This is a genomic window from Marinomonas aquiplantarum (assembly GCF_003314975.1).
Lineage (GTDB): Bacteria > Pseudomonadota > Gammaproteobacteria > Pseudomonadales > Marinomonadaceae > Marinomonas > Marinomonas aquiplantarum.
In genome coordinates, this window is record NZ_QNRF01000011.1 from 1 (window position 1) to 57671 (window position 57671).

Consider the following 57671-nt stretch of genomic DNA (forward strand, 5'->3'; position numbering starts at 1 on the left):
TCAATCTGAGCCATGATCAAACTCTTCAGTTAAAAAGTTTGCTCACTCAAATCTCGAAACACTAACAATTACTTAATAAAGCGAATTGACGTGTTAGACTCTCGTAAGACTTCAATTTCTTTTTTGAAGCCCCAGCGAGCGCCCACACAAATTATCTGATTATCTATTTTAAAGAGCGTTGACTGCTTATTCGCTGTCAGTGGGGGCGTATAATACAGTCTGATTATTTTTACGCAAGTAGTTTTTTAATAAATTTTAGAAAAATTTCTTTTTAGTAAAAAGAGTCGATTAAACTTCTACTATTCTGAGTTCTTTAGGCATTGAGAATGAAACGTTTTCTTCTCTTCCTTGGAGTTCTTCTGGTGCGGAACCGCCCTCTGCAATCAGGCGATCAATCACCTCATTCACAAGCACTTCTGGCGCCGATGCGCCAGCTGTAACGCCAACACTTGTGACTCCATCTAACCAGTCATGCTGAATTTCGCTAGCATTATCTATTAGGTGAGCCGTAGCCCCCATTCTTTCAGCCAACTCTTTTAGGCGGTTTGAGTTAGAGCTGTTTACCGAACCAACCACCAATACAAGCTGTGATTCTTTGGCCAGTGTTTTCACCGCATCCTGACGATTCTGAGTGGCATAGCAGATATCATCTTTCTTAGGGCCACGAATCAATGGAAAATGTTCACGCAATGCATCAATCACTACAGAAGTATCATCCATGGATAACGTTGTCTGCGTCACAAAAGCGAGCTGATCTGCATTCTGTACACTTAAATTAGCCACATCAGCTGGGCTTTCTACCAGATAGATAGCACCACCTTTTGAATCATCATACTGACCCATGGTGCCTTCTACTTCTGGATGACCATCATGACCGATTAAAATACATTCCATGCCATCACGAGAATAACGCAAGACTTCTAGATGAACCTTAGTCACCAAAGGACATGTTGCATCAAAAACCTTTAAACCACGATTTGTCGCTTCATCTCTTACCGCTTTAGACACACCGTGAGCACTAAAGATAACAATATTATCGTCTGGCACTTGATCAAGCTCATCAACAAACACGGCACCGCGTGCTTTTAATGATTCAACAACAAATTTGTTATGAACCACTTCATGACGCACATAGATGGGCGCTTCAAACAAATCCAAGCAACGATTAACGATATCAATAGCACGATCTACACCAGCACAAAAGCCACGTGGATTCGCTAGCTGGATGGCAAAACTCATGCAGACTCCTCGACCTCAATGATCTGTACCTTAAAGGTCAACGTTCGACCCGCTAATGGATGATTAAAATCCACCAACACATCTTTTTCACCAATTTCCGCGATAACACCCGGCAATTCGTTTTTGCTCATGTCAGCAAAGGACACAACCATCCCTTCTTCAAGATCCATTTCAAACTGAGAACGTGGAATGCGCTGTAAATTGCTCTCGTTATGAGCGCCAAAAGCTTTTTCAGGCGTCATGGTGAAACTTGACTCATCGCCTGCTTTCAGACCGAGCAAGGACTCTTCAAATGCTGGCAACAAGCTACCATCACCAAAACGGAATTTGGCTGGCACTTGCTCAAAGTTAGAGTCAACCACCTGCCCATCTTCCAAGGCCAATTCAAAGTGAAGAGTAATTTGGCTCTGTGCCGTAATTGATGTCATTTTTCATCACCTTTTTTGTCAGGGCCGATGAAGCTCTCTAGCAACATCAAAATCACCCCAATCGTAATCGCACTATCGGCTACATTAAAAGCCGGAAAATACCATGATTGCAGCCAATGGAATTGCAAAAAGTCCACTACATGACCATACACCAGACGGTCATATAAGTTTCCGATTGCGCCTCCCAAGATTAAACTTAAAGACAGCGCTTCTAGAAAATGAGTTTTCGCAATCTTAACCAAACGCCAACTTATACCAATCACCACAGCAATGGCGATCATTGAAAACAACCACCGCTGCCAACCACCCGCTTGCGCCAAGAAACTAAAGGCGGCGCCAGTGTTGTAACGCAAAGTAAGATCGAATACAGGCAAAACAGCGATTTCTTGACCATAGTGCAAGTTCGCTTCAACTGCCTGCTTAGTAATCCAATCCAGTGCAAAAACAACCAACGCCAGCGCCCACCAGCGCTGGAGTTGCTGCCAGATATAAGTCAGCTTCATCTGATTAAGCATAAAGGCGCTCTTCGCCTTCTCCGTCAGGTAAGTTACTGATACAACGATCACACAATTCAGGGTGTACCTCTCGTTTACCAACTTCTTCTCTGTGATGCCAACAACGAACACATTTCTCGTTGGAACTGGTCACAACAGACACTTTCAAGCCAGGCAACTCAGATTCAACAGCATCAGCAGGGGCGTCAGCCAACGGTAAGACTTTCACGTCAGACGCAATCAGAACAAAACGCAACTCTTCACCTAAGCGATCTAACACACTTTGCAAAGTGTCATCACAATACAAAGTAATATCCGCACTTAAGCTGGCTTTAATTTTGCCTTCACTTCGAGCCGCTTCCAACACTTTGTTCGTCGCAACTTTCGCTTCCAATACCAACTTCCAGAAATCACGACCAAGCTCTTCGTCACCAGATAACTCAGTTAGACCCTCATACCAAGTTTCCAACAATACCGATTCACCGTGTTCACCAGGCAGAGACTGCCAGATTTCATCAGCGGTAAAACTCAATACAGGGGCAATCCAGCGAGTGAAGGCTTCCACAATATGATACAAAGCGGTTTGTGCAGAACGACGTGCCAAACTGTCTGGCTGAGTCGTATACTGACGGTCTTTGATGACATCTAGGTAAAAACCACCCAAGTCCACAGAACAGAAGTTTTGGATTTTCTGATTCACTGCATGGAACTGGTATTCGTTGTAAGCTTCGTCGATCTCTTTTTGCAACTGTGCTGCACGATCTACGATCCAACGATCAAGAGCGATCATTTTTTCGCTCTCAACCATGTCTTTTGCTGGATCAAAACCATTCAAGTTAGCCAACATGAATCGCGCCGTATTACGAATACGACGGTAAGAATCTGCGACACGCTTAAGGATTTCATCAGATACCGTCATCTCACCCGTATAGTCAGTCGCAGCAACCCACAAACGAATGATGTCAGCACCCAACGTGCTCATTACTTTCTGTGGCGAAACAACGTTACCCAAAGACTTAGACATCTTACGACCGTCGCCATCTACTGTGAAACCGTGAGTCAATACACCTTTATAAGGCGGCACACCACGAATCGCGATGGACGTTTTCAATGACGACTGGAACCAACCACGATGCTGATCAGAACCTTCAAGGTATAAGTCTGCAGGGAAACTGAGTTCTTCACGCTGATCAATGACAGAGTAATGCGTCACACCAGAATCAAACCATACATCCAACGTATCTGTTACTTTGCTGTATTTTTCAGCATCAGCACCAAGCAATTCAGCGGCATCCAGTTCAAACCAAGCATCAATGCCTTCTTTCTCAATACGCTGCGCCACTTCTTCAATTAAGCGCGGCGTTTCAGGGTGTAGCTCTTGTGTTTCTTTATCGATAAATAGAGCAATTGGCACACCCCAAGTACGCTGACGAGACACACACCAGTCAGGGCTGTTATTCAACATCCCTTCCATGCGGTTTTGTCCCCAACTTGGCGTCCACTTCACACCTTTGACGGCCTCTTTCGCAGAATCCAATAGACCTTTCTCATCCATGCTGACAAACCACTGTGGCGTTGCACGGAAAATCAAAGGCGTCTTAGTACGCCAGCAATGTGGGTAACTGTGGAAAATTTTAGATTCAAAAACGAGCGCTTGATTGGCGTTCAAAGCGCCTAAGATCGCACCATCAACCTTATACACATGCATGCCAGCAAACTCGCCTGCTGCATCAGAATAAACACCATTGTCTTGCACTAGGTTGATCGTACCTAGACCGTTAGCACGACCAACATTAAAGTCATCCACACCATGATCTGGCGCGGTATGCACACAACCAGTACCGGCTTCTGTTGTCACGTGCTCGCCTAAGATCAGCGGAATATCACGTTCAAAGAAAGGATGATTCAACATACTGCTTGCTAAGGACTGACCTTGCGCACGCCCAACGATACGGAAACCTTCTTGGCCGTAACGTTGCATGATGCCTGGCACCATGTCTTCCGCCATAACCAAACGTTCCTTACCTTGACCCATATCTACCTCGACCAAAGCGTAGTTAAACTCTGGGTGAATCGATACCGCCTGACTAGCAGGCAAAGTCCAAGGAGTGGTTGTCCAAATCACAACAGAAACAGGGCCTTCTCCCGTTACATCGGAGAATTTCGCCAAGAAAGCCGCTTCATCTTGTGGGGCATAACGCACATCCAAAGACAAAGAGGTTTTATCTTGGTATTCCACTTCCGCTTCTGCCAAAGCAGAACCACCGACCACACTCCAGTAAACCGGCTTAAAACCTTTAACTAGATGACCATTCTCAGCGATTTTACCCAAAGCACGGACAATGTTAGCTTCCGTCTCAAAGTTCATGGTCAGATAAGGATTTTCCCAATCTCCCATTACCCCTAGACGAACAAAGTCTTTTTTCTGTTCTTCGATTTGCGTATAAGCGTATTCACGGCATTTCGCGCGAAATTCTTTGAACGACACCTTGTCGCCCGCTTTGCCAATCATTTGCTCAACTTTGTGCTCAATTGGCAGACCGTGACAGTCCCAACCAGGAATGTAAGGCGCGTCATATCCACTCACGGTTTTCGATTTAACAATAATGTCTTTGAGGATTTTGTTAACCGCGTGACCAATATGAATGCTGCCATTCGCATATGGAGGGCCATCATGAAGAATAAATGGCTTACGACCTTTACTTACTTCGCGTACTTTCTGGTAAAGATCCATATCCTGCCAACGCTTCAGCATTGCAGGTTCACGTTTTGCCAAATCACCACGCATTGGGAAATCCGTGTTTGGCAAATTCAGTGTCGGTTTATAATCACTCATGGTTTATCGATTTATCCTCAAAGATCATCAGTTCACTGATTGCTGAAGAAGCGAATTGCCTCTTCTTTGTCACATTGAATTTGTTTTTCAAGCTCTTCCAAGCCAGACATTTTACGCTCTGCACGAACAAACAAACAGAACGTCACCTTGACATATTGATCATAAAGATCACCATCAAAGTCCAGCAAGTGCACCTCTAAAATAGGTGTTTTACCTTGTACCGTAGGACGCACACCAATATTGGCAACACCATCATATTCTTTTTCATTGACCGCAAGACGAACCGCATACACACCGGATAAGGCTGGCTTCACCCCTTTTAAATGCACATTGGCGGTGGGGAAACCTAACTTACGCCCAAGCTGCTGACCGTGAATCACTCGACCACTTAATGTCACAGCGTGGCCCATATTGGCCTCAGCCGCATGAATATCACCTTTCTCCAACGCTAAACGAACCATTGAGCTGCTCACGCGCTCGCCCGACGCATTTAACACGGATGGTGTATTTTCTACCTCAAAGCCATGTTGTGCACCAAAGCCGCTCAAGTATTCAAAGTCCCCTTGACGATCACAGCCAAAGCGAAAATCATCACCGACCACCAAATGCTTAACAGACAATCCATCAAGTAAGATTTGCTGACAAAACGCCTGTGCATCGAGCTGCTGCAATTTGGGGTTGAACGGCATACACAACACATAATCGATGCCCTGACCTTCTAGCCACTTCACCTTATCACGCAAGCGGCCAATTCGTCCTGGTGCGGACTCAGGCGCAAAAAACTCTCTCGGCTGCGGCTCAAAAATCATGATTGCCGCCGGCGCATCATATTGTTTTGCAAGCGCTTTTGCTCTTGTCAAAATCGCACTATGACCTAAGTGAACACCATCGAAATTGCCGATCGTCAGCACGCAGGCCTTATGCCTTGGACGGATATTATGAATACCGCGTATTAACTCCATAGAACCCCGTACAGAACAATTAAAGATTAGCGTCAAAAAAATACTCGCGATTATATAGCAGTTCAGGGGCCGAAGGTAGGCCAGAACTTGCACAAGCCGTGCAAAAGCACCGCTAATAAAAACTCAATGCTTCATTATGGATGGTCGCAAACCCGCTACAATCGCCACAACAGCATACACAGCAACACCTGAACACACGATCAACAACGTCTTAGCAATACGCTGAATATCGGACATTTGCGTCCATTGCCACCCCATACTTTGGAACACATACAAACAAGCTGCCAATGCCAACGTTGCGCAAATCAAAATTCGTAACAACAATCGCCACTGCACCGTAAACACATGATGCTTTGCCTTATACAGACCATACCAAAGCAAGAAAGCATTTAATGCGGCTGACAAACTGGTTGCTAAGGCCAGCCCAACATGCCCAAGCGGCCACACCAAAATTAAGTTAAATACCATGTTCGACACCATGGCGATGATGCCTATTTTAACCGGTGTTTTAGTATCCTGACGCGCGTAATAGCCAGGCGCCAACACCTTAATCAGCATCATAAAGACCAAGCCCAATGAATAGGCTTGTAAACTTTGCGCCGCCTTATGCACATCACTCGCCGTCAGTTCACCCCGATAGAAAATGGTCGCGATCAAAGGTTCCGCCAACATAAACAAAGCCAATGAAGACGGCACGGCGATTAAAAGCAATAAACGCAACGCCCAATCCATGGTGTCAGAAAAGCGTGAAGCTTCACCCCCGGAAAAACTGCGCGACAAAGACGGCAGAATCACCGTACTGATAGCAATAGCAAAAATCCCAAGCGGTAATTCATACAAGCGATCAGATAAATACAACCAGGTAATGCTGCCCGTTTCTAAAAACGACGCCAGCACCGTATCCAATAACAAATTAATCTGCCCAACCGACACCCCAAACAATGCGGGACCAATCAAAATGAGAATCCGCTTTACCCCTGGATGACCAAATCCCATCCTAGGCATAGGTAATAACTTCAATCGCGCCAGAAAAGGCACCTGAAACAACAACTGAATCAAACCAGCAAAAAACACACCCCACGCCACCGCCACTTCAGCTTGAGCAGCCGAACGAGCAAACATCAAGGTCGCGACAATCAAAGAAATATTTAGAAAAATAGGCGTAATGGCCGGCACAGCATACTCACCATGCGCATTCAGTATGCCGCCCGCCAAGGCGGTCAGAGAAATAAACAATAAATAGGGAAAGGTGATCACCAGCAACTCAGACGCCAATTGAGCCTGACTGGCATTATCGACAAAACCTGGGGCAAAAACGTAAACCACCCAAGGGGCGCACACCATAAACAAGGCCGTCACACACAGCAGCACCAGCGTCAATGATCCTGTTACCGCAGCCACTAATGCTCGCACTTCTTCATGCGCTTCCTTCACTCGATATTCGCTTAATACCGGAACAAAGGCTTGCGCAAACGCGCCTTCAGCGAACAAACGACGAAAAAAGTTAGGAATTTTAAAAGCAACATAAAAAGCATCAGCGCTGCCACTTGCCCCTAAAACAAAGGCCAAAGCCGCATCTCTCACCAGCCCAAGAATGCGAGAAAGAAAGGTACAAACCGAAACCAGCACCCCAGAACGCAATAAAGACAAAGAGTTACGCTTTTTACTGACACGAGAATCAAGTTCTGACATTTTGGCTTACGACACATCCCAATGATAAATTCCTACAAGAATAACACCTGCAAGGGCGTTAACGCAGCCAAATATATCGGTTGTTTTCACGAATATTTGCAGAATAGGGTTGTGACAATGTGAAAAACTGGTAAAATCCGCCGCGAGATTTTAAAGTTTAAAACTTTGACATTAATTTCACGACACAGCACTTTTGCTGTGTCGTTTTTCATTTAGAAAACTTAAAGGAGCCAGACCGTGGCAAATTCCGCCGGTTCAAAAAAACGTGCGCGCCAGGCAATCAAACGTCGCGCTCACAATGGTAGCCTTCGATCTATGGTTCGCACTTACTTGAAAAAAGTAGACGCAGCTATCGAAGCAGGCAATCAAGCTGAAGCACAAGCAGCTTACGTTCTAGCGACTTCAAAGCTAGACAAAGCGGCTAACAAAGGCCTATATCACAAAAACAAAGCAGCTCGTCATAAGAGTCGCTTGAGTGCTAAAATCAAAGCACTGGCCTAATCCCTATAAAAAAACCGGCTAATGCCGGTTTTTTTATATCTGTTTTTGCCTTTCTTAAGTTTGCTAGCCAAACAAAATAACCAGCCAAACCACTGCCGCCAAGATAAGCGCCAACATAACGGCCGCTGATCCCAGATCTTTTGCACGCCCAGACAATTCATGATGCTCATGACTAATACGATCCACAATCGCCTCAACACTCGAATTCAACGTTTCGACGATCAACACCACACCAACCGAAAAAATTAATACAGCACGCTCTAAACCACTGTCTCCTAGCCATAAAGCAAAGGGCAAAGAAATAAGAAACAGACACGCTTCTTGACGAAAAGCCGCTTCATGCTGCCATTGAGCGCGTAATCCCTGATAAGAATACTTAGCAGCACTTATCACGCGATTTAATCCTACCTTTCCCGGCTTAGCCATACACCTACTCCGCTAAATAATCACCAGATCATCACGATGAATTAACTCAGGCTCACCTTCATAACCCAATATTTCACCAATTTTACTAGATGGCTTACCCAGCAGCTTTAAGGTTTCGGCCACACTGTAATTCACCAAACCACGAGCGATTAAAGCACCAGACTCGTCCACACAGATCACCATATCACCACGCGAAAACGTCCCTTCCGCATCCTTCACGCCAACTGACAGCAAGCTTCCCGCTTTACGCAACGCATTGACAGCACCCTGATCCAAGGTCAATGCACCACGACTCTTAAGGTGACCCGCCAACCATTGCTTACGAGCCGCAATAGGACTGTTCTCAGGCAACAACCAAGTCCCCAACAAATCCCCTTTTGCCAGACGCAAAATCACATCCTCTTCACGGCCTGAAGCAATCAAAGTATCGGCACCAGAGCGCGCCGCCAAGCGCGCCGCACGCACCTTGGTCAGCATACCACCACTGCCCAACACACCCGCACCACCGCTTGCCATCGACTCCAGTCGATCATCGGAAGCTGAAATATAAGAAATTAATGTTGCATCTTGATGATCGCGAGGATTTTTATCAAACAACCCCTGCTGGTCCGTCAAAATGATTAAAGCGTCCGCCTCAACCAAATTCGCCACCAAAGCCCCTAAGGTGTCATTATCACCAAAGCGAATTTCATCGGTTACAACGGTATCATTTTCATTAACAATGGGTACAACACCTAAACCAAGCAGAGTTCTCAACGAAGATCGTGCGTTTAAGTAGCGTCGACGGTTCGACAGATCATCATGAGTCAATAAGATTTGCGCCGTGCACAGACCATGCTTCTCAAAATGAGATTCATACACACCGACTAATTCCATCTGACCGACCGCTGCCGCCGCCTGCAGCTCATTCACTTGAGTCGGTCGAGTTACGAAACCCAACCGCTTCATGCCAGCCGCAATGGAACCAGACGACACCAGAACCACTTCCTTACCCTGAGCCTTTAACTCGGCAATTTGTGCTACCCACAAACCAATGCGAGCCACGTCCAATCCCTGACCATCATTCGTTAGTAGCGCACTGCCAATTTTGACAACGATGCGCTGCGCCTGTGCAATTTTCTCTCGTAATGCCATGATACTACTTATACTCACAATCCCGATTAACCAACGTATTCGACTTCTACATCGTAATCATCATCGTCAAAGTCATCATCATCCAATGTTTGACCCGCTTTACGACGCTTCTCACGCAACGAAAGGATACGATTACGACCTTCTTCATCAATCAGACGACGCATCGCTTCTTCTTGCTCACGAGCCTCTTCACTTTCTGCTAGCAAGGTGCGCTGCTCTTCAAGCACTGTCATCAAGTCCAGACACAACACCTCTGTGCCTTCGCCAGAAATTGCTGAGACACGATAAGTACGACCTTCCCAACCCAGCGCATCAATGACACTCTGGCAACGTTCTTCTAGCTCGTCTTCTGGCACCATGTCCGTCTTGTTCAACACCAACCAGCGATCGCGCTGAGCCAGAGCTGGACTAAACTGCTCCAACTCATTGACTGCAATTTGTGCAGCCTCTGCTGGCGTCACTTCATCCCAAGGCGCTAAATCAACAATGTGCAAAAGAATACGGTTACGCACCAAATGCTTAAGGAATCGAATCCCCAGACCCGCTCCTTCAGACGCCCCTTCGATGATTCCCGGAATGTCGGCAATGACGAAACTCTGATGCTTCTTCACTTTTACCACACCAAGGTTCGGCACCAAGGTAGTAAAAGGATAATCCGCCACTTTCGGCTTCGCAGAAGACACCGAGCGAATAAAGGTCGACTTACCGGCATTTGGCAAGCCTAACAAGCCCACATCCGCTAACACCTTCATTTCCAACTTCAGAGTACGCTCTTCACCGACCGTACCTTTAGTCGTTTGACGCGGCGCACGATTGGTACTGGATTTGAAACGTGTATTACCCAAGCCACGGTGACCACCTTGAGCCACCTTGAGCGTCTGACCAATCTTCACCAAATCACCCAGCGTTTCACCGGTATCTTCATCGATGACAGTCGTTCCTACCGGCACTTTGATCTCAAGGTCAGCCCCTTTCGCCCCGGTCATATCACGACCTTGGCCGTTTTCACCACCTTCAGCGATGTACTTTTTCGTATAGCGAAAATCGATCAGTGTATTCAATGACTCATCCGCCACCAACACCACACTGCCACCATTACCGCCATCACCGCCGTCTGGGCCACCTTTTGCGACAAACTTCTCGCGCCAGAAACTCAAACAACCATTACCGCCTTTACCTGCTCTTACATAGATACTGGCTTCATCAACAAATTTCACAGAAACACCTCTTCGGTGGGTTATCTAGGTCAACAAACCTGATTATAGAATTCTTACAAAAAAAAAGCCCCGCGCTGCGGAGCTTTTTTTAATTTTTAGCAAATGATTAAGCCGCTACGACAGAAACTGTACGACGCTTAAACTTACCTTTTACTTCAAATTTCACTTGGCCTTCTGCAACAGCAAACAAAGTGTGATCTTTACCAATTTTAACACCTTCACCAGCGTGGAACTGAGTACCACGTTGACGAACTAGAATGTTACCTGGAATCACAACCTGACCACCAAAACGTTTGACACCTAATCGTTTCGACTCGGAATCGCGACCGTTACGAGTACTACCACCCGCCTTTTTGTGAGCCATGACTTACTCCTTAAATAAGTTAATTAACGCTAACGCTTAGTTAATACCAGTTACTTTCACTTCCGTGAACCACTGACGATGACCCATGCGCTTCATAGAGTGCTTACGACGACGGAATTTCAAAATTTTCACTTTGTCTCCGCGACCGTGAGAAACTACTTCCGCAGTTACTTTAGCGCCTTCTACAACTGGAGCGCCAACTTTTACGTCGTCGCCGTTACTCACAAGAAGAACGTCGTTGAATTCAACAACACCGCCTTCTTCAACCGCAAGCTTTTCAACTTTAAGGGTTTGGCCTTCTTGTACACGGTATTGCTTACCGCCAGTTTTAATTACTGCAAACATGTTCTTCTCCAATAAGATCTACCCGGCTACTGAATTTGTATTTGACCTACTTCTAGTGGCAATCCATCTTCGTGAAATAAACACGAAAACCAACAACCATATGATAGGGAGCAAAATGTGGGTAAATCGGACGCAGGATTGTACAAAATCAACTCAATTAATACAAGGAAAAAGCAGAGTCTTTATACATTTTTCGTATTTTGGGTTGACCCTGACACAAGCCTTACCTAGCATGAGGCACACTTGCTGATCAGCTTGGGACTTTTATAGCTTCGGAAATTGCATGCAACCTATACAAATACACGATGTTGTGGCCAATGAATTTGGTCAAGTGAACGATTATATCGTCTCACAACTTAGTAGTGACATCCCTCTCATCGAGCAAATCGGCTACTACATTATCAGTAACGGCGGCAAACGCTTACGACCTTTATTGGTTTTATTGGCCGCGAAAAGCTGCTCAGAGCTAGCAGACGATAAACTGAAAAACGCCATTAAAATGGCAACCATTATTGAATTCATTCACACCTCGACCTTGTTACACGACGATGTGGTCGATGAATCCGATATGCGTCGCGGTAAAAAAACCGCTAATGAGGAATGGGGGAATGCACCCAGCGTATTGGTTGGCGACTTCCTATACTCTCGTGCCTTTCAGATTATGGTCGACGTTGGCAACATGCCTTGCATGGAAATTTTAGCCAAGACCACAAACATCATCGCCGAAGGCGAAGTTCAGCAGCTCATTAATTGTGGCGATCCTGACACCACAGAAGCCAGCTACTTAAAAGTGATTCAGTACAAAACAGCCAAACTGTTTGAAGGGGCGGCATTATGTGGCGCCGTAGTGGCTGGCGCCAATACGGAACAACAAGAAGCCTTGCGTTTGTATGGCATGTACGTGGGCACCGCCTTCCAATTAATCGATGACGTCATGGATTACACCAGCACAGCAGAAGAAATGGGCAAAAGCGTAGGTGACGATTTATCTGAAGGCAAACCGACTTTACCGCTGATCTATACCATGAAACACGGTACAGAGGATGCGAAAGAACGCGTTAGACAAGCGATTTTAACAGGTGGCCTAGATCAACTAGAAGACATCATCAACGACGTTCGCCATTGCGGTGCGATTGATTACACGCAACAGCAAGCTCAACAACAAGCAGACTTGGCCATCGAAGCCATTCAACCCTTACCCGAGTCTGAGTACAAAGACGCCCTAATCGCGCTTGCTCACGCCTCAGTAAAACGCCGTAATTAGCTCTTAATACATCAGATTCAGTCTAAGATTAAGCGACTGAGTCTGATGTCACCTGTCCATCAACCCGCAATAAATCCATGACAACCTGCGCGGCCAATGACGAATTCTGCTGCATAAAGCAGTGTCCACCCTCCACTTCAATCAAATGTATATTGGCATTCAATTTGGCACACAGGCGATAAGCCTCTTTAAAATAATCAAAGGTATCTTTGCCCAACACTATGTAGGTCGGCACCAAAATTTGCGCAATTTTTTTCCACAAACCTTTTGGATAGCTCGAAAAAATCGCCGCCTCCATCCAAGTTGGGCACCTTAATTGATAATGACCTTTTTCATCCTGCAACAAAGAAGAGCCAATATAATCCTCTAAGCACTCAGCTTCCCAGCCTTTAAAGGTGCCGCGCTCATAAAAACTCTTATGAACTTGAGCATAACTCTCCCATTGTGTACGACGTCGTTTGGCCTGTTTCGCAAGCGGAATATGGCGCGTCAAACCTGCCAATTTCACGCCGCGCATCATCCAAATAAGACGTGGTGGAAACAGCGCCGGATCTAATAAAATCATGCGACTGAATATGGGCTCATCTAACTGGTTCATCAAAGCCGTCATACAACCGCCAAAACTGTGACCCATACCAATCAATTCTGAACTCGGCTCCAACTCTCGACGCTGCAACAGAGATTGCGAAAAACGAGCGGCAGTCTCATTCCAACCAACAAAGCCTTTCGTGACAGAAGACCCGCCGTGACCAGCCGCATCCTGCAAAATTAAGTTGTAGCCTTCTAATTGCGACAAAAAACGCGCATAAGTCTGCACCGCAAACCCATTGCCATGTAAAAAATGAATCGTCGGCTGATTCCTATCTTCATATCGAGAGTAGCCCTGTAGATGACCATCAGACAATTCATGCTGCCAGGTTGATAAAGTTAACGTGTCATCTCGGTCCATATAAAACTCAAATATCCGCACAAAGAAAAAGCAAATACTACCAGAAATACCGCAGCGAAAAGATCTTCAACACCATTTACATCAAAAAACCCTTTACTGCTGGGTGTTTTTCGATCTGTTGACGGTTTTTTTTCCTCACAAACATTCATATTGCCGCGTCAAACCGATATAATCAGCTAGATTTTATACTGCAAACTGGACCACATAACCCACCGAGCTATTTCTAGTCTGCGGCTGGATGTGGATATAGGACTATAATGACTACAGCTTCATCTTTTGAAAAAGACGAACTATTAAAATGCGGCCACGGTGAAATGTTTGGTGCAGGTAATGCCCAACTTCCTGTTGGCAACATGCTAATGATGGATCGCATCACTCACATATCTACTGAGGGCGGTGAACATGGCAAAGGCGAAATCATTGCCGAGCTAGATATCCACCCAGACCTTTGGTTTTTCGAATGCCACTTCCCTGGCGATCCGGTTATGCCTGGCTGCCTAGGCTTAGACGCCATGTGGCAACTTGTTGGCTTTTTCCTTGGCTGGAAAGGCAACAAAGGTCGTGGACGCGCACTTGGCTCAGGTGAAGTAAAATTCACTGGGCAAATTTTACCGACTGCGAAAAAAGTGACTTTCCACATCAACTTAAAACGCGTTATTGAACGCAAGTTGGTAATGGGTATCGCAGACGGAAGCGTAAAAGTAGATGGCCGTGAAATATACACAGCAAAAGATTTGCGTGTTGGTCTATTTACTTCAACAGAAGATTTCTAAAAGATTCAGAATGAAAGAGGCACATTTATGCGTCGTGTAGTAGTAACAGGTCTAGGCATTGTCAGCTGCCTTGGCAATGACAAAGACAGCGTTTTAAACTCGTTGCGCGAGGGCCAGTCTGGTATTCGCTTCGCTGAAGATTACAAAGAACACGGCTTTCGTAGCCATGTTTGTGGTCGCATCGATCTTGATGCAAACAGCATTGATCGTAAAGTTCGTCGCTTCATGGGCGACGCTGCAACTTACGCATACGTTTCTATGCAACAAGCCATCACAGATGCTGGCTTAACAGAAGACCAAGTGTCTAACATCCGTACTGGTCTCGTTGCCGGTTCAGGTGGTGCATCAGCACAAAACCTAGTAGACGCTGCAGACACACTACGCGAAAAAGGCGTAAAACGTGTTGGTCCTTACCGTGTTACACAAACGATGGGCAGTACTGTATCCGCTTGTTTGGCAACACCTTTCAAAATCAAAGGCGTTAACTACTCCATCACATCGGCTTGTTCAACCAGTGCACACTGTATTGGTAACGCCATGGAATTGATCCAACTAGGCAAACAGGACATCGTTTTTGCCGGTGGTGGTGAAGAAGAAAGCTGGACACAAACTTGTATGTTTGATGCGATGGGCGCCTTGTCTTCTAAGTACAACGAAACACCAGAAAAAGCGTCTCGTGCTTACGATGCAAACCGTGATGGTTTTGTTATCGCAGGTGGCGGCGGTATGCTGGTTATCGAAGAACTAGAACACGCTAAAGCTCGTGGAGCAAAAATCTACGCAGAATTAGTCGGTTACGGTGCAACATCTGATGGCTACGACATGGTAGCGCCATCTGGTGAAGGTGCAGTACGTTGTATGCAAATGGCGATGAGTACAGTAGAAGAGAAAATCGACTACATCAACACTCACGGCACAAGTACACCTGCTGGTGACATGAAAGAACTGCAAGCTGTCAACGAAACATTCGGCGACGACATTCCACTAATCAGTTCTACTAAGTCACTGTCTGGTCACTCACTAGGTGCGGCTGGCGTACACGAGGCGATTTACTGCCTGCTTATGATGGAAAACGACTTCATCACAGCGTCAGCAAACGTAGAAGAGCTAGATGAAGCGGCAGGTAACATTCCTGTTGTGACAACTCGCAAAGACAATGCGAATCTAAACACTATCATGTCAAACAGCTTTGGCTTCGGCGGCACCAACGCCAGCTTGGTATTCAAAAAATACCAAGGCTAATCAGCCAAACGCTCAATAAAAAAGCCGCTAATGCGGCTTTTTTATTGTCTACACGTTACTTTAACGATCAAATCAATCGTTGAAAATATACTCATTTCCTTTCGGTAGTTTTGCCATTTCGGCACGCATCCAAGCATCCATTTCATCATGTAGTTCTGACGTTTTCTTACCATCAGACTCAATCACCGGCCCCACCACTACTCGAATAGCACCTGGAAATTTGCGCCAGCGTTTACCCGGCCAAGTGTAGCCTGCGTTGTGCACAACGGGCAGAATCGGCGCTTTAGCTGAGGTCGCCAACATAGCTGCCCCTTTATTAAAAGCTTGCTCTTGGTTAGGCGCAATGCGCGTACCTTCGGGGAAAATCAAAACAGAACGACCATCTTCAATTCGCTCTTTTCCCTGACTGATGATTTGCTTTAAAGCATTGGTTCGTTGCGAACGATCAATGGCGATCGGCTGCACCATACGCAACCCCCAACCAAAGAAAGGCACAGACAGAAGCTCTTTTTTTAGCACCGTAGACACAGGAGCCATCAACACCTGTAACAAGTAGGTTTCCCATTCACTTTGGTGGTTTGCCACCAGCACAAACGCGCGCCGTCGATCAATGTTTTCCAAACCAACAAACTCAATTTTTACACCACAAAACACTCGAAAGACGAATAATAAACCTTTGTTATGAAGGTTAAGTACCGGCTGACGAAGTCCTTTCGGTAACAATACCGTTGCCAAAGGCGCTAGAGCGCCAAACAACAAGGTCGACAACATGTAATAAACAAAGAATACGGCTGATCCAATCCACGATCGAAGTGACTCCCAAAGACTCATTAAAACCTTACTCCTCGTTTTATTTTGCTAAATATTTTTGCTGCTGCTTCAAAGGGTTGGCATACATTGCCAACACAGTATCACGCAAATCTTGCGGACACTCTTCTAGGTAACGTGAGAACGCGGCATCTGGCGATGCTTGTCCAAGCTGCATAGCTAACGCCGCTTCGTTCGTAGATTGAATAGCATAGTTCGTGATGATCTGACGATCTACTTCCTCAACAAACTCTTCTGGTGTTTCAAAGCCATCTTTGATCACATCACCAAAGGTCACTACCACTTTGCCTTTTTGCCCAACAATGCCATTTTTAATGCTATCAATGTCTTCAAATTCGGCTTTTTCGTAGCTGCCAGTCGAAGACTTTTGATGCAATTCATTGGCTTTATCAAAGGCACAAGGATCATATTCATAAGAGATGGAAACTGGCACAACTTTTAAGTTTGCCATCGCTTCAGCAAAAGACTTTTTCTCTTTCTTCTGACTCATGAAGAACATTTTAATGATGGCCGGATCCGTTTGGTCCAAGCCGTCTTTTGCACGGCCTTCTTTTTGCGCAATCCAAATATTACACTGATCTTTGGTCAAAGATTCAGTGATGTAAGCCGACAACTGACCAAACGCCGCCATCATTTCGCGAATGCCGTTAGCAGAACGCTTAACAATGAAACTCTTATTCAGACGCATCAAGTCGGACACAAAAGGACGACGCAATAAGTTATCACCAATGGCGATACGAACCGTATCCAATCCCGCCAAATACAAGCCATAATTGACAAATGCAGGGTCCATGGCAATGTCTCTGTGGTTTGACAGAAACAAATACCCTACCCCTTTTTCCAATTTCTCAATGCCTCGATACTCCACGTTAGTGGTCGTGGTTTTGATCATGCGTGCCATATAATCGGCTACGAGCATTTGGAATTCATGCACATTGGTGATCTTGGCAACCTGACGCTTTAGCGCCAACTTCACCACGAATGCCAAGGGCCCGTGCATCCATTTCGGCCATTTAGCAAAACGAAAACCAATAATCGTATTAATAAAGTCTGGTGTGGTGACCAGATTTTGCAGCACCTCGGCGACTTCATCGTCGTTGTAGGGGCGTATATCGTGAAACTGATCCATTTATTTTTCCGTTAGTAAAAACTAAGCTGTTTTTCGTATTATATTTACAGAGATTGAATATCAAAACCAAGCGCTTCCAGCTCGTCACACTTAGTGACAGAGGTAACCACGGCAATGTTTTCATTCTCTTTCGTTAGGTATGTCTTCGCGACCTGTTGCAATTGCTCAATCGTCACGGACAAAATTTTCGCTCGAAACGCTTCTCGATAAGCAAGACTACGACCATGTAACTGAACATAGAAATCGCTTTGCGCTTCACCAGCAGGTGAGCTTGGTTTATCCATAGAACCAATCACACCTAAAATGGCTTCCTCTAATGCTTCATCACTGTGAGTGTCATTCAATAACCACTCAATAGACGCATCAAAGTCAGCCAATGTTTCTGTCAATCTTGGGTCTCGGTAGGAGTAGAATCGGAATGACCCGGTACCGCCGTCAAAGGTTGCACCACCGCCATAAGCACCACCTTGCTCTCGAATCGCACGATGTAAAAATCCGTTTCTCAGGAAACCACCCAACACAGTCAATGCCGCCACATCAGGATGATCGCCAAACGCAGTTCGGTAGGCTTTACTACAGAAGCTAACTTGCGTTGAGGTCAACCAAGCCAATTTCAATTGACCTTGCTGAGCAGGCAAAGTGAAGTGCGTATCCTCATCTCCAGTTGGCAAGTCCGCGAACACCTCATTGACTTGCGTCATGATGCTCGCTTCATGTTGTGCTTCAGCCACTAACAACATCTGTTTCTTAGCGCGCAACAACTTACTGTGTATACGCTTAAAGACAGCCAATACCTGTTGTACTGCCGCCTTATCTTCTTTCATCGCATCGTCTAAAGCGATCGCCGAACGAATACCTGACATGCCACCCCATGCTTCTTGCTGTGCAGCCAAACCAGAAATGGCACTGGCCGCAGCGGCCATTGCCAAGGAATGACCTTGTCCAGTGACAGACTGTTCACGGCGTGCACGGCGTTGCGCCACTAACTCTTTAACACGGCTTTCTTCATCGAAACGCACATGCAACATGGTGTCACGCAACAACTCGCTCATGGCTTTGACATTCGGAACCAAAGCTTTAGAGGAAAGAATGAAATAGCCTTTTACCTCTTGTCGATCATTGATCGTCGCTCTAATCGAGTTCGACGCACCAAGACCACCACAAACTTGTGCCTGCTTTTCTTGTATCGCAAGATAATCTTGATGACCAACTCCAAGCTCGGTCATCACCGAAGAGAACAACGGCAAATAACTGGTTTCTTCCTCGTCCAGCTCGGGCAGCTCAACAACCAATTGCTGATATACCAGACCATTTGTCCCTTGAGGATAAAAGGTAATAGGCAAACGCCCCGCTACCTGCTCTCGATCGTATTCAGGTAAACGTGCTGGCACATCTTCTAAGCCGACTTTCGGCAAGATACTCATATCATCGACTTGCGCCTGACGCTCTTTCAACGCTTCACTGCGTTCAATGATTTGCTGCTTTTGTTCGTCGCTTAACGACGCCTTGATGCGACTCAAACGGTCTTTTTCCGCTTGATTACGACGTGTTTCCAATGCATCGTCTGGACTTAATGTCAGCGTTACTCGGTGAGCATTCGACAACAGCAAGCTATTAATAAGATTTGGAATGTAATTCGGCGCTTGTACTTTCTCACGCATCTCAGCGATCACTGGATCCAAGTCCAATTGCGTAATCACATCACCAGAATGCACCGCCGTAGACAGCCCTGCGAGGATCAGTTGCAAGCCGTAAGGGTAACTGCCACCGCCAATTTCACGTTGGCTTAGCTCCAACTGATGCAACATGGCGTCAACCATATCCTGTTGTACGCCTTGTTCCGCAATCTCTTCTAAACTGGAGAGAATTAACGCTTCGACCTTACTAGAGTCTTCTCGCTTCACCCCTTCCAGACCACACATAAAGCTCATTTCTTTATTGCTGTCTTCCAGCCCACACAGAGGCGATGGCGCGCGTCCTAGATCAGAATTCTCCAATACTCGACGCAATGGCGAAGCACTGTTATCCAACAACACACTGGACAATAATTGCGCTTCAAACTGCTGCGTTAAATCCGTACTCTCACCCAGCAACCAGCCGACAACCACATGGCTACCGTCTTCTTTTACTTCGTCAGCGGCATAACCTTCTTCTACGCGAACTGGCGAGAAATAACGTTTTGCATTCGGCACACTGACTTGCGTATCAAGACGCTCAAAACGGCTCAATACTTTTTTCTCAAATTCTGCTTGCAAGGTCTCAGCTGGAATATCACCAAAGGTCATGAAAACCGCATTAGAAGGGTGATAATGAGTACGATAGAAAGCCAACAAATCGTCGTAAGAAAGATCAGGAATATCCGTCGGTTCGCCACCAGAGTTGAAATGGTAAGTGTTACTTGGGAACAAATACTTTGTCAGAGTTTGCCACAACACAGAGGTGGTTGAACTCATTGCCCCTTTCATTTCATTAAAGACCACACCTTTAAACGTCAGATCAGACTCGGCGTTATCAGGTTCAGCAAATTCTAAACGGTGACCTTCCTGAGAGAAGTCCAACTCATCCAGACGAGAAAAGAACACCGCATCTAAATACACGTCCAATAAGTTATGAAAATCTTTCTTGTTCTTACTGGCAAAGGGATACGCAGTCCAATCAGAAGAGGTAAAAGCATTCATGAAAGTATTCAATGAACGACGAATCATCATAAAGAAAGGATCGCGCACGGGGAAACGCTCAGAACCACACAATACTGTGTGTTCCAAAATATGCGCCACACCACAAGAATCAGTTGGTACAGTTTTTAGTCCAACTAAGAAAACGTTTTCATCATTTTCCGATGCGATGTGAAAATGCTTTGCGCCGGTGACGGTATGCTCGAACTCCTGAACACTGGCGTTCAGAGCGTCAATAAACTCACTGCGAATAAATTTAAACGCAGGATGGTGCGCGATGCGATCTGTCATTCTCTACCTCGATAGAATTAGAATACGATGACTCAATAAAATGGTTCTTATGGCCAGCTTAACCACCAGCCAATTAAAGTGGCGAGATTATAGCAAAATCCCCACATTTCCTGCACCAAATAACACGCAAGCATTCTGTAGAGAATGCTAAAACTTAGCGTTTTTGATGCCGCTCCCAGTTTTCTAGGCGGGCTTTTTCACTCTTCTTAAACAGCACATAAACCGCGCCTAAACCACCGTGATAACGTTGAGCGCTGTGGAATGCCATCACCTCATCAATGTCACGTAACCACTTATTGATGTAACTCTTTAATGTGGCTTGATTTTCTGGTGTACGATCACCTTTACCATGCACTATGATGCCCACTCGAATATCGTGGTTCATACAATCTTGAGTAAACTGAAATACTTCTCGACGTGCTTCTTCCACAGTACGACGGTGTAAATCCAAACGTGATTCCACGCCATATTTGCCCTGGCGTAAACGCTTAAAAACCCCATCTTGTACACCAGAACGCTTAAATTCCAGCATGTCATTTGGATCAACACGCTCAACATAATCTTTCGACAAGTAATTTCTGTCTTCTTGTTTGGCTTCTAACGCCGCTTTTTGACGAGCAACAAAATCCGCTTCACCCTGCTTTTTTCCCAAGTACACTTCGGTTTTTTTCAGCGGGCGAATGCCTTTCACTTCCTCGGCAAATAAAGAGAACGCTTCATCCTCGGTCATAACGACTCACCTCAAAACTCACCATAATGCCTTATCAGACAGCCGAATAAACAAAAGGCTCCCATAGGAGCCAACACATTCCGTTTATCCCTGCTTTCACCTTAGTGAAAATCACTGTTTCACTCGCCCTTGTCCGACAAGTTACAAGACACACTTTCATATGGGAATCATTATAACAGGATATACATTCGACAACTAATATTGATAATCACGACAAACACCCGTTCATTCGCACTACTATACGCGATGACTACAGTCGCTCTAACCCGTTTGACAATCAGGCTCGACATTATGGTTTGCGCCAAGGGGAACTCACGTTGGGGGAATCATCCCGACATGACCCACTTCGGCGGCTGGCGCAGCTACTTAGCGAGTTTGAGCTAACGTCTTAAACAAGGGTTAATAAAAACCAAAAAGCCTTCGTAGCAATGATACGAAGGCTTTTAATGATCACTCTGTTCTATCCGCTGAATGGTTCAAACAGATTATACAAGCACATCCAGACCTTTATCAGCGACCAAATTCAACAGTATTAATGACGGGCCATTTGGCTTCTTAACGCCTTGCTCCCACTTTTGCACTGTGGACTTGCTAGTATTCAAATAAGCAGCAAAGACGCCCTGACTCGCTCGATTTTTAATACGGATACTTTTAATTTGCTCGGCTGTGAACGCTTTTACTGGAGGCAAGCTTTAGCCCACTTTATAACAGTCGAATTTTTCAAAGCAATTCTTAACTTCCAATTGTTTATAATACATAAGTTTTAAACCACTCCTCATGAATCTTACAATTCTCACTGTTAGGTTCCGGAAACGCCTGTTTTATTCTGACATGTAGGGGCATTGATACACAGTTACCAAATATTAAAGCCTCTCCCGGAACAGATTGCTTAATTTTATTTGCGAAGTCATCTGAAAAATACGGAAGGATAGCATAGACGTACTTCATATCTATTTCATTCTGTATTCGGTGGATTATGAAGTTGGAGCATTGTGATAGAACCGTTTCAGATAATTCTGAGGGTCGTTGAGATGATATCAGCAAATATAATGCGTATTTCCTGCCTTCACGGGCAATCTGCTCAAAAATATTCTCACGCAGAAGATATTTCGAATCTTTTTTAATGTAACGGTGAGCCTCATCTAGAACAAGATGTATAGGTTTCTCACGTCTCGCGTTACCTTTTAGCTTTTTCCTTGAAGAAAAGTTTATTCTTGAAGTTACCGAGGTTAATGTCTCCAAAGCATCTTTGGAAAGCTCGCTGGTATCGATAATCACCATATTGGTTTGTTCTGGGACATCCAGATTTGATTGCCACATCCAATCAAGATATTGGTCTATGTTGGTTGTGTTTTCTGGTCGCTTGCGCATGAAATCACAGTCTGGATTATCTAGAAAGAAATCCAATCTGGTCATCATTGTCGACGTATACTCTCGAACTCGTCGGTTTCCTCTGGCATCTTCCTCTAGCAATGTTAGGTTGGCTGCCTGTTTGAGGAATCGATAATCGAAATACTGTTCTGAACTAGCACGCATAGAAATAACTTCTTGCACAGATCCGTAGTCAACCTTTTCACGAACCTGCTCAGCAGCTTGCTTTAACTTATCGTTGTTATTTCCGTAAGCTACTGAACAATTGCTATATAGCTCTTGTAAATCTTCATACATACCTTCCTCTTCACAAGCTTTTTTTAGATTCTCATCGAATTCAATTAGCTCAGAAATTCCGTATATTACGTTTTTCGCAGCAGTAACAATAGCAGTGTCAGTATCACCTTGAGCCAGTAGCATATGTACTAAACTACATACTTTAAAACGCAGATAATTAATAAACTTCTGTCTCTCAACACCCTCGCGAGTTGAGATCATATAAAACTTATAGCTTTCCTGAAGCACCTTATCCCAAAATGGACGTTGGGTCGCATCAGTCGCCATTAGGAATGCACTCCACTCATCAATATTCATGAGGAAGTGGGGAAGATAAAACCGTTCAAATCCTTCTTCTGCTGCATCAATGTTGGGCTTTAGCTGCCTTACTTTTAAGTTTGGACCTATTTCATGCTCAGAAAAGGCATTTTTGTATTCGCCATTCACATCGAAAATCAATATCCGTGAGCCAATAGCAGAGTTATCTTTCTTCTTATGGATGTCTTGGATAATGTGGGCAATTGTATTTGATTTACCGCTTCCAGAGTTTCCGAGGACTGCTGAGTGGATGTTGAAAAATGAGTTTATCGAAATATCAATTGGATAGTTAATTAAGTTTTTACTCTCGCCGAGATAAAAACTTTGGTGAACAGACTTTTCCAGTGACTTATCTTTACTTGTATGAAGAATAAGCTCCATATCTTCAAATGTAACAACCGCTACCTCACTGTAAATTCCGGGGAAAATTCCAACCCCAAGATTAAATTTTTCAGCTCTGGTGATAGTGCCAACAGGTTTCAGCAACAGTTCTCTATTACTATCAATGTCATAAGCGGCAGAATCTAATTTCATATCGCTGTCGAAGATTGACACAACTTCACAGATTAACTGTTCACCCACTGAGTTTGTGGTTTTCAGATAACTACCAATGTTACCAAAGTAATAGACGACACCAGCAAGATTTACGGAATTCCCCCTGATGTCTGATGAAATTTTAACCCGGAACTGATTAAAGTTAACTGAAGTGATCTTCCCAATTTTCATTTTTTATCCCCGACCGACTTCATGGATTTGATAAACTCTTCAAGTATTTCAGTATCCTTACTACGGTCCAGATCGGGAATGAAATTATTCACGATATAATTGAAATAATGGATTTTTTCCTTTTGTGGAGCCGCTCCGCCATCAACAGGGACTTCTATCTCTCCTGATATCTGATAGATTCGCCGATCGGTTAGTCTGGTGAGGTTTTCTGTTGGGTGATAGTTGCCAAAAATTATCACGCTAAGGCTGGAATTAGACGCCAGCGCTGAATAGATGGCATTGTTAATATGTTCATCGCTAAAGCTGTATCCGATGACGATTAACACTCCATGTTGCAGCAATAGCTTGTTCTGAAACTCTCTGATTAAATCGGCATAGGGTGAGCCTAGGCTCTTGTTTTGTTTCAATGGTGTTGGATAAATTAGTACGTTCTTGTCGCTTGAAGGTTCGTTCGGTGTGACATCGACTTCTTTAATATTGAAAAATGAATTGTCATCCGACTCTATCCAGCTAATAGAGCCGTGAAGTTTGAAAAGATAAACCATGCTTTCCAACGGTTCATACTTCTCAACACTAGGATCAACCTTTCTGGAAAAGGTGTAAGAGAATCTTGCTGGGTTAAATGTGCGAGAGAGGCCGCTACTAAATCCATTATTGTAGTTGATGTTGAGAAAACCCAGCGCAGTCTCACTCAGTAAATCATTGTTGGTAGTAAATACGTTGACTCTGGCTAAATCTTTGTTTCTAAGAGCCAATTTCTGGTAGAGCTTCTTATATAAGCCAAGAGAAAGCTCGGCCTGCGCGGAAGTACAATCAATATTTATACATGAATAAATCTCGGACTCAATAAGGTTGATAAGGAAATCATTGAGACTATCTGTTTGACCTACACCTTTCAGGTATTCACGCTTTGAGTACAGTGTACCTAATAAGCTTTCAAGGTTGTTTGGAGCATTGTCTTTCGCAGATTTGAATTGTTTTTTTAATTCATCATGCTTGTCGGGATCAGAAGCTAACTGCTCCAGAGTTTGTTGAGCTTCCACCCGTTCAGTCACTTTTTTAATGAGTGGTGCCATTGCTGGTATGGCATCAGAACTTGCGCCAGCCCCCAGCAAAAAGTGAAGATTTTTGATGTTGGTTAGATCGGAAAGTTTGCTTCTGATTTTCTCAATACCATCTTCGACACTATCATTTTCAGCAAACAAACTCTCCTGGCCTTGTTTAAATGTAAGGTTGTCCTTTGCAAATACCTTTTTATCATTCATTTAAGAAGTTCCTTTAAATACAAATCAGCGATGAATAAAACGCAAATAAAACGGGTCAGAGTTAAATTAACTATGTTTCCAACATTCATTCTCATTTATAGCAGACATACCTTAATTTTCCACCCACCAAACAAAAAGCCCCGCAGGTGCGAGGCTTTCTGGTCTATCTGACTTAACAACAAGTATTTCCTAGAACGGAATATCGTCGTCGAAGTCGTCAAAGTTTGGCGCTTGTTGTGGCTTCTGTTGCTGCGGCGCTTTTTGTTGTGGCGCTTGCTGCTGAGGAGCCTGTTGCTGTGGCGCATTGCCCCAGCTACCAAAAGACTGTGGTTGAGCCTGTGGCGCTTGCTGTTGTGGTGCGGCTGGTTGCTGAGGCTGTTGGCCGTAACCACCTTGAGCTGGTTGCTGGTTAAAGCCACCTTGTGGTGCTTGTTGTGGCGCGGCTTGTTGTGGTGCTTGGTTGAAGCCACCTTGTGGCGCTTGCTGCTGAGGTTGCTGACCGTAGCCACCTTGGCCTTGCATGCTGTCGTAACCGCCTGCAGAAGGGGCTGCACCATCGTTGCGGCCGTCTAGCAACTGCATTTCGCTGGCGATGATTTCTGTGGTGTAACGCTTAATACCGTCTTTTTCCCACTCACGAGTACGCAATGAACCTTCGACATAGACTTTTGAGCCTTTTTTGATGAAGTCACCTGCGATTTGACCTAGACGGTAGTTACCACGGTCCATGAAAGACACTCGGTGCCATTCGGTACGTTCTTGCATCTGGCCTGTTTGCTTGTCACGCCAACTTTCGGTTGTCGCCAAGCTCACGTTTGCCACAGCGCCACCAGACGGCATGAAACGCACTTCGGCATCGTTGCCTGCGTTACCTACTAAAATTACTTTGTTTACTCCACGTGCCATGACGTTCTCCAACTGAAATAAGTTCTTTCTTTATACATTAGCTTGTGGCGCAAGTTGCGCCAGGGCTGCTTTGTCTAATTGCTTTTTATCCACTTTGAGATAAGCGGTTTGTTCATCTTCGAATATTTGCATGCCTTCCACTCCTTGGACGTTTGCAAGTTGTTCGGCCAGCTCAGTGACTTCTGCGCTGGTTATGTTAGGTAAACTGAAAGCCAAACTGGTCAATTGGCGTGGCGCGGGTTGCGCGATACAAACCAAAGACCACGCCAGAAAAATCACACCCACGACAAAAAATACACCTTCATTGGCATGATGCTGTAGTAGCCATCCACCACCCACACCGCCAATAAAGGAACCGATAAATTGGTGGGTAGAAAATACGCCCATGGCCGTGCCGCGATAACCGACTGGGGCAAGTTTGCTGACGAGTGAGGGTAATACCGCTTCCATGGCATTAAAACCAATAAAGTAGCCCCACAGTAACACAGCAAACAACCAAAACAAGGATGCTCCTTGCAGACCAATGGAACAGATTCCAAGCAAAATAAAGACGCCGATCAGCACTTCTTTCATCTTGCCTTTCGCTTCCGCGATAATCACCAATGGTAACATACCCACAAAGGCAAAACCCATAATTGCTAAGTAAAACCAACTATGTTGTGACAAGGCAAGATCAAACTCATTGATCAAGCGCCCTGGCACTACCACAAAGATGGCGGTTAAGCTGGCATGAACAAATAATACGCTGATATTCAGGAAACGCAGGCGAGCATTTTTCATCACCGCACCGAGTGCCGTTAGACTCGGTGTGGTATCTCGTCGGAAGGTATGTTGCACACTATTCGGCACAGCAAACAAAATAAGCGCGATGCCGACAAAGGACAAAGCCAACGACAAATAGAACAAGCCAGACAACCCAACCAGTGCAAATAGCCAAGGTCCGAAGACCAGTGACAGCATAAACGAGGCACCAATACTGATGCCCACACTGGCCATGGCCTTGGTGCGGTTTTGTTCCCGTGTGACATCACTTAATAGCGCCATTAAAGTACTGGCAATGGCCCCTGCACCCTGAACGGCTCGCCCAATAATCAGTGTGTTAATGTCGTCGGCGTTCGCACAAATGAGACTGCCCAGCGCAAACAACAATAAGCCAATGACAATCACACGTTTACGGCCTATTTTATCGGACCACATGCCCATTGGAATCTGCAGACAAGCTTGGGTTAGTCCATAAATCCCGATCGCGGTTCCAATTAACGCCGCATCGGCACCGGTCAGGCCATCTGCTGCCACGCTAATGACAGGCATGATGAGAAATAAACCTAACATGCGGAACAAATAAATCAGTGCTAAGGCAATAACTGAACGTCGTTCGAGTAGATCCATAAGGAGGTCACAACCACTTAACGTTGGGGTTAAGGAAAAAAGATGCTAATTTTACCGAATTTACCGTTGAAGCTCCATTTCAACTACTGTAAAAATAGACAGTTATTTTATTAAATGCAGATTTACTTCTGTCGATCAGTTTTTATTGGAGACCCATGGATACCATTACCATACGCGGGGCCCGCACCCACAACCTGAAAAATGTGGATTTAGATATTCCAAGAGACAAGCTTGTGGTCATTACGGGGCTCTCAGGCTCAGGTAAATCCTCTCTCGCTTTTGACACCTTGTATGCTGAAGGACAACGTCGTTACGTTGAATCTTTATCAACATATGCGAGACAGTTCTTGTCCATGATGGAAAAACCAGACATTGATCACATTGAAGGTTTGTCTCCGGCCATTTCCATTGAGCAAAAGTCTACGTCTCATAACCCAAGATCAACGGTCGGCACCATCACCGAAATCTACGATTATTTGCGTTTGTTGTTCGCCCGCGCGGGTCAACCTCGTTGTCCAGACCATGGCGAACCATTAGAAGCACAAACCATCTCGCAGATGGTGGATAAAGTCATTTCCTTGCCTGAAGACACTAAAATGATGTTGCTAGCGCCCATCGTTAAAGATCGCAAAGGTGAGCACTTACACACTATCAGTGACCTATTATCAAAAGGCTTTATTCGCGCTCGTATCGACGGCATTGTGGTCGACCTAGACGATGCGCCGGCGTTAGAGAAAAACAAGAAACACACTATTGAAGTGGTCATCGACCGCTTTAAAGTACGTGCAGATTTGCAGTTGCGCTTGGCAGAGTCTTTCGAAACCTGTTTGGAGTTGTCCGATGGCATCGCCAAAGCCATTAATATGGACGAGCCGGATGAGGAATACATTTTCTCCAGTAAATTTGCTTGTCCTGTTTGTGGTTACAGCTTAACGGAACTGGAGCCTCGCCTCTTCTCATTCAACAACCCAAACGGCGCTTGTCAGACTTGTGATGGCTTAGGTACGCATCAGATGTTTGATCCAGAGCGTATTATTCAGGATGACACCCTGACGTTAGCAGAAGGCGCCATTCGCGGTTGGGGACGACGCAGTATTTTCTACTATCAACAGCTGACAGCACTGGCGAATCACTACGGCTTTGATATCGAAGCGCCTTACAAAGACATTCCTGACAATTTTAAAAAGCGCATTTTAAATGGCTCAGGCAGCGATAAGATCAGCTTCGTTTACATTAATGAGCGTGGCGATAAGATGACTCGCTCCCATGCGTTTGAAGGTGTGATTCCGAATCTGCAACGCCGCTACCATGAAACTGAATCCGACAGTGTGCGCGATGACTTGGCTCAGTACATCAGTGTGCAACCTTGCCCAGAGTGTCACGGTTCACGTTTGAACCGTTCAGCACGTAATGTCTTCATTCAGGAACAAACCCTACCTGAGATCGTCACCTACTCGATTTCTGACTGTTTGAATTACTTTGAGAATCTACAGTTAACCGGAGCCAAAGGCGAAATCGCCGCCAAGATTCTAAAAGAGATTCGCGATCGACTGACCTTCTTGGTCAATGTGGGTTTGGAATACCTGACCCTAGATCGTAAAGCGGACTCTTTATCCGGCGGGGAAGCACAACGAATTCGACTGGCCAGCCAGATTGGCGCAGGCTTAGTTGGCGTCATGTATATTTTGGATGAACCTTCCATTGGTTTGCACCAGCGCGACAATGAGCGCTTGATCGCAACTCTGACTCGCCTTCGTGACTTGGGCAATACTGTGATTGTGGTAGAACATGATGAAGACGCCATTCGTATTGCTGATCATGTTGTGGACATTGGCCCAGGTGCAGGTGTGCATGGTGGACAAGTGATTGCCAGCGGCACACCACAAGACATTATGGATTGTGAGTCGTCCATTACTGGTAAATTCCTAACCGGTGAGCGCAAAATTCAAGTACCCGCTGTGCGTCATCCAGCGAAAGATGGCAAACATCTGAAGCTAATCGGCGCCACGGGTAATAATCTTAATAATGTGGATTTAAGCATTCCTCTTGGTGTTATGACGTGTGTGACAGGTGTGTCAGGCTCAGGTAAATCCACTTTAATCAATGGCACACTTTATCCATTGGCGGCGACGGCATTAAATGGTGCAACTACCTTAAAACCAGCACCACACAGTAAAGTAGAAGGCATGGACGAGTTCGATAAATGTGTCGACATTGATCAGAGTCCTATCGGTAGAACACCACGCTCAAACCCTGCCACTTACACTGGCATTTTTACCCCAATGCGTGAACTCTTCTCAGCGACACAGGAAGCACGCTCCCGTGGCTATAAACCTGGGCGCTTTAGTTTCAACGTCAAAGGCGGCCGCTGTGAAGCCTGTCAGGGGGACGGTGTCATCAAGGTAGAAATGCACTTCTTACCCGATGTGTATGTGCCTTGTGATGTGTGTAAAGGCAAACGCTATAACCGTGAAACCTTAGAAATTCATTACAAAGGCAAGAACATTCACGAATGCTTAGAAATGACCATTGAAGACGCTCGTGAGTTCTTTGATCCCGTTCCATCCATCGCTCGAAAACTACAAACCTTGATTGACGTTGGTTTGGGTTACATTCGTTTAGGACAAGCAGCCACTACCTTGTCTGGTGGTGAGGCACAGCGCGTCAAACTGGCAAAAGAATTGTCTAAGCGTGATACCGGCAAGACCTTATACATTCTGGATGAGCCTACTACTGGACTGCACTTTGCGGACATTGAGCAACTGCTTAAAGTACTGCATCGCTTGCGTGACCACGGTAATACCATAGTGGTGATTGAGCACAATCTGGACGTAATCAAAACGGCCGATTGGATTGTTGATCTGGGCCCTGAAGGCGGCAGTGGTGGCGGTTACATCATTGCCGAAGGCACACCAGAAGAAGTTGCTAAGAAAGACAACTCTCATACGGCACGTTTCCTAAAAACCATGCTTTGATGAAAGTATAGCTATTAAAAAAGCGCTCAACTTATCCACCGATTTAATTTCCGTTTAGCTCGGTGGATAAGTATTCCCCTAAGAGGCAGTGTAGCTGCTAAATCTTACTAACAAAGTAAAGAACAATTTCAAACCTCACCAATCCAATGCGAACTCTAATTGTTCATCAATCCTGTTACCTAATGCATCAGCGGTTGAATAAACTTCGTAGTCTGGCTTGATGCCTTTGCGGATAAAATCATGAGGTTCATTTATAAAATCGTGCTTTGCTGATATCTGACACCAGTAGTTCCCACCTAAATCTAAATTTACTGGCATTCCTGAGCTCCCTGCTGACGTTTCGCCAATCAAAACGCAATTGTCTATTTGCTTAGCATATAAAAGAAAATCCTCGGCAGCTGAGATAGTTTCACAGTCCATTAATACGCATATTTTGTTTACTGATATAGGTCTATCAGGAAAGACCGTTTCTGATTTTCCAACATACCAGTCAGAAGCATTGGCTGCCTGTTGACGAGGATCTAAATTATGAAAATAAGCCACTTGAAAGGCATTAAAGCTTAAGCTTCTCCAAGAGGCGCCCATAAGTTGTTTATGAGTTAAAATAGCTAATAACTTAGTAGCAAAGACACTATTCCCACCCGTATTCCCACGAACATCAATGATTAACTTAGATATGCTAGCCAGTTTTCTTAGCTCCTGAATGACCAACTCAATGTCAGATTCATTTGCAAAGGAAGGAATATAAAGATAGCTAGTATCACGACTATAACAGTTCTTTATAGAATCAAAGCTTGGTTGACTTTGGCTCAATGGAAAAGTCTTCAAGTCAAATACACTCTCCAAAACAATCTCTTTCCTTAAACCATCTGGTGTGTTTATTACAATCCGTGGATTAGCAGAATATCGATTTGAAAGAAGATATTTTAATACTCTCGAAATGCCGTGGTTACGGGTAGAGAACGAGACTTGAGACAAATTATTCTGCATGACTTCAATAATAGGTTGTTCGTTCATTAAAAGTATCTCAGAACCAATTGGTATAGAATCTCGCAACTGAACTAGATTATTCAATACAAGGCATTTCGAGTCTATGAGCTTGGTCTTCAGGCCGACACTCAGCAATGGGATCACATCTTTAGGAAACACATCTGTATGCGCATCATTTAGACAATGTAATAACTTACGAAAAGCAGCATAAGTTGAATAATTTGAACGCTCTGATATCAATTCGAAAAATTGACGATCAAACTCGTCTCTGTGTTGGGTTGATGTGAAATTGGAGAAAAATTTATGCACATAACGCCAAAAAGTAAGCATGCTTTCTAAATCACTCATTCATACCATCCCTATATTCAATGACTGACTAACAAGTTCAGTATCAACACTTGTCACTTGAATTCAAGAGATTAAAACTAATAAGCAAATTATCCACTCACAACTTAACCTAAGACTCTTGCTAAGTGAGAGGTTAATAAGTTTGTGCTTATAGACAGGCTTTTCAACAATTTGAGATTTTCGTGTATCAAACCGATATTGTGGATAACTGATCGGCACACTAAATGAAGATGAATAAGAGAAGATAATGAACGAAAAGAGGCTTTAGTAAGGCACAAAAAAAACCGGACTCAAGAGTCCGGTTTTTTAATTACATACTGATATTACTCAGCGGCTTCAGTTTCTGGTCGATCGACCAATTCCACGTAAGCCATAGGTGCGTTGTCACCTGTACGGAATCCACATTTCAAAATGCGAATGTAACCGCCAGGACGAGCTTGGTAACGAGGACCAAGTTCTGAGAACAATTTACCTACTGCGTCTTTGCTACGAGTACGAGCAAAGGCAAGGCGACGATTCGCTACGGAATCAACTTTCGCCAATGTGATCAAAGGCTCTGCAACACGGCGCAATTCTTTTGCTTTAGGCAACGTTGTTTTAATAACTTCGTGCTCAAACAAAGAAGCAGCCATATTTTTGAACATCGCTTTACGATGCGAGCTAGTACGGTTTAAGTGACGTCCACTCTTACGATGACGCATTTTACATTCCTTACCAAACTACGGTGGTCAGGGAACAATGACCTAGCGAGCTAGAACTTTGCTATCGTCTTTCAAACTAGCTGGTGGCCAGTTTTCTAGACGCATTCCCAAAGACAAACCACGCTGTGCTAAAACATCTTTGATTTCAGTTAACGACTTCTTACCTAGGTTAGGCGTCTTAAGAAGCTCAACCTCAGTACGTTGAATCAAATCACCGATGTAATAAATGTTCTCTGCTTTTAAACAGTTAGCACTGCGAACGGTCAATTCAAGATCATCAACCGGGCGTAGCAAAATTGGATCAATCTCATCCTCTTCTTCTTCAACTGGTGCTTCGCTTTCGCTTTCAAGCGCAACGAATACCGCAATTTGTTGTTGAAGAATAGTCGCTGCACGACGAATCGCTTCTTCAGGATCGATCGTACCGTTGGATTCGATGTCTAGCACCAATTTATCCAAGTCTGTACGTTGCTCTACACGAGCGTTATCGACACTGTAAGCCACACGACGAACAGGGCTGAATGAGGCATCCAGTTGCAAGCGACCAATTGGACGAGTCTCATCGTCGCCAGCAACACGAGCATCAGCAGGCTCATAACCACGGCCACGAGCGACTTTGATCTGCATAGTTAACTCTGCAGTATCATCCAAGTGCGCAATAACGTGATCCGGGTTAGCGATCTCTGCGTCAGCAACTAACTGGATGTCCCCAGCCGTTACGACACCAGGACCTTTTTTACTTAGAGTAAGAGTTGCTTCATCTTGCCCGTGTAGAGCGATCGCAACTCCTTTCAGGTTAAGAAGAATTTCAATTACATCTTCTTTAACCCCTTCGATTGCGCTGTATTCGTGTAATACACCGTCGATTTCGACTTCAACAATCGCACAACCTGGCATAGAAGATAAAAGAATGCGACGCAACGCATTACCCAAAGTATGACCAAAACCACGTTCTAGCGGTTGTAGCGTAACTTTAGCGCGCGTTTTGCCTAATTCCTGAACTTCAATGTTGCGTGGGGTTAACAATTCGCTCACTGAACGCTGCATAGATCCACCTATTTCTTAATCCCAATCACCGACTTACTTAGAGTAAAGTTCGACGATTAGGTTCTCATTAATTTCAGCTGATAAATCGGCACGTTCTGGAGCAGCTTTGAAAGTTGCTTCCAATTTAGTTGCATCAACTTCGATCCAATGGATCGGCGCGCGATTTTTAGATAGCTCTAGTGCGCTTTGTACACGCAATTGCTTCTTAGCTTTTTCACGGATAGACACAACATCACCAGCTTTCACTTGGTAAGATGGAATGTTAACCGTTGCACCGTTTACTAGAATGCCTTTATGGCCTACTAGTTGACGAGCTTCCGCACGTGTAGAACCAAAACCTGCGCGGTATACAACGTTATCTAAACGTGATTCCAAAAGTTGCAAAAGGTTTTCGCCAGTTGCGCCTTTTAGACGAGCTGCAGATTTGTAGTAGTTACGGAATTGTTTTTCAAGAACACCGTACATACGACGTACTTTTTGTTTCTCACGTAATTGCAAGCCGTAATCAGAAAGACGTCCGCGACGTGCACCGTGCACACCAGGAACTGTTTCTGCTTTACATTTAGACTCAAGAGCGCGTGAACCGCTCTTCAATTGCAAGTCGGTACCTTCACGACGAGACAACTTACAAGTTGGACCTATATAACGAGCCATATGTCTGTCTCCTCAATTAAACGCGACGTTTCTTAGGTGGACGGCAACCGTTGTGCGGGATTGGCGTCACATCTGTGATGTTATTGATACGCAAGCCCAATGCATTCAATGCACGAACTGCGGACTCACGACCAGGACCAGGGCCCTTGATCATTACGTCTACGTTTTTAAGGCCGAATTCTTGTGCGACAGCACCGGCACGTTCCGCTGCTACTTGAGCTGCGAATGGTGTACTTTTTCGAGAACCGCGAAAACCAGAACCACCGGCAGTCGCCCAAGACAATGCATTGCCTTGACGGTCGGTGATAGTCACGATCGTGTTGTTAAATGACGCGTGTACATGAGCAACACCGTCGACAACCGTCTTTTTGACTTTTTTCTTGGTATTGCGCGTAGCTGGCTTAGCCATATTGCACTTTCCTATTTAATGCTCAGCTCTAGCGATTTTTTTCAGCTAGAGCGAAACGCGTTTATATTACTTACGAATAGGCTTACGAGGGCCTTTTCGTGTACGAGCGTTCGTTTTGGTACGTTGACCACGAACTGGTAGGCTGCGGCGATGACGAATCCCGCGATTACAACCTAGGTCCATCAAACGTTTGATAGACATACTGACTTCACGTCGTAAGTCACCCTCTACAGTATACTTAGCAACTTCGCCACGAAGCTCATCAAGGATATCATCACTTAAAGAGCCTATTTTCGCAGTTTCTGCAACACCCGTAGCGGCGCAAATTGCGCGCGAACGTGTGCGACCAATTCCGAAGATGTAAGTCAGAGAAATGACCGCATGTTTATTGTCAGGAATATTGACACCGGCTATACGAGCCATTCACTTTACTCCGTTGTTATTGATGATTAATTCATCACTTTACTTTCATGAGGGCGGCTGATTATGCCTACATTTGCAGGATAAATCAACCACCCATTCCCATCGTCGAGAAATCTCGTTATTAGCCTTGACGCTGCTTGTGACGAGGCTCAACACAAATCACTCGAACTGAACCGTTACGACGAACGATTTTGCAGTTACGACAGATTTTCTTTACAGATGCACGTACTTTCATGTTCAACTCCAACCTATGCTTAACGCATTAGGCCATTTGGACCATAACCAGTCAGATTAGACTTCTTCATTAATGATTCGTATTGCTGACTCATCAAATGACTTTGTACTTGCGACATAAAGTCCATAACAACCACCACTACGATCAACATAGAGGTGCCGCCAAAGTAGAACGGAACGTTCCACGCAACAACAAAGAATTGAGGCATCAGAGACACTAGGGTGATGTACAAAGCACCAAACAGTGTCAAACGAGTCATTACTCCATCAATATATCGAGCAGTATGATCGCCTGGACGAATACCCGGTAAAAAAGCACCGGATTTTTTCAGGTTATCTGCCACATCTTTAGGGTTGAACACTAGGGCTGTATAGAAAAAGCAAAAGAAAACAATTGCGATCGCAAACAACAGCACATAGAGCGGTTGCCCAGGAGCCAGTGCCAAAGAAATATTTTGCAACCATTCCATGCCTTCACCTTGACCGAACCATTGGCCGATCGAAGCTGGGAACAACAGAATACTGGAAGCAAAGATTGGCGGGATAACACCAGCCATATTTACTTTAAGAGGCAAATGACTCTTTTGTGCAGCAAACACCTTTTTGCCTTGCTGACGCTTAGCATAGTTAACCGTAATACGACGCTGACCACGTTCGATGAAAACAACGAATGCGATGGTCGCAATGGCTAAAATACCAATCAGCAACAAAGCTAATATATTAATATCGCCTTGACGAGCCGACTCAAATGAGCGACCTAGAGCGGATGGTAGACCAGCAACGATACCGGCAAAGATCAGAATGGAAATACCATTACCAATACCTTTCTCAGTAACTTGCTCACCTAACCACATTAAGAAGACAGTACCAGCAACCAAGGTCACAACAGCAACCGCATAGAATTCCATGCCTGTACTGAATGAGATGCCTTGACTAGCCAAGCCAACCGCCATAGAGGCTGATTGGACTAAGGCAAGAAGCACGGTACCGTAACGGGTGTATTGGGTAATCTTACGACGACCCGCTTCACCTTCTTTCTTTAATTGCTCTAGCTGCGGACTCACGACCGTCAATAACTGCATAATAATTGAGGCAGAAATATAAGGCAGGATCCCAAGCGCGAAAATACTCATACGCTCAAGAGCGCCACCTGAGAATACGTTAAATAAACTCAGTATTGTGCCTTCATTTTGATCAAACAGTGCTGACAATCTATCTGGGTTGATACCCGGAACCGGAATGTGTGCACCAATTCGATATACAATAATTGCCAAGAACACAAAGCGGATGCGAGCCCAAAGCTCGCTCAATCCGTTTTGCATGCCGGCAGGTAGTGAGCCACGCTTTGCCATTTATTCCTCGACTTTTCCGCCAGCTGCTTCGATAGCGGCACGAGCACCTTTAGTCACTTTAAGACCACGTACGGTAATCGCTTTGTCGATAGAACCAGACAAGATTACACGAGCAGTTTTAATCTGATGACCTAGAATGTCGGCGCTTTTCAGAGCAGCCAAATCTACAACTTCAGCATTTACAGCAGCAAGCTCGTTTAAACGAACCTCAGCAACATACTTTGCCTGACGCGAAGTGAAACCAAATTTTGGCAGACGCTTCTGCAAAGGCATTTGACCGCCTTCAAAACCAGGTTTTACTGAGCCACCGGAGCGAGACTTAAGACCTTTATGGCCACGTCCACCCGTTTTGCCCAAGCCGCTACCAATGCCGCGACCTACACGTTTAGGAGCATGCTTGCTACCTTCGCCAGGACGAAGTGTATTTAAGAACATGTTACTCTCCTACCACTTTAACCATGTAATAAACTTTATTAACCATGCCACGTACAGATGGAGTATCTTCCAACTCACGTGTTTGGCCAACTTTACGCAAACCCAAGCCTTTAACTGTTTCACGGTGCTTTGGAAGACGACCGATCGGGCTACGGGTTAGTTGAACTGTGATGGTTTTATTCGCCATGACACATTACCCCAAAATTTGATCGACAGACTTGCCGCGTTTAGCCGCAATTTGCTCAGGCGCTTTCATGTCCTGCAGACCTTTAATCGTAGCGCGAACTACGTTTACTGGGTTTGTAGAACCGTAACATTTCGCCAATACGTTGTGTACGCCAGCGATTTCAAGAACCGCACGCATAGCACCACCGGCGATGATACCTGTACCTTGAGAAGCAGGTTGCATGTATACATTTGAAGAACCATGCGTTGCTTTCACAGGATACTGAAGAGTATCGCCATTTAATTTAACAGAAACCATGTTGCGGCGAGCCTGCTCCATTGCTTTCTGAATAGCTTGAGGCACTTCGCGCGCTTTACCGCGACCGAAGCCAACCTTGCCATTTCCATCACCAACGACTGTCAAAGCTGTGAAAGAGAAGATACGACCACCCTTTACAACTTTAGCAACGCGGTTTACTTGAACTAGCTTCTCTTGGAGGTCGCTAGTTTGTTGATCATTAACTGCCATTTGCTACCCCTTAGAACTCTAGACCGGCTTCACGTGCAGCATCAGCAAGAGCTTGAACGCGGCCATGGTATTTGAAGCCAGAACGGTCAAATGCGACCGAAGTGACGCCTGCTTCTTTAGCGCGAGTAGCAATCAAAGTACCAACTTGTGTAGCTGCTTCTTTGTTACCAGTCGCTGTAGCACGTAGAGTTTCTTCCACTGTAGAAGCGCTTGCTAGCACTTTAGTTCCACAAGGAGAAATTACTTGAGCATACATATGGCGTGGTGTGCGATGTACAGTAAGACGATTCGCACCTAATTCACGAATATGCAAACGCGCACGACGTGCACGACGAATTCGAGATTGTTTTTTAGTGTTCATGAATGCCTACCTACTTCTTCTTAGCTTCTTTACGACGAATAATTTCGTCAGCATAGCGAACACCTTTACCTTTATAAGGCTCAGGCGGACGGAAACCGCGAACTTCTGCAGCTACCTGACCAACGGCTTGTTTATCAATGCCTTTGATCACGATTTCTGTTTGCGAAGCACATTCAGCTGTTACGCCTTCAGGTAGTTCATAATCTACTGGGTGAGAAAAACCCAAAGACAGGTTAAGTACTTTACCTTTTAGGGCAGCACGGTAACCGACACCTTGAAGAATCAATCGTTTCTCGAAACCTTGGCTTACACCAACAACCATGTTGTTAACCAGAGCACGAGTCGTACCAGCTAGGGCACGGCTTTGTTTAGCACCATCGCGTGCAGCGAAAGTGATAACGTTATCTTCTTTAGACACTTGAACGCTTGTGTGAACGTTAAACTCTAGAGAACCTTTACCGCCTTTTACAACAACGTTTTGGCCATTTAGAGTCAAATCTACACCACTAGGAAGCGTCACCGGACTATTAGCAACTCGAGACATACTAACTCCTAGAATACTGTGCAGATTACTTCGCCGCCGATACCAGCAGCACGAGCTGCACGATCTGTCATCACACCTTTAGAAGTAGAGATGATCGCAACACCAAGACCAGCTTCTACTTTAGGTAGATTGCTAGTTGCTTTGTATTGACGCAAGCTTGGACGAGAAGCGCGTTTAATTTGTTCGATAACTGGCTTACCTTCGTAGTATTTCAACTCGATTGTAAGCGTTGGCTTAACTGCCTCATCTACTGAGAAGTTACCAACGTAACCTTCTTCGCGTAGAACTGCAGCAATTGATGCCTTCATTTTTGATGAAGGCATGCTCACAGATGTTTTTGAAGCCATCTGTGCATTACGAATACGTGTGAACATATCCGCAAGGGTATCTTGCATACTCATTTAAGAGCTCCTAATTAAAAAAACCATTGTGCAGCAAATAGAGCTCGCGCATAGTACACAGCAGCGAGCAGAATGTCCAGCTTTTAGACACCCCACTCACTGCCATGTATTATGATCGTGCTCTACTTGCTTACCAACTAGCTTTCTTCAAGCCTGGTACGTCGCCACGCATCGCTGCTTCACGCAACTTGATACGAGACAAACCGAAACGACGGTATACACCGTGTGGACGGCCTGTTACTTGGCAACGATTACGCTGGCGAGAAGAAGATGAATCGCGTGGAAGCGCTTGCAATTTAAGCGTTGCTTCCCACTTTTCATCGTCCGATGCATTAACGTCGCTAATGATCGCCTTTAGAGCAGTACGCTTTTCAGCGTACTTAGCTACTAATTTGGTGCGTTTTGCTTCGCGCTGAACCATTGAAACTTTTGCCATGATTCCTACCTCTTATTTCTTGAAAGGGAAATTAAAGGCGGCTAACAAAGCACGACCTTCTTCGTCGGTACGAGCCGTTGTTGTGATAGTGATATCTAAACCACGCACACGATCAACTTTATCGTAATCGATCTCAGGGAAGATGATCTGCTCTTTAACACCCATGCTGTAGTTACCACGACCGTCGAAAGACTTAGGATTAAGTCCACGGAAGTCACGGATACGTGGGATAGCTACATCAACCAAACGGTCGAAGAAATCCCACATACGCTCACCACGTAGCGTTACTTTACAACCGATCGGGTAACCGTCACGGATTTTAAAGCCTGCTACTGATTTACGCGCCTTAGTCACTACAACTTTTTGGCCGCTAAGTGCTTGAAGATCATTTACCGCATGCTCAAGAAGTTTCTTGTCTGCGATAGCTTCACCAACACCCATATTTAAAGTGATTTTAGTGATTTTAGGCACTTCCATCACGTTACCGTAACTAAACTCTTCAGTTAGTTTTGCTACGACCTGATCTTTATAAACTTGCTTAAGTCTCGCCATGGCTATAATTCTCGCTCTTAGGCGTCGATCGCTTCACTGTTTGATTTAAAGATACGTACCTTAGTACCGTCTTCATTCAATTTAAAGCCGACGCGATCCGCTTTACCTGTAGCATTGTTAAAAATGGCTACGTTAGAAACCTGGATAGGTGCTTCTTTTTCAACGATGCCGCCAGTTGAACCCTTCATAGGGTTTGGTTTTTCGTGTTTCTTCACCATGTTGATGCCAGAAACAAGAACTCGGCTCTCGTCTAATACCTTAACAACTGTACCGCGCTTACCTTTATCTTTACCGGCAATTACGATTACTTCGTCGTCACGTTTGATCTTACGCATAAATGTCCCCTCCCTCTTACAGCACTTCAGGTGCAAGAGAAACAATTTTCATGAATTGCTCAGTACGCAACTCACGTGTTACAGGGCCAAAGATACGAGTACCAATAGGCTGCCCAGACGCATTCAGTAGAACCGCAGAGTTTACATCAAAACGGATTACAGAACCATCAGGACGACGAACACCTTTCTTAGTTCTAACGACAACAGCGTTTAGAACCTGCCCTTTTTTAACACGACCGCGAGGGATCGCTTCTTTCACTGTGACCTTAATAATGTCACCGATAGCAGCATAACGACGATGTGAGCCACCCAGTACTTTAATACACTGAACACGCTTAGCGCCGCTGTTATCTGCTACATCAAGCATCGATTCCGTTTGAATCATTACTGCTCTCCAATCAAATTAGATAACAAGTCTCACGAAGGAAGGAGCAGCTTATACAGCTGCTGCTTTCTCAACAACCTGAACCAGATTCCAAGTCTTAGACTTAGAGTAAGGACGTGTTTCAACGACCTTAACGGTATCACCGATCTGGCACTCATTGTTTTCATCGTGAGCGTGTAATTTTGTTGAACGACGTACAAACTTACCGTATAGAGGGTGTTTTTCTGTACGCTCAACAAGTACTGTAATGGTTTTATCCATCTTATCGCTTACTACTTTACCAGTAGCTGTACGCGCTTTTGTTTCTGCCATCTTAGTTACCTGCCTTATCATTTAGCACGGTTTTCACACGTGCGATATTGCGGCGAACTTGCGAGAGCAAATGAGTTTGCGCTAACTGACCAGTGGCTTTCTGCATGCGCAGATTAAATTGCTCACGTAGTAGTTCGATCAAGGTCGCTTGTAGCTCAGCTACAGACTTTTCTTGCAGTTCTTTTGCTTTCATCTACATCACCGTACGCGTTACGAAAGTTGTGGACAGAGGAAGCTTAGCCGCGGCCAATGCAAATGCTTCACGAGCTAACTGCTCAGAAACACCCTCAACTTCATAAAGCATCTTGCCAGGTTGAATTTGAGCAACCCAGTATTCTACGCTACCCTTACCTTTACCCTGACGAACCTCAAGAGGTTTCTGAGTAATAGGCTTATCAGGGAATACACGAATCCAAATCTTACCACCACGTTTGATGTGACGAGTCATTGCACGACGCGCCGCTTCAATTTGACGAGCAGTAATACGACCGCGCTCGGTCGACTTCAATCCGAATTCACCAAAGCTAACCTGGTTGCCGCGAAGAGCAAGACCGCGGTTACGACCTTTTTGCATCTTACGGAACTTAGTACGTTTCGGCTGTAACATGACTTACCCCCTACTTAGACTTCTTCTTTTGTGCGCCTTTATCAGCACGCACTTGCTCAATACCGCCCAAGATTTCGCCTTTGAAGATCCACACTTTGACACCGATGATGCCGTAAGTTGTGCTTGCTTCATAAGTAGCGTAGTCAATGTCTGCGCGTAGTGTGTGAAGAGGTACACGACCTTCACGGTACCACTCAGCACGTGCGATTTCAGCACCGCCTAGACGACCACTTACCTGAACCTTGATACCTTTCGCGCCGGCACGCATAGCGTTTTGTACTGCACGCTTCATTGCACGACGGAACATAACACGACGCTCTAATTGGCTAGCAATGTTAGCTGCAACCAATTTCGCATCCATTTCAGGCTTACGAATTTCTTCGATGTTGATGTGAACAGGAACGCCCATCATCTCAGAAACTGCATTACGTAGTTTCTCTACATCTTCACCTTTCTTACCAATCACAATACCCGGACGAGCAGTGTGAATCGTAATACGAGCTGTTTGAGCAGGACGCTGAATCTCAATGCGAGAAACAGAAGCCTGAACCAATTTTTTCTCCAAGTATTCACGTACCTGAAGATCATTTAATAGCAGCTTAGAGTAGTTTTGATTATTCGCATACCAAGTAGAAGTATGATCTTTAACTATCCCTAGGCGTATACCAGTTGGATGAACCTTCTGACCCATTGGGTTTCTCCTAATTAGTCAGCGACTTTAACTGTAATATGGCAACCGCGTTTCAAAATACGGTCAGCACGGCCTTTGGCACGTGGCATGATACGCTTTAGAGTCATAGCCTCATCAACGTATGCCGTAGATACACGCAAGTCATCGATATCAGCACCTTCGTTATGCTCTGCATTCGCAATAGCAGACTCAAGTACTTTTTTGACAATTACTGCCGCCTTTTTAGGACTGAACGTTAAGATGTTCAGTGCTTCGCTAACAGATTTGCCGCGGATTTGATCTATAACCAAACGGGCCTTCTGCGCAGAGAGGCGAGCACCCTTTAATGAAGCGCTTACTTCACTCATGTTAATACCCCTTATTACCGTTTGGCTTTCTTGTCCGCAGCATGACCACGATATGTACGGGTCGGAGCGAACTCACCCAATTTATGACCGACCATGTCTTCAGTTACTAGAACTGGAACATGCTGGCGACCATTATGGACAGCGATAGTCAACCCTACAAAATCAGGGAAGATAGTAGAACGGCGTGACCAAGTCTTAATTGGACGGCGTTCTTTTTTCTCTACCGCAGCCTCTACCTTTTTCAACAAATGAAGGTCGATAAAAGGACCTTTTTTTAGTGAACGTGGCACAGTCGTTTCCTCTTATTACTTAGTACGACGACGTACAATAAGTTTATCAGTACGCTTGTTACTGCGTGTTTTGTAGCCTTTAGTTGGCACACCCCAAGGCGTAACTGGGTGACGACCACCTTTACTACGACCTTCACCACCACCATGTGGGTGATCAACCGGGTTCATCGCCGCACCGCGAACGGTAGGACGAACACCACGCCAACGCGTAGCACCAGCTTTACCAAGAACTCGCAAGCTATGCTCAGAGTTTGATACTTCACCCAAAGTAGCGCGACACTCAGTTAGGATCTTACGCATTTCACCTGAACGTAGGCGAAGAGTAACGTAACGACCTTCACGAGCGACTAGCTGAGCAGAGGCACCAGCAGAACGTGCGATTTGCGCACCTTTGCCTGGCTTAAGCTCAACACAGTGAACCGTACTACCTACAGGAATATTTTGCAGTGGCAAAGTATTACCTGCTTTGATTGGCGCGTCAGCACCACTAAAGACAACATTGCCTGCCGCCATACCTTTGGAAGCGATAATGTAACGACGCTCACCATCAGCATATTTAATCAATGCAATATTTGCAGAACGGTTTGGATCATATTCCAAACGCTCAACTACCGCTGGAATTCCATCTTTGTTACGACGGAAGTCAACCATACGGTAATGCTGCTTATGACCACCACCTACGTGACGCGTAGTGATGCGTCCGTTATTGTTACGTCCACCTGATTTGCTTTTCTTATCTAGCAAAGGTGCATATGGTGCGCCTTTGTGCAAATCGTTGTTAGTAACTTTAACAACGTGACGACGGCCTGCAGACGTTGGCTTACTTTTTACAACAGCCATTGACCTATCTCCCCTTATTCAGCGACCATGAAATCAATGTCTTGACCTTCAGCCAAACGAACGTACGCTTTTTTCACGTCGCTACGCTTGCCAAGACCACGAACTGTACGCTTAGTTTTACCTTTATGGTTCAACGTGCGAACAGACTCAACTTTGACTTCAAATAGTGCTTCGATAGCTTGTTTGATTTCAGGTTTTGTTGCATCACCAGCTACACGAAAAACGTACTGACCATTACCTTCGGCAACGATAGTCGCTTTTTCAGAGATGTGTGGACCCAACAGAACTTTATAAATACGTTCGCCGATCATGCTAGTGTCTCCTCAACTTGTTTCAGAGCACCAACTGTCACCAACACTTTGTCGTAAGCAATCAAGCTAACAGGATCGATAGACGCTGCATCACGTACATCCACGTTAGGGATATTACGAGCTGCTAAAAACAGATTGTCGTCCAATTCGTGAGAAACAACCAAAACGTTTTCAACATTCAATTCTGCCATTTTTGCTGTGAAGAGCTTAGTTTTTGGAGCTTCCAATTTAAGTTCTTCAACTACAACAAGACGGTCTTGACGTACTAGTTCAGACCAGATGGTGCGCATTGCTGCACGGTACATCTTCTTGTTCACTTTCTGAGAGTGATCTTGTGGCTTAGCTGCAAATGTTACACCACCAGAGCGCCATAGAGGGCTACGGATAGTACCTGCACGCGCGCGACCAGAACCTTTTTGTTTCCAAGGTTTGCGTCCGCCACCAGCTACTTCAGAGCGTGTTTTCTGAGCACGAGAACCCTGACGAGCACCAGCCAAGTAAGATGTTACTACTTGGTGAACTAGCGCTTCGTTGTATTCACGAGCAAAGGCTACATCAGAAACTTCTACCGTTCCCTTTGCACCTGTAAGATTCAAGTTCATTGTCTACCCCTCTTAGCGAGCTTTAACAGCTGATTGAAGAATAACATCACCGTTAACTGCACCAGGAACCGCACCTTTAACAAGGATAAGGTTACGTTCAGCATCAACGCGAACCACTTCTAGTGATTGAGTTGTTACTTGAGCAGCGCCCATGTGGCCAGCCATTTTTTTGCCTTTCCAAACACGACCAGGTGTTTGACATTGACCAATGGAACCAGGAGCACGGTGAGACAATGAGTTACCATGTGTTGCGTCTTGCGTACGGAAATTATGACGCTTAACGGCACCTTGAAACCCTTTACCCTTTGATTGACCAGTAACATCAACCATTTGGATAGATTCGAAATCAGCAACAGTTAGCTCATCACCAACATTGATTTCTTTTTCATCACCAGACAGGCGGAACTCCCACAAACCACGACCCGCTTCAACGTTCGCTTTTGCATAGTGTCCAGCAGCAGCTTTGTTTACACGGTTTGAACGGCGAGAGCCAACAGTAACCTGAACAGCTTGATAGCCATCAGTTTCTGCAGTTTTCACCTGAGTAACGCGGTTCGGTTCAACCTCGATGACGGTTACTGGCACGGATACACCATCTTCATTGAAGATACGTGTCATTCCGGCTTTACGTCCGACTAATTGAATAGTCATTTTCTACCTCATTTGCCAGTTGTGTATGGGGCTATCACCCGCTACGGCTGACCATTCCAGATCATTCCACTAATGTGCATAAGCCGACTGATAACCAGCCGGTTCTCGCACCCCAAACTTTGAGCTATTAACCCAAAGAAATTTGTACTTCCACGCCTGCCGCAAGGTCTAGCTTCATTAGAGCATCAACAGTTTTTTCTGTTGGCTCAACGATGTCTAGAACGCGTTTATGTGTACGGATTTCATATTGATCACGCGCATCTTTGTTTACGTGTGGAGAAATCAATACTGTATAACGCTCTTTGCGAGTAGGAAGTGGAATCGGTCCACGCACTTGCGCACCTGTACGTTTCGCTGTGTCCACAATTTCTTGTGTTGAAGCATCAATCAGACGGTGATCGAAAGCTTTCAGACGAATACGGATTTTTTGGCTTTGCATTTCCAACTCCAAATACAATGTTGTCATGACTTAACTGTACATTTATTAAGCCACAATCCTTTTTTAAGGACGGCGAATATTAGCCACTCCAAAACTGGTTGTCAAGTAACCAATTTCAAAGTAACTAAATTAACCGCAAAATAAAAAGGCTGTCTGAAACAGACAGCCTTTTTCAAAAAGTAAGATTTAAAAATCGATTACTTGATGATTTTAGCTACAACGCCCGCACCAACTGTACGACCACCTTCACGGATCGCGAAACGTAGACCTTCGTCCATCGCGATTGGGTGAATTAGTTCAACAGTCATTTGGATGTTGTCACCAGGCATAACCATCTCAACACCTTCAGGTAGTGAACAAGCACCAGTTACGTCAGTTGTACGGAAGTAGAACTGTGGACGGTAACCTTTGAAGAAAGGAGTGTGACGACCACCTTCATCTTTACCTAGTACGTATACTTCGGCTTCGAATTCAGTGTGAGGTGTGATAGAGCCAGGCTTAGCCAATACTTGACCACGCTGAACGTCTTCACGCTTAGTACCACGTAGCAAGATACCACAGTTCTCACCAGCACGACCTTCGTCAAGAAGTTTACGGAACATCTCAACACCAGTACAAGTTGTTTTCGTAGTATCAACGATACCAACGATTTCAACTTCTTCTTGTACCTTGATGATACCGCGCTCAACACGACCAGTTACAACAGTACCACGACCTTGGATAGAGAATACGTCCTCGATAGGCATGATGAATGCACCGTCGATTGCACGCTCTGGCTCAGGGATGTACTCGTCTAGAGTTTCAACAAGCTTCTTAACAGCTGTTGTACCCATTTCGTTGTCGTCTTGACCGTTCAATGCCATCAAAGCAGAACCTGGGATGATTGGAGTATCATCACCTGGGAAGTCGTACTCAGATAGAAGGTCACGCAATTCCATTTCTACCAACTCTAGCATTTCAGCGTATTCTTCAGAATCCGCACCGCCACAGTCTTCAGCAAGTAGGTCAGCTTTGTTTAGGAAAACAACGATGTAAGGTACACCTACCTGACGAGAAAGAAGGATGTGCTCACGAGTCTGAGGCATAGGGCCGTCAGTCGCACCACATACTAGGATCGCGCCGTCCATTTGGGCAGCACCAGTGATCATGTTTTTAACATAATCGGCGTGTCCTGGGCAGTCTACGTGTGCGTAGTGACGAGTTGGAGAATCATACTCAACGTGAGAAGTTGAGATAGTGATACCACGCTCACGCTCTTCAGGAGCGTTATCGATACCGTCGAAAGCAACGGCTTCACCGCCGAATACTTCTGCACATACGCGAGTTAGTGCTGCTGTTAGAGTCGTTTTACCGTGGTCAACGTGACCGATAGTACCAACGTTAACGTGTGGTTTATTACGTTCGAACTTTTCTTTTGCCATGATACATACACCTTAAGTATTAGTAAGTATGATGATTAATCTTCATTTTTGATGATCGCGTCTGCCACACTAGCTGGTGCTTCAGCGTATTTCTCAAACTCCATTGCATAACTTGCACGCCCTTGCGACAAGCTACGCACGTCAGTTGCATATCCGAACATCTCCCCGAGAGGAACTTCAGCACGAATAATCTTCCCTGACGGGGAATCGTCCATCCCCTGAACAATGCCACGACGACGATTCAGGTCACCCATCACATCACCCATGTATTCTTCAGGAGTTACAACTTCCACTTTCATCACAGGCTCAAGAACACAAGGATCAGCATCTGCTGCGCCTTTTCTCAAACCTTGAGAAGCTGCAATTTTAAAGGCCATTTCATTAGAGTCAACATCATGGTATGAACCATCGAACAATACCACTTTCATACCCAGCAATGGGTAACCAGCGATAACACCGTTCTTCATTTGCTCTGAAACACCCTTTTCTACTGCAGGGATGTATTCTTTAGGAATAACACCACCAACAATCTCGTTGACAAACTCAAGTCCATCTTTATCAGATGGAATCAATTTCATCACGACGTGACCGTATTGACCACGACCACCAGATTGACGCACAAATTTGTGGTTAATCACCACTTCTTTGCGAATTTTTTCACGGTAAGACACTTGTGGCTTACCGATATTTGCATCCACCTTAAATTCACGCTTCATTCGATCCACGAGAATATCAAGGTGCAGCTCGCCCATTCCGGAAATAATGGTTTGCCCTGTCTCTTCATGTGTTTCTACACGGAAAGATGGGTCTTCTTGAGCTAATTTTCCTAACGCCACAGCCATCTTTTCCTGGTCGGCTTGAGATTTAGGCTCAACCGCAACGGAAATTACCGGCTCTGGAAACTCCATTCGTTCTAGAACAACAACATCGTTCATATCACAAAGCGTATCACCAGTTGTCACGAACTTCATACCGACTGCTGCCGCTATGTCACCCGCTAACACCTCTTTGATCTCTTCGCGATTGTTCGCATGCATCTGCACCATTCGACCAATACGTTCACGCTTCTGCTTAACAGAGTTGTAAACCGCATCACCCGACTTCAATGTTCCAGAATAGACACGCATAAATGTCAATGTCCCAACAAATGGGTCTGTCGCTATTTTAAAAGCCAGCGCTGAAAACGGTGCATCGTCATTTGCTTCACGAGCAACGACTGTCTCACCATCTTCAAGCGTGCCTTCAATCGCTTTCACTTCAAGCGGTGAAGGCATGTATTCAACAACGGCATCAAGTACCGCCTGAACACCTTTATTCTTAAAAGCAGAGCCACAAGTCACTAACACCACTTCATTATTTAGGGTGCGCGCTCGCAAACCTGCTTTTACATCCTCAACGGACAAGTCCCCTTCTTCAAGGTACTTATCCATCAATTCTTCATTCGCCTCTGCTGCGGCTTCCAACATCTGCTCGCGCCATTCTGTGGCGACATCAACAAGATCAGCAGGAATGTCTTCCAAACGGTAAGTCATCCCTTGATCTTCTTCATTCCACATAATGGCTTTCATGAGCACCAAATCCACCACGCCTTTGAAATCTTCTTCAGCGCCGATGTTAATTTGGATTGGAACAGCATTAGCCCCCAAACGAGACTTTAATTGTTCAACAACAGAAAAATAATCTGCCCCCGTACGGTCCATCTTATTGACGAACACCATACGCGGTACTTCATATTTATTTGCCTGACGCCAAACTGTCTCAGTTTGAGGCTGAACGCCAGAAGAACCACAAAGCACAACGACCGCACCATCCAACACACGCAATGAACGCTCTACTTCAATCGTAAAGTCTACGTGCCCAGGCGTATCAATAATATTGATACGGTGCTGATCAAACTGCTGACTCATCCCACTCCAGAAGCAAGTTGTTGCTGCGGAAGTAATCGTAATACCGCGCTCTTGCTCTTGCTCCATCCAATCCATCGTTGCTGCACCATCGTGCACTTCACCGATTTTATGAGACAGACCAGTATAGAAAAGAACGCGTTCAGTCGTCGTCGTTTTACCTGCATCAACGTGCGCACAGATACCGATATTTCGGTAGCGGTTGATAGGGGTTTTACGTGCCACTGTGTATACTTCTCCGGACGATTAGAAACGGTAGTGAGAGAATGCTTTGTTCGCTTCTGCCATACGGTGAACGTCTTCACGTTTCTTAACAGCAGAACCTTTGTTCTCAGCAGCATCTAGGATCTCGCCTGCTAGACGTAGAGCCATTGATTTTTCACCGCGTTTACGAGAAGACTCAACCAACCAACGCATAGACAATGCTGCACGACGAGCTGGACGAACTTCTACAGGTACTTGGTAGGTAGCACCACCAACACGGCGAGATTTAACCTCAACCATTGGTTGGATAGACTCTAACGCTTTTTCGAAGATAGCCATTGGCTCTTCAGTTTTAGCGCGCTCTGCTACAGTATTTAGGGCACTGTATACAATGTGCTCTGCAACAGATTTCTTGCCACTAACCATGACGTGGTTAATGAATTTTGCAAGCAACTGACTTCCATGCTTAGGATCTGGAAGTACTTCACGCTTAGCGACGACGCGTCTTCTAGGCATTTTTATATCCTCTTCAGGTTAGCCCGAGACAATAGGATTACTGCTCGGCCTTACTGTATTAAAAAATTGTGTCTAAACGATGAACTAAGTAATGAAACTTACTTAGGACGTTTAGTACCGTACTTAGAACGGCCTTGCTTACGATTTTGTACGCCTGAAGTATCCAAGCTACCACGAACTGTGTGATAACGAACACCTGGAAGGTCTTTTACACGACCGCCGCGAATCAGCACTACGCTGTGTTCTTGCAGGTTGTGACCTTCACCACCGATGTAGGAAGTTACTTCGAAGCCGTTAGTCAAACGAACACGACATACTTTACGCAAAGCTGAGTTAGGCTTTTTAGGCGTAGTTGTATATACGCGAGTGCAGACACCGCGGCGTTGCGGACAAGCTTGTAACGCAGGAACGTCACTCTTTGCCACTTTACGTTTACGTGGTTTACGAACCAACTGGTTAACGGTTGCCATTAGACAAGCTCCAAAAATCCAATTCTTATGACGGAAATCGCCAAAATTAAGGAGGCGCAAGTTTAATTTGCGCCTATAAAACAGTCAATAGGGAGGCGACTAAAAAATCACCTCCCTATCGATTTAAAGCAAAGAATTAGTCTTTCAGTGCTGCACTTAATGCTTCTTCCACATCAGATGCACTTACTGTAGGACTTCCTTCATTTGCCATTTGCGCAGAATCTTTCTTCTTCTTACGCTCACTGTGGTAAGCCAAACCTGTACCCGCTGGGATCAGACGACCTACTACAACGTTTTCTTTCAAGCCACGCAAGTGGTCTTTCTTACCTGTTACCGCACCTTCCGTTAAGACTCGAGTTGTCTCTTGGAACGATGCTGCAGAGATGAAGGACTCAGTTGCCAAAGAAGCTTTAGTGATACCTAGAAGCACACGCTCGAACTTAGCAGGGAATTTATTCTCTGCTTCCGCTTTCTCGTTTGCATCCAATAGTTGAGTCAACTCAACTTGGTCACCTTGGATCAGATCTGTATCACCAGACTCACCCACTTCTACTTTACGTAGCATTTGACGAACGATAACCTCAATGTGCTTATCGTTAATCACAACACCTTGTAAACGATAAACTTCTTGCACTTCGTTAGTGATGTAGTCAGCTAGAGCTTCTACACCTTGAAGACGTAAGATATCGTGAGGACTCAAAGGACCGTCGGCGATGATCTCACCTTTAGCCACTTCTTCACCATCGAAGATGTTGATTTGACGCCATTTTGGGATCAAAGTCTCGATTGGATCACCGCCATCTTGTGGTGTGATAACCAAACGAATCTTACCCTTAGTTTCTTTACCGAAGCTCACCACACCAGTCGCTTCTGCCATAACAGCAGGATCTTTAGGACGACGCGCTTCAAATAGGTCAGCCACTCGTGGCAGACCACCGGTGATATCCTTGTTACCTTGCGATTCTTGTGGAATACGCGCTAGTACTTCACCAGACTTAACGGTTGCACCGTGATCCAAGCTCAACAAAGCTTTTTCAGGCAACATGTACTGTACTGGCGAGTCGGTACCAGGGATGTGCACTGGATTACCTTCTGCATCTACCACAGAAATCATTGGACGAAGATCTTTCCCAGCCGAAGGACGGTCTTTCACTTCCATGACTTCAATGGTCGTCAAACCTGTCATTTCATCAGATTGGCGACGAATGGTGACATTCTCTTCCATTCCGCTGAACTCTAGGCGACCTTCCATCTCAGAAACGATTGGGTGAGTGTGTGGATCCCAGTTCGCAACGATCTGGCCTGCTTCAACAGCATCCCCTTCACGTACACTCAATACCGCACCATAAGGCAGTTTGTAACGTTCTTTCTCACGACCAGCTTCATCAGCAATCGCTAATTCAGAAGAACGAGACGCCACAACCAAATGACCCGTATCGCGTTCGATACTCTTCATTTTATGGAAACGTACTGTACCGGCACTCTTCACTTGAACACTGTCTACTGCAGACGCTCGAGACGCCGCACCACCAATGTGGAAGGTACGCATGGTTAACTGTGTACCAGGCTCACCGATCGATTGTGCTGCCACAACACCGATTGCTTCACCAATGTTAACTTGATGACCACGAGCCAAGTCACGGCCGTAACACTTCGCACACACACCATGGCGTGTATCACAAGTGATAACAGAACGGATCAGCATCTCGTCAACACCTGCTGCTTCGATATCACGCACATCGTGCTCATCAATCAAAGTACCAGCAGCAAGCACCAAGTTGCCCTTGGAATCATTTACATCTTGTGCAACCACACGACCAAGCACACGTTGACCTAGAGGGACAACAACGTCGCCGCCTTCGATCATCGCATTCACAACAATACCATTGGTGGATCCACAGTCGATCTCAGTGATTACCAAATCCTGCGCTACGTCAACAAGACGACGAGTTAGGTAACCCGAGTTTGCTGTTTTCAATGCCGTATCAGCTAGACCCTTACGAGCACCGTGAGTAGAGGTAAAGTACTGAAGTACTGATAGACCTTCACGGAAGTTCGCGGTGATTGGTGTTTCGATGATGGAACCATCTGGTTTCGCCATCAGACCACGCATACCACCCAACTGACGCATCTGAGCGACACTACCACGGGCGCCGGAGTCGGCCATCATGTAGACAGAGTTGAAAGATTGTTGTTCAACCTCTTCACCGTCTTTATTGATGGTTGTCTCTTTTGCCAAGTTATCCATCATGGCTTCAGTAACGGTTTCGTTAGTACGAGACCACAAGTCAATTACCTTGTTGTATTTCTCGCCCTGCGTTACCAAACCATCAGCGTACTGATATTCGATTTCTTTAACTTCTTCTTCCGCTTTAGCAATAATTTCTGCTTTTTCTGGCGGAATTACGAAGTCATCAACACCAACAGATGAACCAGATGCTGTTGCGTACGCGAAACCTGTGTACATCAATTGGTCAGCAAAAATACAGCTCTCTTTCAAGCCCACTTTACGGTAACACTCATTGATCAGGTTTGAGATCGCCTTTTTCTTCATTGGTTGGTTAACCACTGAGAACGGTAGGCCATCTGGCACGATATCAAACAACAAAGCACGACCAACAGTCGTATCTGCAATGAAAGTAGAAGCGACTTTCTCGCCTTCTAGCGTCGTATCAACTTGGTCAATACGTACTTTTACTTTGGCATGCAAATCAACTTGTTTCGCGCCGTATGCACGGTGTACTTCTTTGATGTCAGAAAACGCCATGCCTTCACCTTTGGCATTGATTTTCTCACGAGTCATGTAGTACAAGCCCAATACAACGTCCTGAGAAGGCACGATAATCGGCTCACCGTTTGCTGGTGATAAAATGTTGTTCGTTGACATCATCAAAGCACGTGCTTCAAGCTGAGCTTCGATTGTCAAAGGAACGTGAACCGCCATTTGGTCACCGTCAAAGTCAGCGTTGTACGCTGCACAAACTAACGGATGCAATTGGATCGCTTTACCTTCAATCAACATAGGTTCAAACGCTTGGATACCCAAACGGTGAAGTGTTGGTGCACGGTTAAGCATTACTGGGTGTTCGCGGATAACTTCATCAAGAATATCCCACACCTCAGGTGTTTCACGCTCTACCATTTTCTTCGCTGCTTTGATGGTTGTCGCCATACCGCGCAACTCAAGCTTAGAGAAGATAAATGGTTTGAATAGTTCCAATGCCATCTTCTTAGGAAGACCACACTGATGTAGACGTAAAGACGGACCTACTGTGATTACAGAACGACCAGAGTAGTCTACACGCTTACCAAGTAGGTTCTGACGGAAACGACCTTGCTTACCTTTGATCATGTCTGCCAAAGATTTCAATGGACGCTTGTTAGAGCCTGTGATGGCACGACCGCGACGACCGTTATCAAGCAAAGCATCAACAGACTCTTGCAGCATACGTTTTTCATTACGTACGATGATGTCTGGAGCCGATAGCTCTAGTAGACGCTTCAAACGGTTGTTACGGTTGATGACTCGACGGTACAAATCGTTCAAGTCAGATGTCGCAAAACGACCACCTTCTAGTGGCACCAATGGGCGCAAATCTGGTGGTAGAACTGGCAATACATCAAGCACCATCCATTCTGGGTTGTTACCAGAATGATAGAAAGCTTCAACCAATTTCAGACGCTTAGACAGCTTCTTGATACGAGTTTCAGAATTTGTGCTGTTTAGCTCTTCACGCATTCTGTTGATTTCTTCTGGCATGTCCAAATCGCGTAGTAGCATCTGAACCGCTTCAGCACCCATACGGGCATCAAACTCGTCACCAAACTCTTCCAGTGCTTCAAAGTACTGTTCGTCGTTTAGCAATTGGCCTTTTTCAAGCGTTGTCATACCTGGATCAATCACGATGAAAGATTCAAAGTACAAAACACGCTCAATGTCACGCAAGGTCATATCCATGATAAGACCGATACGAGATGGCAAAGATTTCAGGAACCAAATGTGAGCCACTGGCGATGCAAGCTCGATATGCCCCATGCGTTCACGACGCACTTTAGACAGAGCCACTTCAACGCCACACTTCTCACAAATAACACCACGGTGTTTCAAACGCTTGTATTTACCACACAAGCACTCATAGTCCTTGATAGGACCAAAGATTTTGGCACAGAACAAACCGTCACGCTCAGGCTTGAACGTACGGTAGTTGATGGTCTCAGGCTTTTTAACTTCACCGTAAGACCATGAACGAATCATATCTGGTGATGCCAAGCCAATGCGGATCGCATCAAACTCGTCAGATTGTCCTTGTGATTTTAGAAGACCTAATAAGTCTTTCATGGATATTCGCCCCACTCATAAGGCTGGGGAAGTGTCTTCCCCAGCAGGTCAAATGTGATTCGTGCTTATTCGTTTTCCAACTCGATGTCGATACCAAGAGAACGAATCTCTTTCACCAACACGTTGAAGGACTCAGGCATGCCTGGCTCCATGCGGTGGTCGCCATCTACGATGTTCTTATACATCTTAGTACGACCATTCACATCATCCGACTTAACCGTCAACATTTCTTGTAGCGTGTATGCTGCACCGTATGCTTCTAGTGCCCATACCTCCATCTCACCAAAACGCTGACCACCGAATTGCGCTTTACCACCCAGCGGCTGCTGAGTAACCAAGCTGTAAGAACCAGTAGAACGTGCGTGCATCTTGTCATCAACCAAGTGGTTCAATTTCAACATGTACATGTAACCAACCGTTACCGGACGCTCGAAAGCATCACCAGTACGACCGTTGTACAGAGTTACCTGACCACTTTCGTTCAAGCCAGCTAGACGCAACATACGTTTAATTTCTGCCTCTTTCGCACCATCAAAGGCACCAGACGCCATTGGAACACCACCTTTAAGGTTGGCTGCCAAGGTTAGAATTTCTTCGTCTGTAAAGCTGTCCAGATCTTCCGTACGCGCACATTGCAGATCACCTTCATAGCCATTGTAGATTTCATTTAAGAATCCACGTAGCTCAGTCACTGCTTCTGCTTTTTCACGCTCTGCCGCAAGCATTTCGTTGATCTTACGACCTAAACCTTTCGACGCCGCACCTAAGTGAGTCTCAAGAACCTGACCAACGTTCATACGTGAAGGAACACCTAGCGGGTTCAACACGATGTCCACAGGATCACCGTTCTCATCGTATGGCATGTCTTCTACCGGCATGATTTTAGAGATTACACCCTTGTTACCATGACGGCCGGCCATTTTATCACCAGGCTGAATACGACGCTTAATCGCCACGTAAACTTTTACGATCTTAAGAACGCCAGGTGCTAAATCATCACCTGTTTGTAGTTTACGTTTCTTGTCTTCAAATTTTGCATCTAGTTCTTTACGACGCTCGATCAAAGCCGCTTGCGCTTTCTCAAGCTGCTCACTTGCTTCTTCGTTTGCCACACGAATTTTGAACCACTCAGGGTGATCAAGGTTCGCTAGGTAATCTTCAGTGATCACCGCATTACGCGCTAATCCTGGACCACCTTCGGCTTGCTGACCAACTAGGGCTTCAGCCAAACGTTCGAAAGTCGCTTTTTCAACAATACGGAACTCTTCGTTCAAGTCTTTACGCACTTGATCCAATTGAGATTTCTCAATGGACTTCGCACGCTCATCTTTCTCGATACCATCACGAGTGAAGACTTGTACGTCAATTACCGTACCGCGAGTACCTGTTTTAACTCGCTGAGACGTATCTTTAACGTCTGATGCTTTTTCGCCGAAGATGGCACGCAATAGCTTCTCTTCAGGCGTCAGTTGAGTTTCACCTTTAGGGGTTACTTTACCAACCAAAATATCACCAGGCTCTACTTCAGCACCGATGTAAACGATACCGGAGGAATCCAGTTTAGACAGCGCACCTTCACCAACGTTTGGAATATCAGCGGTAATCTCTTCAGGCCCAAGCTTAGTATCACGAGCCACACACGTTAGCTCTTGAATGTGGATAGAAGTGAAGCGATCCTCTTCTACAACACGCTCAGATACAAGGATGGAATCCTCAAAGTTAAAACCATTCCAAGGCATGAAAGCGATACGCATGTTTTGGCCAAGCGCCAAATCACCCATATCGACAGAAGGACCGTCCGCCATGATATCACCAGCAGCTACCTTCTCACCCTTCATGACCAACGTACGCTGGTTAATGCAGGTATTTTGGTTAGAACGAACGTATTTCGTTAAGCTGTAGATATCTACACCGGCTTCACCTGCTACCGTTTCTTCCGAGTTAACTCGAACAACGATACGGCTGGCATCAACCGATTCAATCTCACCACCACGACGAGCAACGATACAAACGCCTGAATCTTTCGCGACGTTTTTCTCCATACCTGTACCAACCACTGGCTTATCAGCTTTAAGTGTTGGCACGGCTTGACGTTGCATGTTCGATCCCATCAAGGCACGGTTGGCATCATCGTGCTCTAGGAACGGAATCAAAGACGCCGCAACAGATACAACCTGACGAGGTGATACGTCCATCAAGTTTACTTTCTCTTTTGGAATCAGAGTGGTTTCGTGCATGTGACGAACCTGCACCAACTCATCAACCAAACGCCCTTCTTCGTCTACGTTAGCAGACGCTTGGGCAATAACGTATTTCGCTTCATCAATCGCTGAAACGTAAACCGTTTCATCAGTGATCTTACCATCAATTACCTTACGGTAAGGCGTCTCTAAGAAACCGTAGCTATTTGTACGAGCATAGGTAGACAAAGAGTTGATCAAACCGATGTTTGGACCTTCCGGTGTTTCGATAGGACAAACACGACCATAGTGAGTAGCGTGTACGTCACGTACCTCAAAGCCAGCACGTTCACGAGTCAGACCACCAGGCCCTAATGCAGAAACACGACGCTTGTGCGTGACCTCTGACAACGGGTTGTTTTGGTCCATGAACTGTGACAATTGGCTAGAACCGAAGAACTCTTTGATTGCAGCCGCAACAGGTTTAGCATTCAACAAATC

61 protein-coding genes (1 of these 61 running past the window's edge) are annotated in these 57671 nt (G+C 45.3%); 5 read left to right on the forward strand and 56 right to left on the reverse strand.

The window, feature by feature from the left end; translation table 11 throughout:
* Positions 1-288 precede the first annotated feature (288 nt).
* The 6 genes from ispH to murJ all read right to left on the reverse strand — a co-directional run bounded on the left by ispH (position 289) and on the right by murJ (position 7651).
* The gene (gene ispH, locus DFP76_RS15755; RefSeq protein WP_113875566.1) at positions 289-1239 is read right to left on the reverse strand and encodes a 4-hydroxy-3-methylbut-2-enyl diphosphate reductase; all 951 of its coding nucleotides are present in this window, start codon (positions 1237-1239) and stop codon (positions 289-291) included.
* On the reverse strand, positions 1236-1667 hold the full coding sequence (fkpB, locus tag DFP76_RS15760) for an FKBP-type peptidyl-prolyl cis-trans isomerase (RefSeq protein WP_113875567.1): 432 nt from the start codon (positions 1665-1667) through the stop codon (positions 1236-1238). Before fkpB ends, ispH begins: the two co-directional genes overlap by 4 nt.
* Positions 1664-2182, reverse strand: a complete 519-nt coding sequence (lspA, locus tag DFP76_RS15765; RefSeq protein ID WP_425451761.1) for a signal peptidase II — start codon at positions 2180-2182, stop codon at positions 1664-1666. The genes fkpB and lspA overlap by 4 nt, the downstream gene beginning before the upstream one ends.
* Positions 2175-4997, reverse strand: a complete 2823-nt coding sequence (ileS, locus tag DFP76_RS15770; RefSeq protein ID WP_113875568.1) for an isoleucine--tRNA ligase — start codon at positions 4995-4997, stop codon at positions 2175-2177. Before ileS ends, lspA begins: the two co-directional genes overlap by 8 nt.
* Positions 4998-5029: 32 nt before the next feature.
* Positions 5030-5959: a bifunctional riboflavin kinase/FAD synthetase gene (gene ribF, locus DFP76_RS15775; RefSeq protein ID WP_113875569.1), complete on the reverse strand. Its 930-nt coding sequence runs from the start codon at positions 5957-5959 to the stop codon at positions 5030-5032.
* A gap of 123 nt (positions 5960-6082) precedes the next feature.
* Positions 6083-7651 (reverse strand): murein biosynthesis integral membrane protein MurJ, encoded by a 1569-nt coding sequence (murJ, locus tag DFP76_RS15780; RefSeq protein ID WP_113875570.1) that lies wholly within the window; start codon positions 7649-7651, stop codon positions 6083-6085.
* Positions 7652-7888: 237 nt separating this feature from the next.
* Here murJ and rpsT point away from each other — a divergent pair, with 237 nt between their 5' ends.
* On the forward strand, positions 7889-8152 hold the full coding sequence (gene rpsT, locus DFP76_RS15785; protein ID WP_013797789.1) for a 30S ribosomal protein S20: 264 nt from the start codon (positions 7889-7891) through the stop codon (positions 8150-8152).
* Positions 8153-8215: 63 nt separating this feature from the next.
* Here rpsT and DFP76_RS15790 read toward each other — a convergent pair whose 3' ends face one another.
* The 5 genes from DFP76_RS15790 to rplU form a co-directional block, all read right to left on the reverse strand.
* On the reverse strand, positions 8216-8578 hold the full coding sequence (locus tag DFP76_RS15790) for a diacylglycerol kinase (RefSeq protein ID WP_113875571.1): 363 nt from the start codon (positions 8576-8578) through the stop codon (positions 8216-8218).
* Between the two features lie 12 nt (positions 8579-8590).
* Positions 8591-9712, reverse strand: coding sequence for a glutamate 5-kinase (proB, locus tag DFP76_RS15795; RefSeq protein WP_113875572.1), 1122 nt, complete (start codon positions 9710-9712; stop codon positions 8591-8593).
* A 26-nt stretch (positions 9713-9738) separates the two neighbouring features.
* Complete coding sequence (gene cgtA / locus DFP76_RS15800; RefSeq protein ID WP_113875573.1) at positions 9739-10929, reverse strand: Obg family GTPase CgtA; 1191 nt, start codon at positions 10927-10929, stop codon at positions 9739-9741.
* 106 nt (positions 10930-11035) lie between these two features.
* Positions 11036-11293: a 50S ribosomal protein L27 gene (rpmA, locus tag DFP76_RS15805; RefSeq protein WP_013797793.1), complete on the reverse strand. Its 258-nt coding sequence runs from the start codon at positions 11291-11293 to the stop codon at positions 11036-11038.
* A gap of 36 nt (positions 11294-11329) precedes the next feature.
* The gene (gene rplU, locus DFP76_RS15810; protein ID WP_063334226.1) at positions 11330-11638 is read right to left on the reverse strand and encodes a 50S ribosomal protein L21; all 309 of its coding nucleotides are present in this window, start codon (positions 11636-11638) and stop codon (positions 11330-11332) included.
* Between the two features lie 283 nt (positions 11639-11921).
* On the opposite strand from rplU, the gene ispB reads away from it, so the two are divergent.
* On the forward strand, positions 11922-12902 hold the full coding sequence (gene ispB, locus DFP76_RS15815; protein WP_113875574.1) for an octaprenyl diphosphate synthase: 981 nt from the start codon (positions 11922-11924) through the stop codon (positions 12900-12902).
* 28 nt (positions 12903-12930) lie between these two features.
* On the opposite strand, the gene DFP76_RS15820 is transcribed toward ispB, so the two are convergent.
* Positions 12931-13851: an alpha/beta hydrolase gene (locus DFP76_RS15820; protein WP_113875575.1), complete on the reverse strand. Its 921-nt coding sequence runs from the start codon at positions 13849-13851 to the stop codon at positions 12931-12933.
* A gap of 257 nt (positions 13852-14108) precedes the next feature.
* Here DFP76_RS15820 and fabA point away from each other — a divergent pair, with 257 nt between their 5' ends.
* Together fabA and fabB are read left to right on the forward strand one after the other, a co-directional pair.
* Complete coding sequence (fabA, locus tag DFP76_RS15825) at positions 14109-14624, forward strand: bifunctional 3-hydroxydecanoyl-ACP dehydratase/trans-2-decenoyl-ACP isomerase (protein ID WP_013797797.1); 516 nt, start codon at positions 14109-14111, stop codon at positions 14622-14624.
* A 27-nt stretch (positions 14625-14651) separates the two neighbouring features.
* Positions 14652-15866: a beta-ketoacyl-ACP synthase I gene (gene fabB / locus DFP76_RS15830; RefSeq protein WP_113875576.1), complete on the forward strand. Its 1215-nt coding sequence runs from the start codon at positions 14652-14654 to the stop codon at positions 15864-15866.
* A gap of 72 nt (positions 15867-15938) precedes the next feature.
* Here fabB and DFP76_RS15835 read toward each other — a convergent pair whose 3' ends face one another.
* From DFP76_RS15835 to DFP76_RS15875, 9 genes are all read right to left on the reverse strand, one after another.
* A complete protein-coding gene (locus DFP76_RS15835; RefSeq protein WP_113875577.1) occupies positions 15939-16697 on the reverse strand; it encodes a lysophospholipid acyltransferase family protein in 759 nt (252 codons plus the stop codon).
* A gap of 19 nt (positions 16698-16716) precedes the next feature.
* Complete coding sequence (locus tag DFP76_RS15840) at positions 16717-17823, reverse strand: 1-acyl-sn-glycerol-3-phosphate acyltransferase (protein ID WP_113875578.1); 1107 nt, start codon at positions 17821-17823, stop codon at positions 16717-16719.
* Between the two features lie 44 nt (positions 17824-17867).
* Entirely contained in the window at positions 17868-20789 is a 2922-nt protein-coding gene (locus DFP76_RS15845; protein ID WP_113875579.1) for an insulinase family protein, read from the reverse strand.
* A 154-nt stretch (positions 20790-20943) separates the two neighbouring features.
* Positions 20944-21519, reverse strand: coding sequence for a DNA endonuclease SmrA (smrA, locus tag DFP76_RS15850; RefSeq protein ID WP_113875580.1), 576 nt, complete (start codon positions 21517-21519; stop codon positions 20944-20946).
* Positions 21520-22004: 485 nt separating this feature from the next.
* Positions 22005-22208, reverse strand: a complete 204-nt coding sequence (locus DFP76_RS15855; protein ID WP_245931959.1) for a helix-turn-helix domain-containing protein — start codon at positions 22206-22208, stop codon at positions 22005-22007.
* Between the two features lie 58 nt (positions 22209-22266).
* Complete coding sequence (locus DFP76_RS15860; protein ID WP_113875581.1) at positions 22267-24210, reverse strand: ATP-binding protein; 1944 nt, start codon at positions 24208-24210, stop codon at positions 22267-22269.
* Positions 24207-25475 (reverse strand): SIR2 family protein, encoded by a 1269-nt coding sequence (locus DFP76_RS15865; protein WP_113875582.1) that lies wholly within the window; start codon positions 25473-25475, stop codon positions 24207-24209. Before DFP76_RS15865 ends, DFP76_RS15860 begins: the two co-directional genes overlap by 4 nt.
* 189 nt (positions 25476-25664) lie before the next feature.
* Positions 25665-26381, reverse strand: a complete 717-nt coding sequence (ssb, locus tag DFP76_RS15870; protein ID WP_113875583.1) for a single-stranded DNA-binding protein — start codon at positions 26379-26381, stop codon at positions 25665-25667.
* Positions 26382-26411: 30 nt separating this feature from the next.
* Positions 26412-27770 carry an MFS transporter gene (locus tag DFP76_RS15875; RefSeq protein ID WP_113875584.1) on the reverse strand — a complete coding sequence of 453 codons (1359 nt, stop codon included), beginning with the start codon at positions 27768-27770 and terminating at the stop codon, positions 26412-26414.
* A gap of 155 nt (positions 27771-27925) precedes the next feature.
* On the opposite strand from DFP76_RS15875, the gene uvrA reads away from it, so the two are divergent.
* Positions 27926-30745 carry an excinuclease ABC subunit UvrA gene (gene uvrA / locus DFP76_RS15880; RefSeq protein WP_113875585.1) on the forward strand — a complete coding sequence of 940 codons (2820 nt, stop codon included), beginning with the start codon at positions 27926-27928 and terminating at the stop codon, positions 30743-30745.
* 135 nt (positions 30746-30880) lie between these two features.
* Here uvrA and DFP76_RS15885 read toward each other — a convergent pair whose 3' ends face one another.
* From DFP76_RS15885 to rpoB, 35 genes are all read right to left on the reverse strand, one after another.
* A complete protein-coding gene (locus DFP76_RS15885) occupies positions 30881-32083 on the reverse strand; it encodes a S41 family peptidase (RefSeq protein WP_113875586.1) in 1203 nt (400 codons plus the stop codon).
* A gap of 323 nt (positions 32084-32406) precedes the next feature.
* Positions 32407-32784 carry a 50S ribosomal protein L17 gene (rplQ, locus tag DFP76_RS15890; protein ID WP_113875587.1) on the reverse strand — a complete coding sequence of 126 codons (378 nt, stop codon included), beginning with the start codon at positions 32782-32784 and terminating at the stop codon, positions 32407-32409.
* A gap of 42 nt (positions 32785-32826) precedes the next feature.
* Complete coding sequence (locus DFP76_RS15895) at positions 32827-33831, reverse strand: DNA-directed RNA polymerase subunit alpha (RefSeq protein WP_013797819.1); 1005 nt, start codon at positions 33829-33831, stop codon at positions 32827-32829.
* 33 nt (positions 33832-33864) lie between these two features.
* The gene (rpsD, locus tag DFP76_RS15900; protein ID WP_013797820.1) at positions 33865-34485 is read right to left on the reverse strand and encodes a 30S ribosomal protein S4; all 621 of its coding nucleotides are present in this window, start codon (positions 34483-34485) and stop codon (positions 33865-33867) included.
* A 16-nt stretch (positions 34486-34501) separates the two neighbouring features.
* A complete protein-coding gene (rpsK, locus tag DFP76_RS15905; protein ID WP_009836290.1) occupies positions 34502-34894 on the reverse strand; it encodes a 30S ribosomal protein S11 in 393 nt (130 codons plus the stop codon).
* Between the two features lie 66 nt (positions 34895-34960).
* Positions 34961-35317: a 30S ribosomal protein S13 gene (gene rpsM, locus DFP76_RS15910; RefSeq protein ID WP_013797821.1), complete on the reverse strand. Its 357-nt coding sequence runs from the start codon at positions 35315-35317 to the stop codon at positions 34961-34963.
* A gap of 121 nt (positions 35318-35438) precedes the next feature.
* Positions 35439-35552 carry a 50S ribosomal protein L36 gene (gene rpmJ / locus DFP76_RS15915; RefSeq protein ID WP_012071915.1) on the reverse strand — a complete coding sequence of 38 codons (114 nt, stop codon included), beginning with the start codon at positions 35550-35552 and terminating at the stop codon, positions 35439-35441.
* A gap of 19 nt (positions 35553-35571) precedes the next feature.
* Positions 35572-36903 (reverse strand): preprotein translocase subunit SecY, encoded by a 1332-nt coding sequence (secY, locus tag DFP76_RS15920; RefSeq protein WP_013797822.1) that lies wholly within the window; start codon positions 36901-36903, stop codon positions 35572-35574.
* On the reverse strand, positions 36904-37338 hold the full coding sequence (gene rplO / locus DFP76_RS15925) for a 50S ribosomal protein L15 (protein WP_063334244.1): 435 nt from the start codon (positions 37336-37338) through the stop codon (positions 36904-36906). It abuts the gene before it with no gap.
* A 1-nt stretch (position 37339) separates the two neighbouring features.
* Positions 37340-37525 (reverse strand): 50S ribosomal protein L30, encoded by a 186-nt coding sequence (rpmD, locus tag DFP76_RS15930; RefSeq protein ID WP_013797824.1) that lies wholly within the window; start codon positions 37523-37525, stop codon positions 37340-37342.
* Positions 37526-37531: 6 nt separating this feature from the next.
* Complete coding sequence (rpsE, locus tag DFP76_RS15935; protein WP_113875588.1) at positions 37532-38032, reverse strand: 30S ribosomal protein S5; 501 nt, start codon at positions 38030-38032, stop codon at positions 37532-37534.
* 10 nt (positions 38033-38042) lie between these two features.
* The gene (gene rplR / locus DFP76_RS15940) at positions 38043-38393 is read right to left on the reverse strand and encodes a 50S ribosomal protein L18 (protein WP_113875589.1); all 351 of its coding nucleotides are present in this window, start codon (positions 38391-38393) and stop codon (positions 38043-38045) included.
* A 10-nt stretch (positions 38394-38403) separates the two neighbouring features.
* Positions 38404-38937, reverse strand: coding sequence for a 50S ribosomal protein L6 (gene rplF / locus DFP76_RS15945; protein WP_113875590.1), 534 nt, complete (start codon positions 38935-38937; stop codon positions 38404-38406).
* A gap of 8 nt (positions 38938-38945) precedes the next feature.
* Positions 38946-39338, reverse strand: coding sequence for a 30S ribosomal protein S8 (rpsH, locus tag DFP76_RS15950; RefSeq protein ID WP_013797828.1), 393 nt, complete (start codon positions 39336-39338; stop codon positions 38946-38948).
* Positions 39339-39468: 130 nt separating this feature from the next.
* Positions 39469-39774, reverse strand: a complete 306-nt coding sequence (gene rpsN / locus DFP76_RS15955) for a 30S ribosomal protein S14 (protein ID WP_113875591.1) — start codon at positions 39772-39774, stop codon at positions 39469-39471.
* A gap of 12 nt (positions 39775-39786) precedes the next feature.
* On the reverse strand, positions 39787-40326 hold the full coding sequence (gene rplE, locus DFP76_RS15960; protein ID WP_013797830.1) for a 50S ribosomal protein L5: 540 nt from the start codon (positions 40324-40326) through the stop codon (positions 39787-39789).
* A gap of 17 nt (positions 40327-40343) precedes the next feature.
* Positions 40344-40661 carry a 50S ribosomal protein L24 gene (rplX, locus tag DFP76_RS15965; protein ID WP_013797831.1) on the reverse strand — a complete coding sequence of 106 codons (318 nt, stop codon included), beginning with the start codon at positions 40659-40661 and terminating at the stop codon, positions 40344-40346.
* 16 nt (positions 40662-40677) lie between these two features.
* Positions 40678-41046, reverse strand: coding sequence for a 50S ribosomal protein L14 (gene rplN / locus DFP76_RS15970; protein WP_113875592.1), 369 nt, complete (start codon positions 41044-41046; stop codon positions 40678-40680).
* Between the two features lie 51 nt (positions 41047-41097).
* Positions 41098-41358, reverse strand: coding sequence for a 30S ribosomal protein S17 (gene rpsQ, locus DFP76_RS15975; protein ID WP_013797833.1), 261 nt, complete (start codon positions 41356-41358; stop codon positions 41098-41100).
* Between the two features lies 1 nt (position 41359).
* Positions 41360-41551, reverse strand: a complete 192-nt coding sequence (gene rpmC, locus DFP76_RS15980) for a 50S ribosomal protein L29 (RefSeq protein WP_013797834.1) — start codon at positions 41549-41551, stop codon at positions 41360-41362.
* A complete protein-coding gene (gene rplP / locus DFP76_RS15985; protein ID WP_013797835.1) occupies positions 41552-41965 on the reverse strand; it encodes a 50S ribosomal protein L16 in 414 nt (137 codons plus the stop codon).
* A gap of 10 nt (positions 41966-41975) precedes the next feature.
* Positions 41976-42656, reverse strand: coding sequence for a 30S ribosomal protein S3 (gene rpsC, locus DFP76_RS15990; protein ID WP_013797836.1), 681 nt, complete (start codon positions 42654-42656; stop codon positions 41976-41978).
* 14 nt (positions 42657-42670) lie between these two features.
* Complete coding sequence (gene rplV, locus DFP76_RS15995; protein WP_063334248.1) at positions 42671-43003, reverse strand: 50S ribosomal protein L22; 333 nt, start codon at positions 43001-43003, stop codon at positions 42671-42673.
* A gap of 14 nt (positions 43004-43017) precedes the next feature.
* A complete protein-coding gene (rpsS, locus tag DFP76_RS16000; protein WP_013797838.1) occupies positions 43018-43293 on the reverse strand; it encodes a 30S ribosomal protein S19 in 276 nt (91 codons plus the stop codon).
* 15 nt (positions 43294-43308) lie between these two features.
* Positions 43309-44133, reverse strand: a complete 825-nt coding sequence (gene rplB / locus DFP76_RS16005; RefSeq protein WP_113875593.1) for a 50S ribosomal protein L2 — start codon at positions 44131-44133, stop codon at positions 43309-43311.
* Between the two features lie 14 nt (positions 44134-44147).
* A complete protein-coding gene (gene rplW / locus DFP76_RS16010) occupies positions 44148-44444 on the reverse strand; it encodes a 50S ribosomal protein L23 (protein WP_013797840.1) in 297 nt (98 codons plus the stop codon).
* Complete coding sequence (gene rplD / locus DFP76_RS16015; RefSeq protein ID WP_013797841.1) at positions 44441-45046, reverse strand: 50S ribosomal protein L4; 606 nt, start codon at positions 45044-45046, stop codon at positions 44441-44443. The genes rplW and rplD overlap by 4 nt, the downstream gene beginning before the upstream one ends.
* A 12-nt stretch (positions 45047-45058) precedes the next feature.
* The gene (rplC, locus tag DFP76_RS16020; RefSeq protein WP_013797842.1) at positions 45059-45697 is read right to left on the reverse strand and encodes a 50S ribosomal protein L3; all 639 of its coding nucleotides are present in this window, start codon (positions 45695-45697) and stop codon (positions 45059-45061) included.
* Between the two features lie 127 nt (positions 45698-45824).
* The gene (gene rpsJ, locus DFP76_RS16025) at positions 45825-46136 is read right to left on the reverse strand and encodes a 30S ribosomal protein S10 (RefSeq protein WP_012071937.1); all 312 of its coding nucleotides are present in this window, start codon (positions 46134-46136) and stop codon (positions 45825-45827) included.
* Between the two features lie 197 nt (positions 46137-46333).
* Entirely contained in the window at positions 46334-47557 is a 1224-nt protein-coding gene (gene tuf, locus DFP76_RS16030) for an elongation factor Tu (protein ID WP_113875594.1), read from the reverse strand.
* Between the two features lie 35 nt (positions 47558-47592).
* Complete coding sequence (gene fusA, locus DFP76_RS16035) at positions 47593-49686, reverse strand: elongation factor G (RefSeq protein ID WP_113875595.1); 2094 nt, start codon at positions 49684-49686, stop codon at positions 47593-47595.
* Positions 49687-49707: 21 nt separating this feature from the next.
* Entirely contained in the window at positions 49708-50181 is a 474-nt protein-coding gene (gene rpsG, locus DFP76_RS16040) for a 30S ribosomal protein S7 (RefSeq protein WP_013797845.1), read from the reverse strand.
* Positions 50182-50279: 98 nt separating this feature from the next.
* On the reverse strand, positions 50280-50651 hold the full coding sequence (rpsL, locus tag DFP76_RS16045; RefSeq protein WP_013659444.1) for a 30S ribosomal protein S12: 372 nt from the start codon (positions 50649-50651) through the stop codon (positions 50280-50282).
* A 136-nt stretch (positions 50652-50787) separates the two neighbouring features.
* Complete coding sequence (gene rpoC / locus DFP76_RS16050) at positions 50788-54990, reverse strand: DNA-directed RNA polymerase subunit beta' (protein ID WP_113875596.1); 4203 nt, start codon at positions 54988-54990, stop codon at positions 50788-50790.
* 65 nt (positions 54991-55055) lie between these two features.
* Positions 55056-57671 carry the 3' portion of a DNA-directed RNA polymerase subunit beta gene (rpoB, locus tag DFP76_RS16055; protein WP_113875597.1) on the reverse strand. 1485 nt of this gene lie beyond the right edge of the window, so only the last 2616 of its 4101 coding nucleotides appear in the window; its start codon lies off the right edge, out of view — the gene reads right to left on this strand; the stop codon is at positions 55056-55058.

What these genes read in the sequence shown, in the direction of transcription:
- ispH (WP_113875566.1), bottom strand. Translation starts at nt 1,239, where the DNA reads ATGAGTTTTGCCATCCAGCTAGCGAATCCACGTGGCTTTTGTGCTGGT.
- fkpB (WP_113875567.1), bottom strand. Translation starts at nt 1,667, where the DNA reads ATGACATCAATTACGGCACAGAGCCAAATTACTCTTCACTTTGAATTG.
- lspA (WP_425451761.1), bottom strand. Translation starts at nt 2,182, where the DNA reads ATGCTTAATCAGATGAAGCTGACTTATATCTGGCAGCAACTCCAGCGC.
- ileS (WP_113875568.1), bottom strand. Translation starts at nt 4,997, where the DNA reads ATGAGTGATTATAAACCGACACTGAATTTGCCAAACACGGATTTCCCA.
- ribF (WP_113875569.1), bottom strand. Translation starts at nt 5,959, where the DNA reads ATGGAGTTAATACGCGGTATTCATAATATCCGTCCAAGGCATAAGGCC.
- murJ (WP_113875570.1), bottom strand. Translation starts at nt 7,651, where the DNA reads ATGTCAGAACTTGATTCTCGTGTCAGTAAAAAGCGTAACTCTTTGTCT.
- DFP76_RS15790 (WP_113875571.1), bottom strand. Translation starts at nt 8,578, where the DNA reads ATGGCTAAGCCGGGAAAGGTAGGATTAAATCGCGTGATAAGTGCTGCT.
- proB (WP_113875572.1), bottom strand. Translation starts at nt 9,712, where the DNA reads ATGGCATTACGAGAGAAAATTGCACAGGCGCAGCGCATCGTTGTCAAA.
- rpmA (WP_013797793.1), bottom strand. Translation starts at nt 11,293, where the DNA reads ATGGCTCACAAAAAGGCGGGTGGTAGTACTCGTAACGGTCGCGATTCC.
- rplU (WP_063334226.1), bottom strand. Translation starts at nt 11,638, where the DNA reads ATGTTTGCAGTAATTAAAACTGGCGGTAAGCAATACCGTGTACAAGAA.
- ispB (WP_113875574.1), top strand. Translation starts at nt 11,922, where the DNA reads ATGCAACCTATACAAATACACGATGTTGTGGCCAATGAATTTGGTCAA.
- DFP76_RS15820 (WP_113875575.1), bottom strand. Translation starts at nt 13,851, where the DNA reads ATGGACCGAGATGACACGTTAACTTTATCAACCTGGCAGCATGAATTG.
- fabA (WP_013797797.1), top strand. Translation starts at nt 14,109, where the DNA reads ATGACTACAGCTTCATCTTTTGAAAAAGACGAACTATTAAAATGCGGC.
- fabB (WP_113875576.1), top strand. Translation starts at nt 14,652, where the DNA reads ATGCGTCGTGTAGTAGTAACAGGTCTAGGCATTGTCAGCTGCCTTGGC.
- DFP76_RS15835 (WP_113875577.1), bottom strand. Translation starts at nt 16,697, where the DNA reads ATGAGTCTTTGGGAGTCACTTCGATCGTGGATTGGATCAGCCGTATTC.
- DFP76_RS15840 (WP_113875578.1), bottom strand. Translation starts at nt 17,823, where the DNA reads ATGGATCAGTTTCACGATATACGCCCCTACAACGACGATGAAGTCGCC.
- DFP76_RS15845 (WP_113875579.1), bottom strand. Translation starts at nt 20,789, where the DNA reads ATGACAGATCGCATCGCGCACCATCCTGCGTTTAAATTTATTCGCAGT.
- smrA (WP_113875580.1), bottom strand. Translation starts at nt 21,519, where the DNA reads ATGACCGAGGATGAAGCGTTCTCTTTATTTGCCGAGGAAGTGAAAGGC.
- DFP76_RS15860 (WP_113875581.1), bottom strand. Translation starts at nt 24,210, where the DNA reads ATGAAAATTGGGAAGATCACTTCAGTTAACTTTAATCAGTTCCGGGTT.
- DFP76_RS15865 (WP_113875582.1), bottom strand. Translation starts at nt 25,475, where the DNA reads ATGAATGATAAAAAGGTATTTGCAAAGGACAACCTTACATTTAAACAA.
- ssb (WP_113875583.1), bottom strand. Translation starts at nt 26,381, where the DNA reads ATGGCACGTGGAGTAAACAAAGTAATTTTAGTAGGTAACGCAGGCAAC.
- DFP76_RS15875 (WP_113875584.1), bottom strand. Translation starts at nt 27,770, where the DNA reads ATGGATCTACTCGAACGACGTTCAGTTATTGCCTTAGCACTGATTTAT.
- uvrA (WP_113875585.1), top strand. Translation starts at nt 27,926, where the DNA reads ATGGATACCATTACCATACGCGGGGCCCGCACCCACAACCTGAAAAAT.
- DFP76_RS15885 (WP_113875586.1), bottom strand. Translation starts at nt 32,083, where the DNA reads ATGAGTGATTTAGAAAGCATGCTTACTTTTTGGCGTTATGTGCATAAA.
- rplQ (WP_113875587.1), bottom strand. Translation starts at nt 32,784, where the DNA reads ATGCGTCATCGTAAGAGTGGACGTCACTTAAACCGTACTAGCTCGCAT.
- DFP76_RS15895 (WP_013797819.1), bottom strand. Translation starts at nt 33,831, where the DNA reads ATGCAGCGTTCAGTGAGCGAATTGTTAACCCCACGCAACATTGAAGTT.
- rpsD (WP_013797820.1), bottom strand. Translation starts at nt 34,485, where the DNA reads ATGGCTCGTTATATAGGTCCAACTTGTAAGTTGTCTCGTCGTGAAGGT.
- rpsK (WP_009836290.1), bottom strand. Translation starts at nt 34,894, where the DNA reads ATGGCTAAGCCAGCTACGCGCAATACCAAGAAAAAAGTCAAAAAGACG.
- rpsM (WP_013797821.1), bottom strand. Translation starts at nt 35,317, where the DNA reads ATGGCTCGTATAGCCGGTGTCAATATTCCTGACAATAAACATGCGGTC.
- rpmJ (WP_012071915.1), bottom strand. Translation starts at nt 35,552, where the DNA reads ATGAAAGTACGTGCATCTGTAAAGAAAATCTGTCGTAACTGCAAAATC.
- secY (WP_013797822.1), bottom strand. Translation starts at nt 36,903, where the DNA reads ATGGCAAAGCGTGGCTCACTACCTGCCGGCATGCAAAACGGATTGAGC.
- rplO (WP_063334244.1), bottom strand. Translation starts at nt 37,338, where the DNA reads ATGTTCTTAAATACACTTCGTCCTGGCGAAGGTAGCAAGCATGCTCCT.
- rpmD (WP_013797824.1), bottom strand. Translation starts at nt 37,525, where the DNA reads ATGGCGAATAAAACCATCACAGTTCAACTAACCCGTAGCCCGATCGGT.
- rpsE (WP_113875588.1), bottom strand. Translation starts at nt 38,032, where the DNA reads ATGGCAGTTAATGATCAACAAACTAGCGACCTCCAAGAGAAGCTAGTT.
- rplR (WP_113875589.1), bottom strand. Translation starts at nt 38,393, where the DNA reads ATGAACACTAAAAAACAATCTCGAATTCGTCGTGCACGTCGTGCGCGT.
- rplF (WP_113875590.1), bottom strand. Translation starts at nt 38,937, where the DNA reads ATGTCTCGAGTTGCTAATAGTCCGGTGACGCTTCCTAGTGGTGTAGAT.
- rpsH (WP_013797828.1), bottom strand. Translation starts at nt 39,338, where the DNA reads ATGAGTATGCAAGATACCCTTGCGGATATGTTCACACGTATTCGTAAT.
- rpsN (WP_113875591.1), bottom strand. Translation starts at nt 39,774, where the DNA reads ATGGCAAAAGTTTCAATGGTTCAGCGCGAAGCAAAACGCACCAAATTA.
- rplE (WP_013797830.1), bottom strand. Translation starts at nt 40,326, where the DNA reads ATGGCGAGACTTAAGCAAGTTTATAAAGATCAGGTCGTAGCAAAACTA.
- rplX (WP_013797831.1), bottom strand. Translation starts at nt 40,661, where the DNA reads ATGCGTAAGATCAAACGTGACGACGAAGTAATCGTAATTGCCGGTAAA.
- rplN (WP_113875592.1), bottom strand. Translation starts at nt 41,046, where the DNA reads ATGATTCAAACGGAATCGATGCTTGATGTAGCAGATAACAGCGGCGCT.
- rpsQ (WP_013797833.1), bottom strand. Translation starts at nt 41,358, where the DNA reads ATGGCAGAAACAAAAGCGCGTACAGCTACTGGTAAAGTAGTAAGCGAT.
- rpmC (WP_013797834.1), bottom strand. Translation starts at nt 41,551, where the DNA reads ATGAAAGCAAAAGAACTGCAAGAAAAGTCTGTAGCTGAGCTACAAGCG.
- rplP (WP_013797835.1), bottom strand. Translation starts at nt 41,965, where the DNA reads ATGTTACAGCCGAAACGTACTAAGTTCCGTAAGATGCAAAAAGGTCGT.
- rpsC (WP_013797836.1), bottom strand. Translation starts at nt 42,656, where the DNA reads ATGGGTCAGAAGGTTCATCCAACTGGTATACGCCTAGGGATAGTTAAA.
- rplV (WP_063334248.1), bottom strand. Translation starts at nt 43,003, where the DNA reads ATGAGTGAAGTAAGCGCTTCATTAAAGGGTGCTCGCCTCTCTGCGCAG.
- rplB (WP_113875593.1), bottom strand. Translation starts at nt 44,133, where the DNA reads ATGGCTGTTGTAAAAAGTAAGCCAACGTCTGCAGGCCGTCGTCACGTT.
- rplW (WP_013797840.1), bottom strand. Translation starts at nt 44,444, where the DNA reads ATGATCGGCGAACGTATTTATAAAGTTCTGTTGGGTCCACACATCTCT.
- rplD (WP_013797841.1), bottom strand. Translation starts at nt 45,046, where the DNA reads ATGAACTTGAATCTTACAGGTGCAAAGGGAACGGTAGAAGTTTCTGAT.
- rplC (WP_013797842.1), bottom strand. Translation starts at nt 45,697, where the DNA reads ATGACTATTCAATTAGTCGGACGTAAAGCCGGAATGACACGTATCTTC.
- rpsJ (WP_012071937.1), bottom strand. Translation starts at nt 46,136, where the DNA reads ATGCAAAGCCAAAAAATCCGTATTCGTCTGAAAGCTTTCGATCACCGT.
- tuf (WP_113875594.1), bottom strand. Translation starts at nt 47,557, where the DNA reads ATGGCAAAAGAAAAGTTCGAACGTAATAAACCACACGTTAACGTTGGT.
- rpsG (WP_013797845.1), bottom strand. Translation starts at nt 50,181, where the DNA reads ATGCCTAGAAGACGCGTCGTCGCTAAGCGTGAAGTACTTCCAGATCCT.
- rpsL (WP_013659444.1), bottom strand. Translation starts at nt 50,651, where the DNA reads ATGGCAACCGTTAACCAGTTGGTTCGTAAACCACGTAAACGTAAAGTG.
- rpoC (WP_113875596.1), bottom strand. Translation starts at nt 54,990, where the DNA reads ATGAAAGACTTATTAGGTCTTCTAAAATCACAAGGACAATCTGACGAG.